Source organism: Aquipseudomonas alcaligenes (genome assembly GCF_003205495.1).
GTDB lineage: Bacteria > Pseudomonadota > Gammaproteobacteria > Pseudomonadales > Pseudomonadaceae > Aquipseudomonas > Aquipseudomonas alcaligenes_B.
Window position 1 is genome coordinate 220,762 of record NZ_QJRX01000008.1, and the last position, 49,001, is coordinate 269,762.

Annotated in this window: 47 protein-coding genes (1 of these 47 running past the window's edge); 25 read left to right on the plus strand and 22 right to left on the minus strand. The window is 68.4% G+C overall.

The genetic code is table 11. The features are described from left to right. The 7 genes from DMO17_RS16225 to DMO17_RS16255 form a co-directional block, all read left to right on the plus strand. On the plus strand, window positions 1–1,860 hold the 3' portion of the coding sequence (locus tag DMO17_RS16225; protein WP_110683511.1) for a YgiQ family radical SAM protein. It extends 441 nt beyond the left edge of the window; the window shows 1,860 of its 2,301 coding nt (coding positions 442–2,301); its start codon lies beyond the left edge, outside the window; its stop codon occupies window positions 1,858–1,860. Between the two features lie 285 nt (window positions 1,861–2,145). Beyond that, entirely contained in the window at window positions 2,146–5,457 is a 3,312-nt protein-coding gene (locus DMO17_RS16230) for a transglutaminase family protein (RefSeq protein ID WP_110683512.1), read from the plus strand. Window positions 5,458–5,569: 112 nt separating this feature from the next. Next, window positions 5,570–8,065, plus strand: coding sequence for a circularly permuted type 2 ATP-grasp protein (locus DMO17_RS16235; RefSeq protein ID WP_110683513.1), 2,496 nt, complete (start codon window positions 5,570–5,572; stop codon window positions 8,063–8,065). Further along, a complete protein-coding gene (locus tag DMO17_RS16240) occupies window positions 8,062–8,976 on the plus strand; it encodes a transglutaminase family protein (RefSeq protein WP_110683514.1) in 915 nt (304 codons plus the stop codon). The genes DMO17_RS16235 and DMO17_RS16240 overlap by 4 nt, the downstream gene beginning before the upstream one ends. Window positions 8,977–9,131: 155 nt before the next feature. Continuing rightward, window positions 9,132–9,632 carry a PAAR domain-containing protein gene (locus DMO17_RS16245; RefSeq protein WP_110683515.1) on the plus strand — a complete coding sequence of 167 codons (501 nt, stop codon included), beginning with the start codon at window positions 9,132–9,134 and terminating at the stop codon, window positions 9,630–9,632. Continuing rightward, window positions 9,629–10,342, plus strand: coding sequence for an alpha/beta hydrolase (locus DMO17_RS16250; protein WP_110683516.1), 714 nt, complete (start codon window positions 9,629–9,631; stop codon window positions 10,340–10,342). Before DMO17_RS16245 ends, DMO17_RS16250 begins: the two co-directional genes overlap by 4 nt. Further along, window positions 10,339–10,863 (plus strand): hypothetical protein, encoded by a 525-nt coding sequence (locus tag DMO17_RS16255; protein ID WP_110683517.1) that lies wholly within the window; start codon window positions 10,339–10,341, stop codon window positions 10,861–10,863. Before DMO17_RS16250 ends, DMO17_RS16255 begins: the two co-directional genes overlap by 4 nt. A gap of 54 nt (window positions 10,864–10,917) precedes the next feature. Here DMO17_RS16255 and DMO17_RS16260 read toward each other — a convergent pair whose 3' ends face one another. From DMO17_RS16260 to DMO17_RS16270, 3 genes are read right to left on the minus strand one after another with little or no spacing between them, the layout of a single operon-like run. Next, entirely contained in the window at window positions 10,918–12,165 is a 1,248-nt protein-coding gene (locus DMO17_RS16260) for a TIGR03862 family flavoprotein (protein WP_110683518.1), read from the minus strand. 58 nt (window positions 12,166–12,223) lie between these two features. Further along, complete coding sequence (locus DMO17_RS16265; RefSeq protein WP_110683519.1) at window positions 12,224–13,267, minus strand: DUF429 domain-containing protein; 1,044 nt, start codon at window positions 13,265–13,267, stop codon at window positions 12,224–12,226. Between the two features lie 30 nt (window positions 13,268–13,297). Beyond that, window positions 13,298–14,212: a histone deacetylase family protein gene (locus DMO17_RS16270; protein ID WP_110683565.1), complete on the minus strand. Its 915-nt coding sequence runs from the start codon at window positions 14,210–14,212 to the stop codon at window positions 13,298–13,300. 29 nt (window positions 14,213–14,241) lie between these two features. On the opposite strand from DMO17_RS16270, the gene DMO17_RS16275 reads away from it, so the two are divergent. The 5 genes from DMO17_RS16275 (at window position 14,242) to DMO17_RS16295 (ending at window position 18,522) form a co-directional block, all read left to right on the plus strand. Beyond that, entirely contained in the window at window positions 14,242–14,796 is a 555-nt protein-coding gene (locus DMO17_RS16275; RefSeq protein WP_110683520.1) for a GNAT family N-acetyltransferase, read from the plus strand. Further along, window positions 14,786–16,414 (plus strand): SagB/ThcOx family dehydrogenase, encoded by a 1,629-nt coding sequence (locus tag DMO17_RS16280; protein WP_110683521.1) that lies wholly within the window; start codon window positions 14,786–14,788, stop codon window positions 16,412–16,414. The genes DMO17_RS16275 and DMO17_RS16280 overlap by 11 nt, the downstream gene beginning before the upstream one ends. Then, window positions 16,411–17,280 carry an acyl-CoA thioesterase II gene (gene tesB, locus DMO17_RS16285; protein WP_110683522.1) on the plus strand — a complete coding sequence of 290 codons (870 nt, stop codon included), beginning with the start codon at window positions 16,411–16,413 and terminating at the stop codon, window positions 17,278–17,280. The genes DMO17_RS16280 and tesB overlap by 4 nt, the downstream gene beginning before the upstream one ends. Then, window positions 17,277–17,897 carry an HAD family hydrolase gene (locus DMO17_RS16290; protein WP_258371562.1) on the plus strand — a complete coding sequence of 207 codons (621 nt, stop codon included), beginning with the start codon at window positions 17,277–17,279 and terminating at the stop codon, window positions 17,895–17,897. Before tesB ends, DMO17_RS16290 begins: the two co-directional genes overlap by 4 nt. Window positions 17,898–17,988: 91 nt before the next feature. After that, on the plus strand, window positions 17,989–18,522 hold the full coding sequence (locus DMO17_RS16295; RefSeq protein WP_110683523.1) for a Gar/GrdA family gentamicin resistance ATP-binding protein: 534 nt from the start codon (window positions 17,989–17,991) through the stop codon (window positions 18,520–18,522). Between the two features lie 17 nt (window positions 18,523–18,539). Here the strand turns inward: DMO17_RS16295 and DMO17_RS16300 are convergent, their stop codons facing one another. Next, the gene (locus tag DMO17_RS16300) at window positions 18,540–20,369 is read right to left on the minus strand and encodes a long-chain-acyl-CoA synthetase (protein ID WP_110683524.1); all 1,830 of its coding nucleotides are present in this window, start codon (window positions 20,367–20,369) and stop codon (window positions 18,540–18,542) included. Window positions 20,370–20,515: 146 nt separating this feature from the next. On the opposite strand from DMO17_RS16300, the gene DMO17_RS16305 reads away from it, so the two are divergent. Further along, window positions 20,516–21,529: an AraC family transcriptional regulator gene (locus DMO17_RS16305; protein ID WP_110683525.1), complete on the plus strand. Its 1,014-nt coding sequence runs from the start codon at window positions 20,516–20,518 to the stop codon at window positions 21,527–21,529. A gap of 54 nt (window positions 21,530–21,583) precedes the next feature. On the opposite strand, the gene ypfJ is transcribed toward DMO17_RS16305, so the two are convergent. Together ypfJ and DMO17_RS16315 are read right to left on the minus strand one after the other, a co-directional pair. Further along, a complete protein-coding gene (gene ypfJ, locus DMO17_RS16310; protein ID WP_110683526.1) occupies window positions 21,584–22,456 on the minus strand; it encodes a KPN_02809 family neutral zinc metallopeptidase in 873 nt (290 codons plus the stop codon). Between the two features lie 69 nt (window positions 22,457–22,525). Beyond that, window positions 22,526–22,957: a DUF411 domain-containing protein gene (locus DMO17_RS16315; protein WP_110683527.1), complete on the minus strand. Its 432-nt coding sequence runs from the start codon at window positions 22,955–22,957 to the stop codon at window positions 22,526–22,528. Between the two features lie 130 nt (window positions 22,958–23,087). Between DMO17_RS16315 and DMO17_RS16320 the strand changes: the two genes are divergently transcribed. Continuing rightward, window positions 23,088–23,474, plus strand: coding sequence for a DUF4345 family protein (locus DMO17_RS16320; protein WP_110683528.1), 387 nt, complete (start codon window positions 23,088–23,090; stop codon window positions 23,472–23,474). Between the two features lie 11 nt (window positions 23,475–23,485). Here DMO17_RS16320 and trmA read toward each other — a convergent pair whose 3' ends face one another. Both trmA and DMO17_RS16330 read right to left on the minus strand, forming a co-directional pair. After that, window positions 23,486–24,571 (minus strand): tRNA (uridine(54)-C5)-methyltransferase TrmA, encoded by a 1,086-nt coding sequence (gene trmA / locus DMO17_RS16325; RefSeq protein ID WP_110683529.1) that lies wholly within the window; start codon window positions 24,569–24,571, stop codon window positions 23,486–23,488. Next, entirely contained in the window at window positions 24,568–25,866 is a 1,299-nt protein-coding gene (locus DMO17_RS16330; protein WP_110683530.1) for an NCS2 family permease, read from the minus strand. The genes trmA and DMO17_RS16330 overlap by 4 nt, the downstream gene beginning before the upstream one ends. 200 nt (window positions 25,867–26,066) lie before the next feature. Between DMO17_RS16330 and DMO17_RS16335 the strand changes: the two genes are divergently transcribed. Further along, on the plus strand, window positions 26,067–26,624 hold the full coding sequence (locus DMO17_RS16335; protein ID WP_110683531.1) for a DJ-1 family glyoxalase III: 558 nt from the start codon (window positions 26,067–26,069) through the stop codon (window positions 26,622–26,624). Then, complete coding sequence (locus DMO17_RS16340; RefSeq protein WP_110683532.1) at window positions 26,621–27,070, plus strand: SecDF P1 head subdomain-containing protein; 450 nt, start codon at window positions 26,621–26,623, stop codon at window positions 27,068–27,070. The genes DMO17_RS16335 and DMO17_RS16340 overlap by 4 nt, the downstream gene beginning before the upstream one ends. Window positions 27,071–27,141: 71 nt before the next feature. Here the strand turns inward: DMO17_RS16340 and DMO17_RS16345 are convergent, their stop codons facing one another. Then, window positions 27,142–27,552 carry a MerR family DNA-binding protein gene (locus DMO17_RS16345; protein ID WP_110683533.1) on the minus strand — a complete coding sequence of 137 codons (411 nt, stop codon included), beginning with the start codon at window positions 27,550–27,552 and terminating at the stop codon, window positions 27,142–27,144. Between the two features lie 62 nt (window positions 27,553–27,614). Between DMO17_RS16345 and DMO17_RS16350 the strand changes: the two genes are divergently transcribed. Next, a complete protein-coding gene (locus tag DMO17_RS16350; RefSeq protein WP_110683534.1) occupies window positions 27,615–28,244 on the plus strand; it encodes a cation efflux transmembrane domain-containing protein in 630 nt (209 codons plus the stop codon). Continuing rightward, on the plus strand, window positions 28,234–28,569 hold the full coding sequence (locus tag DMO17_RS16355; protein WP_110683535.1) for a DUF3703 domain-containing protein: 336 nt from the start codon (window positions 28,234–28,236) through the stop codon (window positions 28,567–28,569). Before DMO17_RS16350 ends, DMO17_RS16355 begins: the two co-directional genes overlap by 11 nt. Here DMO17_RS16355 and DMO17_RS16360 read toward each other — a convergent pair. Together DMO17_RS16360 and DMO17_RS16365 are read right to left on the minus strand one after the other, a co-directional pair. Continuing rightward, a complete protein-coding gene (locus DMO17_RS16360; RefSeq protein ID WP_110683536.1) occupies window positions 28,538–29,242 on the minus strand; it encodes a glutathione S-transferase family protein in 705 nt (234 codons plus the stop codon). The genes DMO17_RS16355 and DMO17_RS16360 overlap by 32 nt on opposite strands. A 5-nt stretch (window positions 29,243–29,247) precedes the next feature. Beyond that, window positions 29,248–29,649 (minus strand): DoxX family membrane protein, encoded by a 402-nt coding sequence (locus DMO17_RS16365; RefSeq protein ID WP_110683537.1) that lies wholly within the window; start codon window positions 29,647–29,649, stop codon window positions 29,248–29,250. A 97-nt stretch (window positions 29,650–29,746) separates the two neighbouring features. On the opposite strand from DMO17_RS16365, the gene DMO17_RS16370 reads away from it, so the two are divergent. Then, on the plus strand, window positions 29,747–30,619 hold the full coding sequence (locus tag DMO17_RS16370) for a LysR family transcriptional regulator (RefSeq protein WP_110683538.1): 873 nt from the start codon (window positions 29,747–29,749) through the stop codon (window positions 30,617–30,619). On the opposite strand, the gene DMO17_RS19600 is transcribed toward DMO17_RS16370, so the two are convergent. From DMO17_RS19600 to DMO17_RS16385, 4 genes are all read right to left on the minus strand, one after another. Beyond that, a complete protein-coding gene (locus DMO17_RS19600; protein WP_146224924.1) occupies window positions 30,616–30,738 on the minus strand; it encodes a DUF2474 family protein in 123 nt (40 codons plus the stop codon). The two genes, DMO17_RS16370 and DMO17_RS19600, sit on opposite strands and share 4 nt — an antisense overlap. Then, on the minus strand, window positions 30,738–31,742 hold the full coding sequence (gene cydB, locus DMO17_RS16375) for a cytochrome d ubiquinol oxidase subunit II (RefSeq protein ID WP_021701083.1): 1,005 nt from the start codon (window positions 31,740–31,742) through the stop codon (window positions 30,738–30,740). The genes DMO17_RS19600 and cydB overlap by 1 nt, the downstream gene beginning before the upstream one ends. After that, window positions 31,739–33,169 (minus strand): cytochrome ubiquinol oxidase subunit I, encoded by a 1,431-nt coding sequence (locus DMO17_RS16380; RefSeq protein WP_110683539.1) that lies wholly within the window; start codon window positions 33,167–33,169, stop codon window positions 31,739–31,741. Before DMO17_RS16380 ends, cydB begins: the two co-directional genes overlap by 4 nt. Before the next feature lie 224 nt (window positions 33,170–33,393). Continuing rightward, the gene (locus DMO17_RS16385) at window positions 33,394–34,518 is read right to left on the minus strand and encodes a methyltransferase (protein WP_110683540.1); all 1,125 of its coding nucleotides are present in this window, start codon (window positions 34,516–34,518) and stop codon (window positions 33,394–33,396) included. A gap of 138 nt (window positions 34,519–34,656) precedes the next feature. Between DMO17_RS16385 and DMO17_RS16390 the strand changes: the two genes are divergently transcribed. Both DMO17_RS16390 and DMO17_RS16395 read left to right on the plus strand, forming a co-directional pair. After that, the gene (locus tag DMO17_RS16390; RefSeq protein ID WP_110683541.1) at window positions 34,657–35,433 is read left to right on the plus strand and encodes a ferredoxin--NADP reductase; all 777 of its coding nucleotides are present in this window, start codon (window positions 34,657–34,659) and stop codon (window positions 35,431–35,433) included. Window positions 35,434–35,681: 248 nt separating this feature from the next. Then, on the plus strand, window positions 35,682–37,241 hold the full coding sequence (locus DMO17_RS16395; protein WP_110683542.1) for a TerC family protein: 1,560 nt from the start codon (window positions 35,682–35,684) through the stop codon (window positions 37,239–37,241). Window positions 37,242–37,273: 32 nt separating this feature from the next. On the opposite strand, the gene mscL is transcribed toward DMO17_RS16395, so the two are convergent. From mscL to DMO17_RS16410, 3 genes are all read right to left on the minus strand, one after another. Continuing rightward, entirely contained in the window at window positions 37,274–37,684 is a 411-nt protein-coding gene (gene mscL, locus DMO17_RS16400; RefSeq protein WP_110683543.1) for a large-conductance mechanosensitive channel protein MscL, read from the minus strand. A gap of 43 nt (window positions 37,685–37,727) precedes the next feature. After that, window positions 37,728–38,474: an EAL domain-containing protein gene (locus DMO17_RS16405; protein ID WP_110683544.1), complete on the minus strand. Its 747-nt coding sequence runs from the start codon at window positions 38,472–38,474 to the stop codon at window positions 37,728–37,730. A gap of 76 nt (window positions 38,475–38,550) precedes the next feature. Then, window positions 38,551–38,805, minus strand: coding sequence for a YdcH family protein (locus DMO17_RS16410; protein WP_110683545.1), 255 nt, complete (start codon window positions 38,803–38,805; stop codon window positions 38,551–38,553). A 153-nt stretch (window positions 38,806–38,958) separates the two neighbouring features. Between DMO17_RS16410 and DMO17_RS16415 the strand changes: the two genes are divergently transcribed. Next, entirely contained in the window at window positions 38,959–39,240 is a 282-nt protein-coding gene (locus DMO17_RS16415) for a YdcH family protein (protein WP_110683546.1), read from the plus strand. On the opposite strand, the gene DMO17_RS16420 is transcribed toward DMO17_RS16415, so the two are convergent. Continuing rightward, entirely contained in the window at window positions 39,234–39,725 is a 492-nt protein-coding gene (locus DMO17_RS16420) for a GNAT family N-acetyltransferase (protein ID WP_110683547.1), read from the minus strand. The two genes, DMO17_RS16415 and DMO17_RS16420, sit on opposite strands and share 7 nt — an antisense overlap. A 54-nt stretch (window positions 39,726–39,779) precedes the next feature. Between DMO17_RS16420 and DMO17_RS16425 the strand changes: the two genes are divergently transcribed. The 3 genes from DMO17_RS16425 to DMO17_RS19735 all read left to right on the plus strand — a co-directional run bounded on the left by DMO17_RS16425 (window position 39,780) and on the right by DMO17_RS19735 (window position 42,946). Next, entirely contained in the window at window positions 39,780–41,261 is a 1,482-nt protein-coding gene (locus tag DMO17_RS16425; protein WP_110683548.1) for an MltF family protein, read from the plus strand. A gap of 46 nt (window positions 41,262–41,307) precedes the next feature. Next, window positions 41,308–42,675: a DNA repair protein RadA gene (radA, locus tag DMO17_RS16430; RefSeq protein ID WP_110683549.1), complete on the plus strand. Its 1,368-nt coding sequence runs from the start codon at window positions 41,308–41,310 to the stop codon at window positions 42,673–42,675. A gap of 112 nt (window positions 42,676–42,787) precedes the next feature. Next, window positions 42,788–42,946 (plus strand): hypothetical protein, encoded by a 159-nt coding sequence (locus tag DMO17_RS19735; RefSeq protein ID WP_181418803.1) that lies wholly within the window; start codon window positions 42,788–42,790, stop codon window positions 42,944–42,946. A 36-nt stretch (window positions 42,947–42,982) separates the two neighbouring features. On the opposite strand, the gene DMO17_RS16435 is transcribed toward DMO17_RS19735, so the two are convergent. The 3 genes from DMO17_RS16435 to DMO17_RS16445 all read right to left on the minus strand — a co-directional run bounded on the left by DMO17_RS16435 (window position 42,983) and on the right by DMO17_RS16445 (window position 48,929). Then, window positions 42,983–43,354 carry a PilZ domain-containing protein gene (locus tag DMO17_RS16435; RefSeq protein ID WP_110683550.1) on the minus strand — a complete coding sequence of 124 codons (372 nt, stop codon included), beginning with the start codon at window positions 43,352–43,354 and terminating at the stop codon, window positions 42,983–42,985. A 114-nt stretch (window positions 43,355–43,468) separates the two neighbouring features. After that, window positions 43,469–44,722, minus strand: a complete 1,254-nt coding sequence (gene glyA, locus DMO17_RS16440) for a serine hydroxymethyltransferase (RefSeq protein ID WP_110683551.1) — start codon at window positions 44,720–44,722, stop codon at window positions 43,469–43,471. A 130-nt stretch (window positions 44,723–44,852) separates the two neighbouring features. Further along, complete coding sequence (locus tag DMO17_RS16445) at window positions 44,853–48,929, minus strand: bifunctional diguanylate cyclase/phosphodiesterase (RefSeq protein WP_110683567.1); 4,077 nt, start codon at window positions 48,927–48,929, stop codon at window positions 44,853–44,855. Window positions 48,930–49,001 lie beyond the last annotated feature (72 nt).

Here is a 49,001-nt window from a genome sequence, read left to right on the forward strand (position 1 = left end):
CACGTGCCGGTGATCCTCGGCGGCATCGAGGCCTCCTTGCGCCGCATCGCCCACTACGACTACTGGCAGGACAAGGTGCGCCGCTCCATCCTCATGGACGCCACCGCCGACATCCTGCTGTACGGCAACGCCGAGCGCGCCGTGGTCGAGATCGCCCAGCGCCTGGCCGCGGGCGAAACCGTCGAGCAGATGACCGACATCCGCGGCACCGCCTTCGTGCGCAAGGACACCCCCGAGGGCTGGTACGAGGTGGACTCCACCCGCATCGACCGCCCGGGCAAGATCGACAAGATCATCAACCCCTACGTCAACACCCAGGACACCGCCGCCTGCGCCATCGAGCAGGAAAAAGGCGCGCCTGCCGAAGACCCCAACGAGGCCAAGGTCGTCGAGCTGCTGCCCAGCCCGAAGATGACCCGGGCCAAGACCGTGATCCGCCTGCCGTCCTTCGAGAAGGTACGCAATGACCCGGTGCTCTACGCCCACGCCAACCGCGTGCTGCACCTGGAGACCAACCCGGGCAACGCCCGCGCCCTGGTGCAGAAGCACGGCGAGGTGGACGTGTGGTTCAACCCGCCGCCCATCCCGATGACCACCGAGGAAATGGACTATGTGTTCGGCATGCCCTATGCGCGCGTGCCGCACCCGGCCTATGGCAAGGCGAAGATTCCGGCCTACGAGATGATCCGCTTCTCGGTCAACATCATGCGCGGCTGCTTCGGCGGCTGCACCTTCTGCTCGATCACCGAGCACGAGGGCCGCATCATCCAGAACCGTTCGCACGAGTCGATCATCCGCGAGATCGAGGAGATGCGCGACAAGGTCCCGGGCTTCACCGGCGTGGTTTCCGACCTCGGCGGACCGACCGCCAACATGTACCGCATCGCCTGCAAGGACCCGGAGATCGAGAAGCACTGCCGCAAGCCGTCCTGCGTGTGGCCGGGCATCTGCGAGAACCTCAATACCGACCACAGCTCGCTGATCGAGCTGTACCGCAAGGCCCGTGCCCTGCCAGGGGTGAAGAAGATCCTGATCGCTTCCGGCCTGCGCTACGACCTGGCCGTGGAGTCGCCGGAGTACGTCAAGGAGTTGGTCACCCACCACGTCGGCGGCTACCTGAAGATCGCCCCGGAGCACACCGAGGAAGGCCCGCTGTCGAAGATGATGAAGCCGGGCATCGGCAGCTACGACCGCTTCAAGCGCATGTTCGAGAAGTACTCGAAGGAGGCGGGCAAGGAGCAGTACCTGATCCCCTACTTCATTGCCGCACACCCGGGCACCACCGACGAGGACATGATGAACCTCGCCCTGTGGCTCAAGCGCAACGGCTTCCGCGCCGACCAGGTGCAGGCCTTCTACCCCTCGCCGATGGCCAGCGCCACCGCCATGTACCACTCGGGCAAGAACCCGCTGCGCAAGGTCACCTACAAGAGCGACGGCGTGACCATCGTCAAGAGCGAGCAGCAGCGCCGCCTGCACAAGGCCTTCCTGCGCTATCACGACCCGAAGAACTGGCCGCTGCTGCGCGAAGCGCTGACCGCAATGGGCCGCAGCGACCTGATCGGCAACGGCAAGCACCAGCTGATCCCGACCTTCCAGCCGCAGACCGACGAGTACCAGAGCGCGCGGCGCAAGAACTCCACCCCGGCCGGCAGCAAGAAGGCCGGCGGCGACAAGGGCAAGACGGTCGGCCGCATCCTCACCCAGCACACCGGCCTGCCGCCGCGCGGCAGCGACGGCAGCAAGAGCTGGGACAAGCGCGAGCAGGCCAAGGCCGCCGCCGAGGCGCGGCGCAAGGCGGAGAAGGCCGGCGCCGGCAAGGACAAGAAGCCGGCCCGTCGCCCGGTGGCGCCGCGCTGAGCGGCTTGCTCCCCTCGTCCACTTGTGGGAGAGGGGCCGGTGGCCCCCACCCACTCCCCAGCCCTCTCCCGTGAACGGGAGAGGGAGCTGTCCGCATATCACCCGCCTGCATCACGCCATCCCCTCCTGGAAGCTGGCGCCTTTTCCGTGCGCCAACCCCGGGCGCTCCGCACGGCCGCCCCATTCTGGTGCCTATATCCCGGCGCGCGCCGCCTAAAGCCTGCAAAACCACTGGCATAACTCTTGCGCAGCCCTGGTATCGCCCTGGCTCGCAGGAGGCACGCCGTGTCGATCCATGTCGCACTGCAGCACGTCACGCACTACCGCTACGACCGCCCGATCAACCTCGGCCCGCAGGTGGTACGCCTGCGCCCGGCGCCGCACAGCCGCACGCGCATCCTCTCCTATGCGCTGCAGGTCTGGCCTGGCGAGCACTTCGTCAACTGGCAGCAGGACCCGCAGGGCAACTACCTGGCGCGCCTGGTGTTCCCGGAGAAGACCGAAGAGCTCAAGGTCACCGTCGACCTGGTCGCCGAGATGGCGGTGTTCAACCCCTTCGACTTCTTCCTCGAACCGCATGCCGAGAAGATCCCCTTCGCCTATGTCGAGGCCGAACGGCGAGAGCTGGCGCCCTATCTGGTCATCGAGGCCGGTGGGCCGCTGTTCGCCAAGTACCTGGCCGGTGTCGAGCGCAAGCCCACGCCCAGCGTCGACTTCCTGGTGGCGCTCAACCAGCGCGTGGCGCAGGACATCCGCTACCTGATCCGCCTGGAACCGGGCGTGCAGTCGCCGGAAGAAACCCTGCAGCTGGCTTCCGGCTCGTGCCGCGACTCGGCCTGGCTGCTGGTGCAGCTGCTGCGTCACCTGGGGCTGGCGGCGCGTTTTGTCTCCGGCTACCTGATCCAGCTCACGGCCGACGTCAAAGCCCTCGACGGTCCTAGCGGCACCGAGCAGGACTTCACCGACCTGCACGCCTGGTGCGAGGTGTACCTGCCCGGCGCAGGCTGGATCGGTCTCGACCCGACTTCCGGCCTGTTCGCCGGTGAAGGGCATGTGCCGCTGGCCTGCAGCCCGGAGCCGTCCTCGGCGGCGCCGATCAGCGGGGTGCTCGACGAGTGCGAGTGCGAGTTCGCGCACGACATGCGCGTGCAGCGCATCTGGGAGGCGCCGCGGGTCACCAAGCCCTACAGCGACGAGCAGTGGCACGACATCCTCAGCGTCGGCCGCCAGGTCGATGCCGAGCTGGCCTATGGCGATGTGCGCCTGACCATGGGCGGCGAGCCAACTTTCGTTGCCCTCGACTACCCGGACGATGCCGAGTGGAATACCGCCGCCATGGGGCCGAACAAGCGCCGCCTGGCCGCCGAGCTGTTCCACCGCCTGCGCGCGCACTATGCGCCGCACGCCCTGGTGCATTTCGGTCAGGGCAAGTGGTACCCGGGCGAGCAGCTGCCGCGCTGGTCGCTCAACTGCTTCTGGCGCAAGGACGGCGAGCCGATCTGGCAGGACCCGGCGCTGTACGCCGACGAAACCCGTTACTACGGCGCCGACGCACGCCTGGCCGCGCGCTTCCTGGCCAGCCTGGCCGGGCGCCTGGGGCTGTCCGCCGAGCATGTGTTCCCGGCCTATGAGGACTGGCTCTATTACCTGTGGCGCGAGCGCCGCCTGCCGGCCAACGTCACCCCGGAGGATGCGCGCCTGAGTGATCCGCTGGAGCGCGAGCGCCTGCGCAAGGTGTTCTGCCGCGGCCTCGGCGAAGTGGTCGGGCAGGTCCTGCCGCTGATGCGCAGCGCCGGCGACGATGCCTGGCTGACCGGCCCCTGGTTCCTGCGCGACGAACACTGCCGGCTGATCCCCGGCGACTCGCCGCTGGGCTACCGCCTGCCGCTGGACTCGCAACCCTGGGTCGGCGAGCTGGACTACCCCTATGTCACGCCGCAGGACCCGCACCAGCCTTTCCCGCCGCTGCCGAGCCGGCAGAGCATCCAGCAGCAGCTGCGCACTCCGCTGCACCCGGGCAATGGCCACGGCAAGCCGAGCGAGGGCGAGGGGCCGGCGGCGCCGGGGCCGTTCGAGTCGGCCGGCGGCGTGGTGCGTACCGCGCTGTGTGCCGAGCCGCGCGACGGTCGCCTGTACCTGTTTATGCCGCCCTTGGACCGTCTCGATGACTACCTGGAACTGGTCGCCGCCATCGAGGCCACCGCCCGCGAACTGCGTTGCCCGGTGCTGCTGGAGGGCTACGAGCCGCCGGCCGACCCGCGCCTGACCCACTTCCGCGTCACCCCGGACCCGGGCGTGGTCGAGGTGAACATCCACCCGGCGGCGAGCTGGGACGAGCTGGTCGAGCGCACCGAATTTCTCTACGAGGCCGCGCGGCTGTCGCGCCTCTCCAGCGAGAAGTTCATGCTCGACGGCCGCCATACCGGCACCGGCGGCGGCAACCACTTCGTCCTCGGCGGCGCGACTCCGGCGGAATCACCTTTCCTGCGCCGTCCGGACCTGCTGCGCAGCCTGATCAGCTACTGGCACAACCACCCGTCGCTGTCCTACCTGTTCAGCGGCCTGTTTATCGGCCCGACTTCGCAGGCGCCGCGGGTGGACGAGGCGCGCAACGATGCGTTGTACGAGCTGGAGATCGCCTTCGCGCAGATGCCCGAGCCGGGCCGCGAGTGCCCGCCCTGGCTGGTCGACCGCCTGCTGCGTAACCTGCTGGTGGATGTCACCGGCAATACCCACCGCGCCGAGTTCTGCATCGACAAGCTGTACTCGCCGGACAGCGCCAGCGGCCGCCTTGGCCTGCTCGAACTGCGCGCCTTCGAGATGCCGCCGCATGCGCGCATGAGCCTGGCCCAGCAACTGCTGCTGCGCGCCCTGGTTGCGCGCTTCTGGCACGAGCCCTACCGTCCGCCGCGCCTGGCGCGCTGGGGCACCGAGCTACACGACCGCTTCCTGCTGCCGCATTTCGTCGAGCAGGACTTCGCCGACGTCATCCAGGAGCTCAATGCCGCCGGTTACCCGCTGCGCGCCGAGTGGTTCGCCCCGCACCTGGAGTTCCGCTTCCCCAAGCTGGGCGACTACGCGGTGAAGGGCATCGACCTGGAGCTGCGCCAGGCCCTGGAGCCCTGGCATGTGCTGGGCGAGGAGGGCGCCGTCGGCGGTACCGTGCGTTATGTGGATTCCTCGCTGGAGCGGGTGCAGGTGCGCCTTGGCGGCCTGGCCCCGGACCGCTACCTGCTGACCTGCAATGGCGTGACGGTGCCGCTGCGCCCGACCGGCAAGGTCGGCGAGTTCGTCGGCGGTGTGCGCTACCGCGCCTGGCAGCCCGCCAGCTGCCTGCAGCCGACCATCGGCGTGCACGCGCCGCTGGTGTTCGACCTGGTGGATACCTGGATGCAGCGCTCGCTCGGCGGTTGCCAGTACCATGTGGCGCATCCCGGCGGTCGCAACTTCGAGGCTTTGCCGGTGAATGCCTACGCCGCCGAGAGCCGGCGCCTGGCGCGTTTCTTCCGCCACGGGCACAGCCCGGGTGAGCAGACGCTGAGCGAGCCCATCAACAATAATGAACTGCCCATGACTTTGGATTTGCGCCGCGTTTAGCTCCCTCTCCCGCTTGCGGGAGAGGGTTGGGGAGAGGGCTGTCGACCACCCTCTCCCCCGACCCCTCTCCCCTGAATGGGCGAGGGGAGTCCTGCGCCTGATAGAGCCTGCCATGCCTGACCTGCTTGCCGATTACCCGCGCCCCCACGCGGCCTACCACGAACTGCTCGATGCCCAGGGCCAGGTGCGCCCGCACTGGCGGCGCCTGCTCGACCAGCTGCGGCGCAGCACCCCGGCGCAGCTGCAGCAGCGCCAGGCCACGCTGGCACGGCAGATTCAGGAAAACGGCGTGACCTACAACGTCTACGCCGACCCGGAGGGCGCCGACCGTCCCTGGGAACTGGACCTGCTGCCCAACCTGATCCCCGCCGACGAGTGGCAGCAGATCGCCGCCGGCGTCGCCCAGCGTGCCGGCCTGCTGAATTCCGTGCTGGCTGACCTGTACGGCCCGCAGCAGCTGCTCGCCGAAGGTCTGCTGCCGAGCGAGCTGGTGTTCGGCCACGACAACTTCCTCTGGCCCTGCCAGGGCGTGCAGCCGCCGGGCGGCACCTTCCTGCACCTCTATGCGGTGGACCTGGCCCGTGCGCCGGACGGCCGCTGGTGGGTCACCGCCGACCGTACCCAGGCGCCGTCGGGTGCCGGCTACGCGCTGGAGAACCGGCAGATCCTCTCGCGTGCCTTCCCCGAGCTGTACCGCGACCTGCGCGTGCAGTACCTGGCCGGTTTCTTCCGCACCCTACAGGACACCCTGGCCCGGCAGGCGCCGGTAGATGGCGGCGAGACGCCGCTGGTGGTGCTGCTCACACCCGGGCGTTTCAACGAGAGCTATTTCGAGCACCTGTACCTGGCGCGCCAGCTCGGCTATCCGCTGGTCGAGGGCAGCGACCTGACCGTGCGCGACGCCAAGCTCTACCTCAAGACCCTCGCCGGCCTGCGCCGCGTGCATGCCGTGCTGCGCCGCCTGGACGACGACTACTGCGACCCGCTGGAGCTGCGCACCGACTCCGCCCTCGGCGTGCCCGGCCTGCTCGAGGCGGTGCGCCAGGGCAACGTGCTGGTGGCCAATGCCCTCGGCAGCGGCGTGCTGGAATCGCCGGGCCTGCCCGGGTTCCTGCCGGCGATTGCCGAGAAACTGCTCGGCGAGGAGCTGCTGCTGCCGTCCATCGCCAGTTGGTGGTGCGGCGAGGCGCCGGTGCTGGACGAGGCGCTGGACAAGCTCAACGAGCTGCTGGTGCGCCCCAGCTTCCCCTCGCAGAGCTTCGCCCCGGTATTCGCCCGCGACCTCGACGAGGCCCAGCGCGCCGCGCTGGCCGAGCGCATCCGCAGCCGTCCCTATGCCTACGTGGCCCAGGCTCGCGCCCAGCTGTCGCAGGCGCCGGTGTGGCTGGCCGAGGAGGGCGGCCTGGCGTCGCGCGCCATCGGCATGCGCGTGTTCGCCGTGGCCAGTGCCGAAGGTTACCGGGTGCTGCCCGGTGGCCTGACCCGCGTGGCGGCCGATGCCGATGCCGAGGTGGTATCGATGCAGCGCGGCGGGGCGAGCAAGGACACCTGGGTGCTCGGCGAGCGCCACCCCGGCGGCGAGCCCTGGCAATGGCTGCGCCCGCTGGGGGTGGCCGATCTGGTGCGCAGCGACCCCTACCTGCCATCGCGGGTGGTGGAGAACCTGTTCTGGTTCGGCCGCTACGGCGAGCGCTGCGAGGACAGCGCGCGCCTGCTGCGCATCCTGCTGCAGCGCTATGTCGACGATGACGATGATCCACAGGCCCTGCAGGCTGCGCTGGCCCTGGCCGAAGGCCTCGGCCTGCTGCCCGGCGCGGTCAGCGGCTCGCTGCAGGCCCGCCTGCAGCAGGCGTTGTTCGGCGCCGACTGGCCGACCAGCCTGCGCGCCAACCTGCAGCGCCTGCAGTGGGCTGCCGGCAGCGTGCGCGGCAAGCTGTCCCAGGCTAACTGGCAGGCGTTGGTGGAGCTGCAGCGCGAGGCCCAGGCCCTGGAAGGGCAGCCCGCCGACTTCGGCGAGCTGCTGGATTTTCTCGACCGCCTGCTGATGTCGCTGGCGGCGCTGTCCGGCTTCGCCCTGGATGACATGACCCGCGACGACGGCTGGCGCTTCCTCATGATCGGCCGCTGCATCGAGCGCCTGCAGTTCCTCTGCGAGAGCGTCGCCGGCCTGCTGCGCAGCCACGCGGCACAGGACCAGTCGGCGCTGGAGTGGCTGCTGGAGCTGGGCAACAGCATCATCACCTACCGCACCCGCTACCTGGCCGCGCCGCAGCTGATCCCGGTGCTCGACCTGCTGCTGCTCGACGAGCAGAACCCGCATGCGGTGCTGTTCCAGCTGCGCCAGTTGCTGCGTTCGCTGGAGCGCCTGGAGGAGGGCTTCGACTTCCGCGCCGGCCCCACCCTGGGCGAGCTGGCGAGCAAGCTCGCCGCCTTCCGCCTGGGCAGCCTGGAGAGCCCGCTGTTCGGCAGCTCCGGCCAGCGCGCGGTGCTCGGTGGCCTGGCCGACCTGCTGCTGCAGATCGCCGAGGTCTCCGGGCGGGTTTCCGACCAGCTGGCGCTGCGTTTCTTCGTGCATGTGGATGCCAGCCAGAGGACGCAATCGTCATGAAGCGCGCGCTCTATCAGGTTTTGCACGACACCCATTATCGCTACTCGGCGCCGGTGTCCCTGGCCCAGCAGCTGGCCCACCTGTGGCCGCGCGACTGCGCCCGGCAGCTGTGCCAGGAGCGGCACCTGACCGTCACCCCGCAGCCGACCGCGCGCCAGGATGGCCTCGATACGTTCGGCAATCCGCTGACCCGCCTGGTCTTCGAGCGCCCGCACGAGCAGCTGCGGGTGATCGCCAGCCTGCGCGTCGAGGTGCTGGCCCGCGACAGCCTGGTGCTGGATGACTCGCCCGCCTGGGAGGCCGTGGTGGCGTCCCTTGGCTACTCCGGCCAGCCGCTCTCACCCGAGCTGCTGGAGGCGGCGCGCTACCGCTTCCAGTCGCCCTATGTGTATATCAAGCGCCTGTTCGCCGACTACGCCGCCGACTGCTTCGCCCCCGGCCGCCCGCTGCTGCGCGCGGCGCAGTTGCTGATGCAGAAGATCTTCCGCGAATTCACCTTCGACGCCGCCGCCACCCAGGTGGCGACCCCGCTGGCCCAGGTGCTGGAGGAGCGCCGCGGCGTGTGCCAGGACTTCGCCCACCTGATGCTCGCCTGCCTGCGCTCGCAGGGCCTGGCCGGGCGCTATGTCAGTGGCTACCTGCTGACCCAGCCACCACCCGGCCAGCCCCGGCTGATCGGCGCCGACGCCTCGCATGCGTGGATCTCGCTGTACTGCCCGCGCCACGGCTGGGTCGACTTCGACCCGACCAACAACCTGCTGCCCAATCTGGAACACATCACCCTCGGCTGGGGCCGCGACTTCGCCGATGTCTCGCCGCTGCGCGGGGTAATACTCGGCGGCGGCAGCCACGATCCGGACGTGCGGGTGACGGTGACGCCGTTGGAGGCGCCATTGCCGGCGGTGGGCTGACAGGCTGCATCTCGCAAGCGCGCACGTCGCCAACACGCATGTCGCAGACGCGCATGTCGCAAAACTGACCCAGTACGCGGAACCTCTTGTTGGGCGGGGGCATAATGCGGCCGCTGCGCCGGGAAGGCGCCTTAGAACCTGACAAGGAGTCGACCATGAGCAAGCCCGCCGCTCGCCAGAGCGATAGCAATGCCTGCCCCCTGCCGGGGCACGGCGTCAACCCGACCGTCACCGGTTCCCCCAACGTCATCATCAATGGTTTGCCAACGCTGCGCGTGGGCGACGCCAGCGCCTGCGGCGATTCCGTCGCTGAAGGTATCGGTTCCATTCTGGTCAATGGCCGTCCTGTCGCCTTCCTTGGCAGTGGTACGGCGCATGGCGGCGTGATCATCAGCGGTTCGGGAGACGTGCTGGTTGGTACGCAGCACACCCCAGCCCCTTTCGTGGTGCCTGCACCGCTGGCGGGCCTGTTTCAAGACAGCGTGCAGCTGGTCTGCTCCCAAACCGGTGAGCCATTGGCCAATTACCCTTACGCCATTCGCCGCGCCAGCGGCGCGATGGAGAAAGGCATTACCGATGCCCAGGGTTTCACCCATGTGGTGAGCCAGATGGGCCAGGCCGAAACGGTACAGATCCTCGTGGGTAACCACCCATGAGTGGCGCCGCCAATCAAAACAACAAGGTCGCAGGATCGCACACGCTGACACCGGCGGCGGACCAGACGGTCAAGCAAGTACCGGTGGAGGTGAAGAAGGCTGTGGTGTTCTTCATTGGCGGCGCTGCCGACAAGGAGTCCTATTACCTGCAGGGGCCCAATAACAACGTGGCCGACGCCAGGCGCAAGCTGGATACGGACTTCGAGGTGCAGAAACAGGCGGGACGCTATGTCTCTTACCACCTGGGTTACAGCGATGTGCGCGGCAGTTTCGACATCGACGAATATGTGCTGAAGCCAATCACCACCAAGGCCTTGCCCGTCTACCTGGTGGGGCACAGCCTGGGCGGCTGGAACGGCGCTCACCTGTCACAGATACTGGTAGAGAAGGGCTACAAGGTGAAGGCTCTGGTCACCCTGGACCCGGTAGGCGAGGGCATGATGGTGTGGATGGGCTCGGACATCTACCTGAGCAAGCCCACGCCCAAGGCCGAGTTCTGGATCAATGTCCGCGCCGATGCCAAGAAGCCCGACAGTTCCGATGGCGTAGCCGATTTCGGTGAGCGCTGGATTCCTCAGGGGGCCAATGTCAGCGTCGTCGCGGATATCCATCACTACGACGCGGGGCGCATGTTCAGCGTCATGATGCCCCAGGGATATTCGCCGTACGACTATGTGAAACGCTCTATTCAGGAGTATCTGGGGCCATGAGCCTGATAAGGATCGCGGCTGCGCTGCTGATCGCGCTGAGCTGCTCGGCCTGCATGAAGGACCATCACCAGCCGATCGCCAACCTCGCCTACCTGCGCGCAGAGCCCGACGCCGGGCGCATCAGCTTCAACCTGTTCTTCGCTTCCGATCTTGATCTTGACGAGGTCTATTCGCGCCTGGATGGCAGCGGCAAGATTGGCCAGTCGCTCAGCTGTTCCCTGGAGCGCGAGCCGGTGTTTGCCATGGATCATGTGATTCCGCTGTTTGGCTCTGGCACGGTGGAGCGAGTCGGTCAGGAGCAGGGGCGTTTCCTCTACCGCTCCAGCCTGCATTTCGCGGAAACCACGGATGAGGGGCGCTCGGAGCGCTTCATCGATCAGCGGCGCTTCAATGAGGCCCTGGCCGGGCGTACGACCGTGCCGTGCAAGGTAGTGATGACAGCCTATGGCTATCGTGCTTACTTCTCCAACACCCTCATGCTGCCGGCTGGTGAATTGCTGCCTTTATTGCCGCGGGAGTGATGCACTGACTGTCCTAAAGGGCTCGTGGCTGGTGTCGAGCCTCTAGTCGGCGGGTTACAGAGCACCGCGCTGGCGCAACCACCGCAGTGCGCCCAGCCCGGCTGCGCGGCCGCTGGCAAAGCAGGCGGTCAGCAGGTAGCCGCCGGTCGGTGCCTCCCAGTCGAGCATTTCGCCGGCGCAGAAGGTGCCGGGCAGGGCGCGCAGCATCAGGTTGTGGTCCAGCGCCGCGAAGGTCACGCCGCCGGCGCTGGAGATGGCCTCGTCCAGCGGGCGGGGGTGCAGCAGTTCGATCGGCAACGCCTTGATCGCCCGGGCCAGACGGCGCATATCGGCGAAATCCTCGCTGCTGGTCAGCTCGCGCAGCAGCGCGGCCCTCGCGCCGTCCAGGCCGAGCTGGCGGTGTAGATGCTTGGCCATGGAGGCCGAGCCGCGCGGCTTGTTGAGCAACGCCTCCACTTTCTCGAGCGTGCGATCCGGCTGCAGATCCAGATAGACCCGCGCGCTGCCGCTCTGCTCGATGCGCTGGCGGATGGTGGCGGACAGCGCATAGACCAGGCTGCCCTCGATGCCGTGCTCGGTGAGGACGAACTCGCCACGTCGCGGCGCCTCGCCGTCCAGCGCCAGGGTGGCGTTCTTCAGCGGCGCCCCGGCGAACTTGCCGCGCAGGTGCTCGCTCCAGCCGGCCACGTCGAAGCCGCAGTTGGCCGGACGCAGTGGCGCGACCTCGACTCCGCGCTGCTCCAGCAGCGGCACCCAGGCTCCATCCGAGCCGAGCCGTGCCCAGCTGCCGCCGCCCAAGGCCAGCACGCAGGCATCGGCCTGCAGCTGGCGCTCACCCTCGGGCGTGGCGATGCGCAGCGCGCCCTCGTCGTTCCAGCCCAGCCAGCGGCTGCGCGTGTGGATGGCCACGCCGGCCTCGCGCAGGCGCTTGAGCCAGGCGCGCAGCAGCGGCGCGGCTTTCATATCGGTGGGGAACACACGGCCGGAAGTGCCGACAAAGGTGTCGATGCCCAGGCCGTGAATCCAGGCGCGCAGGGCTTCGGCATCGAAGTCCGCTAGCAGCGCGGCGATCTCCGGCTCGCGCTCGCGGTAGCGGGACAGGAAGGGCGCCTTGGCCTCCGAATGGGTGATGTTCATGCCGCCGACCCCGGCCAGCAGGAACTTGCGCCCGACCGAAGGCATGGCGTCGAACAGCTCGACCCGCACGCCACCGGCGGCCAGCACTTCGGCGGCCATCAGCCCGGCGGGGCCGCCGCCGATGATGGCAACCAGGGGAGCGGAGGACGTGCTGTCGGTGGGCATGGCGATTCGCGGCTAGGGGGAGTGGGCCGGCATTCTACCCGAGCCACCCGCGGGTCGATCAGCTCAGTAGCTCGGCGTCGTGAAAGGCTTGGAGCCACTGTTTTTCGTCATAGATCTGCAGGCCCCAGTGCCCTTTCCCTGGACGCTTGCTTTTGGCCGCCACTATGAAGCAATCCAACTGGACCTGACCGAGCCCCTCCAGTGTCCTCGGGGTCGTGGCCTTGGCGAGGGCAAGCACCCTCATCGCGTGGCCCTGCGACCAGGGCTGCGGAGAGTGGCCGAAGAGCAACTGGTAGGCGCCCTTGTAGGTGTGGAGTCGTGGCGATCCGGCTCGATACGAGGCGATGAGTTCATCCAGCAGCATTTGGGCGTTGTCGTTTTCGGCGTGCGTCATGCTCGATTCTCCCGTGGTGCAGACGGTCAGGATCTGCCCTTCGCGCAGGCTGCCGCCCGAGTCCTGCTGCAGGGGTAAGCCTGACCAGACGGTTGCAAGCCCGGGCCGGGGGCGGTGATGGGCGGCCGCCAGCAGGGCGCAGAGGCAGGCATCCAGGCGGTCGTGGCTGGGCAGCTCCGTGAGTCCGCGCACACCCATGCGCTCCAGCAACTCACGGCGTTGCCGCCGTCCATCATGCGACGATTTCTTGGCCAGTCCGGTGCCGAGTCGTTTCCACACCGCTCCCGGATAGGTCTCGGCAATCGGCGTATTCGGGCGCAATCCGGCATGGGCCAGGGCGGCAAAGAGCTCCAGCGAGGAACGGACGAACCCGGCATAGGGACCACTGCAGGGCGGAGCGTCGGGAGTCTTGCCGGCGGCGGCGAGTTTGCGTTCACAGTCGCGCATGGTCTGGCCCGGCAGCGCCAGGGCCTGTGGGCCATCGATCAGGGTGAGCCTGGCGCCGCGCAACTCTGGCAATAACGAGTCGACCTGCACTGGGAGTTCTGGAGCATCCCAATGCCATTGCCAGAATTCGGCGTGAAACTGGCCGGCCGCGTCTGGGGTGAGTCCGCAGACATCGATGGGGCGCCGCCCCTTGGCATAGCGGTCGGTGAGGTCCGCGCCCAGATACCAGGCCTTCGGTGGTCCTTGGCGGGTGGTTTCCATAAGCGCTCCCGCAGGTTCGGAGCAGGAAGTTTAGGTCAGGCTTGCCAACACCCGCGCCGCGCTGTGATGGAGGATGCCGTGGCGGCGGGCGAGGACGGCGCGGTCCTTGTCGTAGCCGCCGCCGATCAGGCCGACCACCGGGATGTCGCGCTCCAGGCAGTGGCGGAACACCGCCTCGTCGCGGGCAGCGATGCCGGCGTCGGTCAGTTGCAGATAGCCGAGGGCGTCGTCCTTGTGCACGTCGACGCCGCCGTCGTAGAGCACGATATCGGGCTGGTACAGGGCCAGCAGGTAGCCCAGGCTGTCGTGCACCACCTTGAGGTAGTCGGCGTCGCCCATGCCGATCGGCAGGCCGATGTCCCAGTCGCTTTTGGCCTTGCGCGCCGGGAAGTTCTTCTCGCAGTGCAGGGATACGGTGATGGCGTCCGGCACGTTTTCCAGCAGGCGCGCGGTGCCGTCGCCTTGGTGCACGTCGCAGTCGTAGATCAGCACCCGCCCGGCGCGCCCGCTCTCCAGCAGGTAGCGGGCGACCACGGCCAGGTCGTTGAAGATGCAGAAGCCGGAAGCCTCGTCGAAATGCGCGTGGTGGGTGCCGCCGGCCAGATGGCAGGCGATGCCGTGGTCGAGTGCCAGCTCGGCGGCCAACAGCGAGCCGCCGACCGCGCGCACGGTGCGCCGGGCCAGCGGCTCGCTCCAGGGCAGGCCGAGGCGGCGCTGCTCCTGGTAGGTCAGCTCGCCGCTGGCGAAGCGCTCGATATAGGCCGGGCAGTGGGCCAGGGCGAGCACGTCCGGCGGGCAGATCTCGGGGCGATGCAGCTCGGCGTCGCGCACCAGGCCGCTGTCCACCAGGTGGTCGCGCAGCAGGCGGAACTTCTCCATGGGGAAGCGATGGTTGGCCGGGAAGGGCGGGCTGTAGTCGTCGTGGTAGACCAGCGGCAGCATAATGAACAACTCACGAATTCGAGCGCCAGTATATGAGCACAACCCTGAGCAGCGAACGCCTGAACCTGCGCCCCTGGCGCGAGGACGATCTCGACGCCCTGGCGCAGCTGTGCGCCGACCCCGAGGTGATGGCGCATTTTCCCGCGACCCTGGATCGCGCAGGCAGCGCCGAGCTGCTCGCTCGGTTGATGGCGCACCAGGCCGAGCATGGCTTCACCTTCTGGGCGCTGCAGCGGCGCGAGGACGCTGCCTTCGTCGGCTTTACCGGTCTGGTGCGGGTCCGCTTCGAAGCACCCTTCGTGCCGGCGGTGGAGATCGGTTGGCGCCTGGCTCGGCCCTACTGGGGCCAGGGTTATGCCCTGGAGGCGGCGCGGCGTGCGCTGCAGTTCGCCTTCGAGGATTTGCAGCTGGATGAAGTGGTGTCCTTCACCGTGCCGGCCAACCAGCGTTCCTGGGGCGTGATGCAGCGTCTGGGCATGCGCCGCGATGCGGCCGGCGACTTCGAACATCCGATTCTGCCCGAGGGGCATCCGCTGCGACCGCACCTGCTCTATCGCATCAGCCGGGAGGACTGGCATGGACGCTGAACGGCAGGTGCGCGCCTATCACGCGCTGAGCAAGCATGCGCCGAACGCCTATGCGCCGGGGCCCGGTCACCTGGACTGGGCGACCCAGCCGGCCCCCTTCCGCCGCTATGCCGGGGCGCGCCTGATCGAGCTGTGGCAGCGCCCGCTGGAGGAGACGCCGGGCTACGACACGCCTTTCGCCGGCCCGGTCGGCGCGCCGCAGCCGCTCGATCGCGCCAGCCTTTCGCAACTGCTGTACGACAGCCTGGCCCTGTCGGCCTGGAAGGAAGCCGGCGGCAACCGCTGGGCGCTGCGGGTCAATCCGTCGTCCGGCAACCTGCACCCGACCGAGGCCTATCTGCTGTTGCCGCCGGGCAGCCTCGAGGAGGCGGGGCTGCTGGCGCACTACGCAGCGGATGCGCACGGACTGGAGGTGCGCGCCGAGCTGCCGGCGCCGCTGGGCGCGCAGTTGCAGGCCGCATTGCCGGCCGGCGGCTTCCTGCTCGGCCTGGCCAGCATCCCCTGGCGCGAGGCCTGGAAGTACGGCGAGCGCGCCTATCGCTACTGCCAGCACGACCTCGGCCATGCCCTGGCCTGTGTGGGTATCGCCGCGGCGATCCAGGGTTGGCAGGTGCGCCTGCTGCGCGGCGTCGCCGAGGCACGGCTGGATGGCCTGCTGGGGCTGGAGCGCGAGGGCTTCCACGAGGCCGAGCATGGCGACTGCCTGCTGTGGATCGGTCCGGCCGGGATAGGCCCGGTCCAGGCTCAGGAGTTCGCCCTGCCCGAGACGCTGCTGCGCGGGCTGGCGGCGCTGGAGCTGCATGGCACGCCCAATCGCCTGTCGCGGCAGTACCGCGAGTGGCCGGAGCTGGCGCGGGTGCATGCGCTGTGTCGGGCACCGGCCTTGCCGGCCCTGAGCTGGCAGGCGCCGAGCGGGCACAGCGGCAGCGACAATCCCGGTCTGCCGCTGCGCCCGATCCTGCACCGGCGGCGCAGCGCCCAGGCCTTCGATGGTCGCTCCGGTATCCAGGCCGAGCTGCTGTTCGCCTGGCTGCGGCGCCTGTTGCCGGAAAATTCGCCGGTGCCCTTCGCGCTGAGCGGCGAGCCGGTGCGGGTCGATCTGCTGCTGTTCGTCCACCGCGTGCAGGGGCTGGAGCCGGGGCTGTACTGGCTGGCCCGTTGCGATGGTCAGCCGCAGCCGCAGGGGCTGCGTAGCGACTTCGCCTGGCAGAGGGTGCATCAGGAGCTGCCGCTGTACCGCCTGCTGCAGGGGGATGCCCGCGGCCTGGCCGGCTTCCTTTCCTGCGGCCAGGACATCGCCAGTGACGGCTGCGTGGCCCTGGCCATGCTGGCGCGCTTCGATGCGGCGCTGGCCGCTGGCGCCTGGCACTACCCGCGGCTGTACTGGGAGTGCGGGCAGATCGGCCAGCTGCTGTACCTGGAGGCCGAGGCAGCGGGGCTGTCCGGCACCGGCATCGGCTGTTTCTTCGACGATCAGGTGCACGAATTGCTGGAACTGGCCGACAGCCGCTGGCAAAGCCTTTACCATTTCACCATCGGTCGCGCGGTGTGGGATGAGCGCCTCACCAGCGCGCCGGCCTATGACGAATTGCGTGTGCCGCCGAGGAGCGATGTATGAGCCAAGTGCTGGATGATCTGGTGTCCCTGCTGAGCATGGAGCAGATCGAGGAAAACCTGTTCCGTGGGCGCAGCCAGGACCTGGGCTTCCGCCAGCTGTTCGGCGGCCAGGTGCTCGGCCAGTGCGTCTCCGCCGCCAACCAGACGGTGGAGCCGGCGCGCCATGTGCACTCGCTGCACGGCTACTTCCTGCGCCCCGGCGATGCCGGCCTGCCGGTGGTGTACAGCGTCGACCGCGTGCGCGACGGCGGCAGCTTCAGCACCCGGCGGGTCACCGCGATCCAGAGGGGCCAGCCGATCTTCACCTGTAGCGCCTCGTTCCAGGCCGACGAGGAGGGCTTCCACCACCAGCTGGCGATGCCCGAGGTGCCCGGCCCCGAGGGTCTGCCCTCGGAAACCGAGCTGGCGCGCCAGGTGGCGCATCTGATTCCCGAGCGCATGCGCGAGCGCATGACCAGCGACAAGCCGATCGAGATCCGCCCGGTGACGCGCATCAACCCCTTCGCCCCGCAGCCCTGCGAACCGGTGAAGTATGTGTGGTTCCGCGCCGCCGGCGAGCTGCCTGCCGAGCCGCAGCTGCACAAGCTGCTGCTGGCCTATGCCAGCGACTTCAACCTGCTCACCACCTCGATGCAGCCGCATGGCGTGTCGGTGTTCCAGAAATTCATGCAGGTGGCCAGCCTCGACCACGCCCTGTGGTTCCACGGCGACCTGCGCATGGACGACTGGCTGCTGTACGCCATGGACAGCCCCTGGGCCGGCAACGCCCGGGGCTTCTCCCGTGCCAGCATCTTCGACCGCAGCGGCCGCCTGGTGGCCTCGTCGGCGCAGGAAGGCCTCACCCGCCTGCGCGAGGACTGGCGTTGACGGTCGCGGCGCTGCGCGCCTGCCGCCACTGGGTGTTCGACATGGACGGCACCCTGACGGTGGCCGTGCACGACTTCCCGGCGATCAAGCGCGCGCTGGACATCCCCCAGGACAGCGACATCCTCCATCACCTGGCCGCGCTGCCCGCCGCCGAGGCGGCGGCCAAGCACGCCTGGCTGCTGCAGCACGAGCGCGAGCTGGCGCTGGGCTCGGTGGCCGCACCCGGTGCGGTGGAGCTGGTGCGCCACCTGCACGGGCGTGGCTGTCGCCTCGGCATCCTCACCCGCAACGCCCACGAGCTGGCGCTACTGACCCTGGCCGCCATCGGCCTGGACGACTGTTTCGACAGCCTGGACGTGGTCGGCCGCGACGAGGCGCCACCCAAGCCGCACCCAGGCGGCCTGTTGCACCTGGCGGCGCGCTGGCAGGTGGCGCCGCAGGCGCTGGTGATGGTCGGCGACTACCGCTTCGACCTCGACTGCGCCCGTGCCGCCGGCGCCCGCGGCGTGCTGGTCAACCTGGCGGACAATCTCTGGCCGGAGCTGGCGGACCTGCACGCGCCGGATTGTGCGCAGCTGCTGGCGCGCATCGACTGTGTCGAGGGGCTGGCGCTCTAGGCGTCCATGCATCCCGTTACATTTGCGCCGGCGCTCGGCGGGCCTGGCGCAGTACCCTGCGGCAAACGAGCAACCTGGTGACGACAAGCACATGGTCATCCTTCTCAACGGACCGCTGGGGATTGGCAAGTCGACCCTGGCCGAGGCGCTGGCCGAGAGCCTCGACGGGGCGGTGATGCTCGATGGCGACCAGCTGATTGCCATGACCCCGGCGCCGGCCGATGAAGTGGACTACCTGCATGGCATCCTCGCCCTGCTCATCAGCCACCATCGCGCCGCGGGCTACCGCCACTTCGTCATCAGCCACCTGTGGCGCACGGCCGAGGAGCTGGCCGATCTGCGCCGCAGGCTCCTGGTCCACTACCCTGAGGCAGAGATTCGCTGTTTCCTGCTGCGGCTTCCACTCGACGAAAATCTGCGACGGATCGAGCGTCGGCAGAGCGCCCGCGCCCTCGATGAGCGGGATTTCGAGAGCAGGACGGTCATGGAAGAGCGTGCGCTGCTGTTCGACGCCGAGGGCGTCAGCGTCGGCGAGCCTTTCGAGGTATCCGCACTACCCGAGGAGCTGGTCGCCCGGCTGCTCGACCGCCTCGGCCTCGCGGCGGCGAGCGAGCGGGCGGGCTGAGTTGCTGCCCGGTCGGATCAGTAGCGGTAGGCGCCCCCCTGAATCGCCGCATGCAGCTCGGCGTCCACCGGCACGTAGCGATCTTCGCCGGGCAGCCAGGCATACAGTGGATCGGCGCAGCGCGCCGGGTCGAAGCCCTGGTCCTTGAGCGGCGCCTTCTTGTGCTTGAAGGTGCCGGTGGTCTCCATCTTCTCGCTCAGGCGCAGAAACAGCGGCACGGCGTAGTGCGGCAGCTCGCGGCGCAGCTCGACGAGCAGGCCCTGGAAGTCGAAGTCGGCCGGATCGCGGTCCAGGCGGATGCAGGCCATGCCGGCGCGGCCGTTGGTGCCGGCGATCTCGACGCCGTAGACCACCGCCTCGCCGACCCCCTCTATGCCGTCCAGCACCGCTTCCACCTCGGTGGTCGAAACGTTCTCGCCTTTCCAGCGGAAGGTGTCGCCGAGGCGGTCGACGAACTGCGCATGGCGCCAGCCCTGGTGCAGCATCAGGTCGCCGGTGTTGAACCAGGCATCGCCCGGCCTGAACACGTCGCGCAGGATGCAGCTTTCGGTCTTGGCCGGGTCGGTGTAGCCGTGAAACGGCGTCTTCGCGGTGATCTCGCCGATCAGCAGGCCTGGCTCGCCGGGCTTCACCCGTTGCAGGCGGCCCTGCTCGTCACGCAGCGGTGCCTCGCTGTCGCGGTCGTAGCGGACGATGGCGTAGGGGTAGGGGGTGAAGCCTACCGTGTTGTCCAGGTTGAGCAGGTTGGTGAAGCCGATGTTGCCCTCGCTGGAGGCGTAGAACTCGACCACCCGCTGAATGCCGAAGCGCTGCTTGAAGCCGCTCCAGATGGCCGGGCGCATGCCGTTGCCGACCATGATGCGCAGTGGGTTGTCGGCGTCGTCCGGGCGCGCCGGACGGTCGAGCAGGTAGCGGCACAGCTCGCCGACATAGCCGAAGGCGGTGGCGCCGTGGCGGCGTACTTCGTCGAGGAAGCGGCTGGCGCTGAACTTGCGCACCATGATCAGGGCCGCCCCGGCGGATAGCACCGAGCCCCAACACACCACCATGGCGGTGGCATGGTAGAAGGGCAGGCTGCAGTACAGGCGATCGTCGCGGCCCAGGCGCACGGCGCCGAAGCCGAAGATGCCGTAGCCCTTGAGGAAGCGTCCGTGATTGAACACCACCGCCTTGGGCAGGCCGGTGGTGCCGGAGGTGTAGATGTAGAAGCAGGGATCCTCGGCCTGCACCGGGCGCGCCAGTAACGGCTTGCTGTCGGGTTGCGCGGCCAGTTCGGCGGCCGGGTGCTGCCAGCCGGCCGGGGCCTGGCCAGGGTCGCGCCAGGTCGGGTGGTCGGCGAAGTAGTAGCGGCCGTCCGCGGGCAGCTGCAACTGGTCCTGCACCTCCTCGAAGGCGCCCAGCAGTTCCTCGCCGACCAGGGCCACGCGTGGCTTCACCAGGTTGATGCTGTGGGCCAGCACCTGGCCGCGCTGGCTGCTGTTGAGCAGTGCGGCGACGGCACCGAGCTTGGCGCAGGCGATGACGCAGGCCAGCAGCTCCAGACGATTCTCCAGCAGCAGCACGGCGCAGTCGCCCTGGGCCAGGCCGCCGGCGCGCAGGCGATGGGCCAGGCGATTGGCCCACTGGTCCAGTTCGGCGTAGCTGAGACGCTCGTCGCCCTGGATCAGCGCCACGCCCTGCGGGTTATTGCGGGCGGCGCTCTCCACGCAGTCGGCCAGGCCGCCGACGGCGCTGCCGCGTGCGCGGCTGGCCAGGCGCAGGCCACGGAGGATGCCGGGCAGGCCGGCGAGCAGGTAGGGCACGCGGGACAACAGGCGTGGCAAGGTGAGAACGGCGGCATGGTTCATGGCGGGACCTGCGATGTTGTTGTTATTCGTCGCAATCTACGCAAGGCCGGCACGAGCTGTTGATAGCCGAAGGTCGCAACGGACTGGCAATTCGTCTCAGGGGCGCCGCACAATCGGGCATCTCGTGGGTGAAAGGATTTGCCGTCATGCTGAATACCGCGCCCAGCGCCACCGCCTCGCTGCTGCTCGACCTGTACCAGAGCCTGCGCCGCCTGCAGCTGGTCGGTCCGGCCGACCTCGTCGAGCTGGGCCTGGCGCCGAACACCCAGCTGGACCTGGAGGCGCGCATCCCGGTGGCCTGGCTGCTGCGCCTTTGGCAGCTGGCGGCCGAGCGCGGTGCGCCGGCCGATCTCGGCCTGCAGTTGGGCCAGCAACGTGGCCTGCAGAGCCGTGGTCCGGTGGCCAACCTGGCGGCGATGAGTGCCACTCTCGGCGAGGCACTGGAGCTGTTCCGCCGGCACAGCCCGGTGATGAGCGAATGCGAGAACCTGCGGGTCGAGCAGGACGGCGATCGCGTGCGCATCGACTTCCTGTTCACCGCACCGCTGGCGGACCATCCGCCGGCCTGCGAATACAGCCTCAGCTCTGCGCTGTGCTGGGGCCGGCAGATGAGCGGCACGCGACTGGTGCCGCTGCGGGTGGGCTTTCGCCATAGGCCGCTGGCCGGTTCCGCCAGCTACCGGCAGATCCTCGGCTGTCCGGTACGATTCGGCGAGCCGCTGGACTACCTCGAGATGGCGGCGGCGGACATGCGCTTGCCGCTGCTCGGCGGCAACGACTACATCAAGGGCCTGCTGCTGCAGCGGGTCAGCGACATGCAGGCCCAACTGCCCAGCCGCCACAGCTTGCGTCAGCAGGTGCAGCAGCTGATCGAGCTGGGGTTGATCGACGGTGCGCTGTCGGTAGAGGCGGTAGCGCGGCGCCTGCATACCAGCCGGCAGACCCTGCATCGCCACCTGCGCGAGGAGGGCTGCAGCTTCTCCGAACTGCTCGCCGAGGTGCGTCGCGAGCACGCGCTGCGGCGTCTGCGCCAGGCGGATTGCCGCATCGAGCAGCTCAGCCGCGAACTGGGCTTCGCCGAGCCGAGCGCTTTCTACAAGGCGTTCAAGGGCTGGTTCGGCGTGTCGCCCAAGGCCTATCAGGAGCAGCAGCGCGGTTGATATCCGCGCCTGCGTTCCTGAAGTGTGAGGGGCCTGGTACGGGTTGCGCGCGCCCTACAGGCGCGCCGCCTTGAAGGTGTCGCAGCGCCCCGGTTCACCGTGCTCGAAGCCGGTCCTGAACCAGCGCTCGCGCTGCGCCGAGGTGCCGTGGGTGAAGGAGTCCGGCACCACGGTGCCGCGCGACTGTTGCTGCAGGCGGTCGTCGCCGATGGCGTTGGCGGCGTTCAGCGCTTCTTCCAGGTCGCCCGGCTCCAGCCAGTCCAGGCGCTGCTGGGCGTGGTGCGCCCAGACGCCGGCCAGGCAGTCGGCCTGCAGCTCCTGGCGCACCAAGAGGCCGTTGTCGCCCTCCACCCGCTCGCCGCGCTGGCGCGCCGCGTGGACCCTGGCCGAGACGCCGAGCAGGGTCTGCACGTGGTGGCCGACCTCGTGGGCGATCACGTAGGCCTGGGCGAAGTCGCCGGCGGCGGCGAAGCGCGTCTCCATCTCGCGGAAGAACGACAGGTCGAGGTACACCTGCTGGTCGCCCGGGCAGTAGAAGGGGCCGACGGCGGCATCGGCGAAGCCGCAGGCCGAGCGCACGCCGCCGCTGAAGAGCACGAGCTTCGGGTCCTGGTACTGCTTGCCGGAGGCCTGGAAGATGGCGCGCCAGGTGTCCTCGGTGTCGCCGAGCACGGCGCGGACGAATTCGCTCTGCGCATCGTTGGCCGCCGGCGCGCGCTGCTCCTGCACCGGCGCGCCCTGCTGCAGGCCCTGGTTGACCACGTTGCCGAGGATGGTCAGTGGGTCCTGGCCCATCAGCAAGCCGATCACCACGATCACGGCGATGCCGCCGAGACCCAGGCCCTTGCCGCCGCCGAGGCGCATGCCGCGGCCGCTGCCGCGGGCGTCGACTACGTTGTCACTGCGTCTGCCGCGTTCCCAGCGCATGGCCGTGCTCCTTTTCTCCGTCCGGGGCTGACAGTGTCGTCCCCGGACGGGCGCGGCGCCAGCGGAGCGTCACTCGGCCGGATAGTCGGCCAGCACGCTCTGCTTGCCGTCCTGGCCCAGGCCGATCACCTGGTAGGCATCCACCCGACCGGTCTCCATGCCCGGCGAGCCGTGCGGCATGCCCGGCACGGCGGCGCCGAGCAAGTCGGGGCGGCCCTGCAGGGCGAGCACGTCGCGGGCCGGTACGTGGCCTTCGACGAACTTGCCGTCGATCACCCCGGTGTGGCACGAGGCCAGGCGCGGCGGCACGCCGAGGCGCTGCTTGACGGCGGCCATGTCGGTTTCGACATGGTCGTTGACCCGGATGCCGTTGGCTTCCAGGTGGCTGATCCAGGCCTTGCAGCAGCCGCAGTTGGCGTCGCGGTGCACGTCCATGGTGACGGGCTCGGCGGCTTGCGCGGAGGCGACGAAGAGCAGGGTGGCGAGAGGCAGCAGGCGCATGGGGGAGTCCTCGATTCTGGCGTCAGGTGGCTAGGATAAATCGCTGGGCCGAGCGCGCCCAGGCCGCGACTGTTTCCGTGTGAGTCGCCAGCGCCTATGCTCGCAGCCAGTCCAACCAGGGAGATTGCCGATGCTGCCGGTGCGCCTGTTCCTCATTGTCCAGAGCTTGATCCTCGCCGGCTTCGGCCTGGCCTACTTCGTCCGTCCGCACGAGCTGGCCAACCTCAGCGGCATGCTGCTGATGGCGCCGGCGGCGATCACCGATGTGCGCGCTTATTACGGCGGCCTGCAGTTGGGGCTGGCGGCCTGGCTGGGGCTGGCGCTGCTGCGTGGCGAGCTGCTGCGCCCGGCGCTGATGCTGCTGGTGCTGCTCTACAGCGCGCTGCTGCTCGCTCGCCTGGGCGGGCTGTGGCTGGACGGCGGCGCGCAGCAGACCTTCAACCTCTACGCCATGCTGTTCGAGGGCGTCTCCGCCGCGCTGGCGTTCTGGCTGTTGCGCGGGCTGGGGCAGCGTTAGGGATGCTGGGCTCAGCGGCGCTGCAGCAGTACCCCGGCTTCCATGTGATGGGTCCAGGGGAACTGGTCGAACAGCGCCGTCTTCACCACCGCGTGGCTGTCGTGTAGCTGGGCGATGTTGGCGGCCAGGGTCTGCGGGTTGCAGGAGATGTACAGGATATTGTCGAAGCGCCGGGTCAGCTCGCAGGTGTCCGGGTCCATGCCGGCACGCGGCGGGTCGACGAATACCGTGCCGAAGTCGTAGGCCTTCAGGTCGATGCCGGCCAGGCGGCGGAACGGCCGCACCTCGTTCAGCGCCTGGGTCAGCTCCTCGGCGGACAGGCGCACCAGCTCGATGTTGTCGATGCCGTTGTCGGCCAGGTTGGCCAGGGCGGCGTTGACCGAGGTCTTGCTGATCTCGGTGGCCAGCACCTTGCGCACCCGGGTGGACAGCGGCAGGGTGAAGTTGCCGTTGCCGCAGTACAGCTCCAGCAAATCATCCTGGCGCTGGCCGAGGGCATCGAAGGCCCACTGCAGCATCTTCTGGCAGACCGTGCCATTGGGCTGGGTGAAGGCGCCTTCCGGCTGGCGGTAGCGGTAGGTGCGACCGGCCACGCTCATCTCTTCCTCGACGTAATCACGGCCGATCACCAGGCGCTGGCCGCGCGAACGGCCGACCAGGCTGACGCCTAGCTTGGCCGCCAGCTGTTCGGCCTGGGCCTGCCACTCGGCGTCCAGCGGGCGGTGGTAGCACAGGGTGATCAGCGCATCGCCGGCCAGGGTGGTGAGGAACTCGACCTGGAACAGCTTGAACGACAGCACGCGGCTACCCTGCCAGGCGGCCTTGAGCTGAGGCATCAACTGGTTGATGCGCGCGCTGGCGATGGGGAACTGCTCGATGAGGATCGGCGTGTGCTTGTCGCCCGCCTCGAACATCGCGTAGTGGCGCTCCTCCTGCTCGCGCCACAGGCGGAACTCGGCACGCAGGCGGTAGTGCTCGCGCGGCGAGTCGAACACCTCGGGCGCGGGGGCGGCGAAGGGCGCCAGCAGCTCGCGCAGGCGCGCGACCTTGTCGTCCAGCTGGGCGGCATAGGCCGCCTGGTCACCGATGCGGATCATGCGTTGGCGCCGAAGGCGAACTTAACCACGAAGATCGCGGCGAGGATCACCAGGGCCGGGTTCAGTTCCTTGAAGCGGCCGGCCAGGGCCTTGATCAGCACCCAGGCGATGAAGCCGAAGGCGATGCCGTTGGCGATGGAGAAGGTCAGCGGCATGGCCAGGGCGGTGATCACCACCGGCGCGGCGACGGTGATGTCGTCCCAGTCGATCTCGGCCAGGCCGGAGGTCATCAGCACGGCGACGAACAGCAGCGCCGGGGCGGTGGCGAATGCCGGCACGGTGCCGGCCAGCGGGGCGAAGAACAGCGCCAGGAGGAACAGCACGGCGACCACCATGGCGGTCAGGCCGGTGCGGCCGCCGGCGGCCACGCCCGAGGCGGATTCGATATAGCTGGTGGTGGTGCTGGTGCCCAGCAGCGAGCCGCCCATGGCCGCGGTGCTGTCGGCGATCAGGGCGCGGCCCATCTTCGGCAGGTGGCCGTCCTTGCCCATCAGCCCGGCGCGCTTGGCCACACCGATCAGGGTGCCGGTGTTGTCGAACAAGTCGACGAACAGGAAGGCGAAGATCACGCTGATCATGCCCACCTCGAAGGCGCCGGCGATGTCCAGCTGGAGGAAGGTCGGCGCCAGCGACGGCGGCATCGACACCACGCCGCCGAACGGGGTGACGCCCAGGGCGATGGCGATGGCGGTGACCACGAGGATGCCGATCATCACCGCGCCGGTGACGCGGCGGGCCTCAAGGGCGACGATCAGGAAGAAGCCGAGCACGGCCAGCAGCGGGCCGGGGGCGGTGAGGTCGCCGAGGCCGACCAGGGTGGCCGGGTTGTCCACCACCAGGCCGGCTTCCTTCAGCGCGATCAGCGCCAGGAACAGGCCGATGCCGGCGGCGATGGCCGAGCGCAGTGGCAGTGGGATGCTGTTCACGATCCACTCGCGGATGCGGAAGATCGACAGCAGGAAGAACAGGGTGGCGGAGATGAACACCGCGCCCAGTGCGGTCTGCCAGGTGTAACCCATGTGCAGCACCACGGTGTAGGTGAAGAAGGCGTTGAGGCCCATGCCGGGGGCCAGGGCGATCGGGTAGTTGGCGATCAGGCCCATCACCGCCGAGCCGATGGCCGCCGCCAGGCAGGTGGCGACGAATACCGCACCCTTGTCCATGCCGGTTTCGCCGAGGATCGCCGGGTTGACGAAGAGGATGTAGGCCATGGTCAGGAAGGTGGTGACACCGGCCAGGATCTCGGTGCGCACGGTGGTGTTGTGTGCCTTGAGTTGGAACAGCTTTTCCAGCATGGTGGGGCTCCCGTTAGGCTGGTGCGGCAAGGTAGGCGGACTGCGCGAAAGCAAAGCACAAAGGCTGCCAACTCGACGGAAAGCGAGGGGCGGATTCGTGCCTGATCCGGAAAAGCCGCGCACTATACCAGCTCACCCCCGAGCGGTGAATTTATGACCGGACGGACAGCATCGGTTTCCGTTCGGCGAGGAGAACGACCATGACAGCCCGCGCCCTGATCGCCGTCGCCGACGGTGTGGAAGACCTGGAAACCGTGACCCTGATCGACGTGCTGCGCCGCGCCGAGGTGGAAGTGGTGATTGCCAGCATCGAGAATCGCCGCATGTTCACCGCCGCCCGTGGTACCCGGCTGACCGCCGACGCCATGCTGGTCGACGTGCTGGCCCAGGACTTCGACCTGATCGTGCTGCCCGGCGGCATGCCCGGTGCCCAGCACCTGGCCGAGCATGAACCGCTGGCCGACAAGGTGCGCGAGCAGGCCAGGGCCGGCAAGTTGTTCGCCGCCATCTGCGCCGCTCCGGCCCTGGCCCTGCAGGGCTACGGCGTGCTCAAGCAGCGGCGCATGACCTGCTACCCGGCGTTCAGCGATCGCCTGTCCGGCTGCACCTTCGTCGACCAGCCGGTGGTGGTGGATGGCAACTGCATCACCAGCCAGGGGCCGGCGACGGCTCTGGAGTTCGCCCTGACCCTGGTCGAGCAGTTGGTCGGCAAGGGCAAGCGCAGGGCGGTGGCCGAGGCCATGCTGGTGCCGGCGTGAGGACGCTGCTGGCGGCGCTCGCCCTGGCGCTGCTGGCCGGCTGCGCCAGCGAGTCACGCCTGCCGACTACCGAGCATCGCCTGGGCATCCACCTGGCACGCGGTGCCAGCGCCGAGGGCCTGCAGGCCATGCGCGACCGCCACAGTGGCGTGCGCCTGTGGCTGGCGCCGCAGCCGGTGCTGACCGAGGCGGACGTGCGCCAGGCGGAAATGGCCTTCACCCCCGCGGGCGAGCCGGCCGTGGTGCTGACCCTGAGCGATGCCGGGCGCGCCACCCTGGCCGAGCTGACCCGCACCCATCTGGGCCAGCCGCTGGCCTTCGTGGTCGACGGCGAACTGCGCCTGGCGCCCATCGTCGAGGAGCCGGTGCTCGATGGCCGTGTGGCCCTGACCGGCTTCGATTCGCTGCAGGAAGCGGAAGAGCTGGTGCGCGACTGGAGTCGCTGAGCCCCTAGCCCGGATGCAATCCGCGGCGGATCTGCCTGCTTCCCGGATTACAGCCTGGCTGTCTGCTGACGTCAGTGACAGCAGTCGCGGTCGTCCAGCGCCTCCAGCAGCCGACAATGCTCGGCATGGCCGCTGTGACAACCGGCCAGCTTGCTCAGCTCGGCCTGCATGTTCTGCAGGTCGCGGATGCGTGTGGCGATGGCGTCCAGATGTTCGCGCACCATCTGGTCGGCGCTGGCGCAAGGACTCTCGGGGTGGGCGGCGAGATCCAGCAGGCTGCGGATTTCCTCCAGGCTGAAGCCCAGCTCGCGGCCGCGGCGGATAAAGCGCAGCCTGCGCACATCCTGTTCCTGGTAGTGGCGATAGCCGGCAGGGCTGCGCTGTGGTGCCGGCAGCAGGCCGCTGCGCTCGTAGAAACGGATGGTTTCCAGGTTCACGCCGCTGTCGCGGGCCAGCATGCCGATGGTGATGGGTTTGCTCATGTTGACTCCGTAGCGACTACAGGGTTTAGCCTAGTCTGCACCTGAACCAAAGGAGATACCAAATGGGTGCTCATTGCTGCGGCCCCGATACCGCTCCCAAGCACGACGACGGTCGCTACCGGCGCATCCTGTGGATAGCGCTGCTGGTCAACCTGGCCATGTTCCTGGTCGAGATCGGCGCCGGCCTGCGGGCCGGCTCGGTGTCGCTGCTGGCCGATTCGCTGGATTTTCTCGGTGACGCCGGCAACTACGCGATCAGCCTCTGGGTGCTGGGCATGGCCCTCGCCTGGCGGGCCCGCGCCGCCCAGTTGAAGGCCGTCAGCATGCTGCTGTTCGGCCTCGGCGTACTGGGGGCGGCGCTCTGGCACTGGTGGCAGGGCGGCGTACCGAGTGCGCCGACCATGGGCCTGGTAGGCAGCCTGGCGCTGCTGGCCAATGTCGGCGTGGCGGCGCTGCTGTATGCCTACCGCGAGGGCGACAGCAACATGCGCAGCGTCTGGCTGTGCACCCGCAACGATGCCCTGGGCAACCTCGCCGTGCTGGCGGCGGCGCTCGGCGTGTTCGGCACCGGCAGCGCCTGGCCGGACCTGGCCGTGGCCGCCATCATGGCTAGCCTGGCCGTGCATTCGGCCATCGCGGTGCTGCGTCATGCCGATGGCGAACTCAATGGCGGACACGAGCATGCGCACTGAACTGAAAGAGGCGCTGCAACAGGCCTTCGCCGAAGGCGAGGCGGCGCTGGCCCGCGGCGATCTGGACAGCGCCTACGCCTGGCTGGAACGCGCCCATATCCTCGGCCAGCGCATGCCGCTGCGCCACGCCTGGTCGCACTGGCTGATGCTGCGCGTCGGCTGGCGGGCGCGCGACTGGCGCGAGGTGGCCGGGCAGCTGCCACGCATCCTCGCCGCGCTGCTGTTCTCGCGCCTGTGGGTGCCGTTGGGCAACAGCGGGCGGGCGCGGGTCAGCGCGTTCCAGCCGATGCCGCTCAGCGAGGAGCTGCGTCGCCTGCTGGACTGAGCGGCGGGTGCAGCGCCCGCAGCCGCGCGCCCAGGTGGCTGCCCGGCAGCGCCTCGATGAAGGCGCGCAGGCGCTGCGGGTAGTCGGGCGCCACCGCGGCGATCACGCTGGGGCGCCGCAGCAGGGCCTGGCGCCAGGCGTGCAGACGGGCCAGTTGCGGCGGCAGACGCGACTCCGCCAGCAGGTCGAAGACCTCCCAGTAGCGCAGCACCGGGGCGAACAGCGCATCGACCAGGCAGAAGCTCTTGCCGTCGAAGAAGGGCCCGCCGCCGAGCGCCTGCTCCAGCTCCGCGAGGCGTTGGCGCACCCGCTGCAGAGCCTCGTCGAAGCGCTCCGGGGTGGCCCGGTAGAGCGCGGCGATATCGTTCAGCAGGGCCGAGGCGAACTCCATCCAGGCGCGGTGGCGGGCCCGCTGCAGCGGCTGCTGCGGGTGCAGCTTCGGCTCTGCGATCTCCTCCAGGTACTCGACGATGGGCCCGGACTCGAACAGCGTGTATCCGTCGACCCGCAGCAGGGGCACCTTGCCCAGTGGCGACAGGCGCAGGAACCAGTCCGGCTTGTGGGCGAGGTCGATGTCGGTACGGCTGAAGGCGATGCCCTTTTCCGCCATGACGATGGCGGCCCGCTGCACATAGGGGCAGAGCGGGTGGCTGACCAGCTGCAGAGGGAGCATGGCGCTCACCGCTTCAGGGCCAGGCGGCCGTCGCCCAGCAGCACGTGCGCCAGCGAGGCGCCGGCCAGGAACAGCGGGTATTCCCAGCCGCCACCGGCATTGCTGAACACCCAGCCGTTGCCAGCATGGACCCAGATGGCGCCGAACAGGATCGGCAACAGGGCGAGCGAGACCCAGCGGCCGTGCAGGCCCAGCAGGATCAGCAGGCCGCCGAGGCTTTCGGCCAGGATCAGTGGCCAGGCCAGGGCCCCGGGCAGGCCGGTCGCGACCAGCCAGGCGCTCAGCCCGGCGGCGCCATAGGTCAGCAGTTTGAGCAGCAGCCCGTGGCTGAGCCACATGCCGGCCAGGGCCGCGCGCAGGAGCAGCAGGCCGAGGTCGGGGCGAACGGAGAGGGTGAGCGTGGACATGGCGACTCCCGAGCGAGTGATGGATGGCCAGTCTGCGCTTTGCGTGGATGCCTGAAAATTTGCATTATCTGCATTTGTCTTATGCGGAAATGCACAGATGGACTGGAGCGATCTGCAGTTCTTCCTCGCGGTTGCCCGGCACGGCTCGCTCAGTGCCGCCGCCCGCCAGCTCGGGGTCAACCACAGCACCGTGCTGCGCCGGCTGCAGCACTTCGAGCAGGGGCTGGGAGTCGCCGTGTTGCAGCGCCAGTCCGGGGGCTATGTGCTGACCCCGGCCGGGGACGAGCTGGTGGCGCGGCTGGGCGGCCTGGACGAGCAGATCAGCGGCGCCGAGCGCCAGGTGCGCGGACTGGAGCAGCAGATCCGCGGCAGCATCCGCCTGACCTCCACCGACACCCTGTTCGCCAGCCTGCTCACGCCGCTGCTGGCCGACTTCCAGCGCCTGCACAGCGCTGTCAGCCTGCAGCTGGTCAGCCGCAACGAGTTCCTGCGCCTGACGCCGCGGGAAGCGGACATGGCGGTACGCGGCACCCACGAGCCACCCGAGCACCTGCTGGGGCGCTGCGCCGGGCGCATCCAGACTGCGCTCTACGGCTCGCACGACTACCTGGCGAGGATGGGCGAGCGGCCCTTGAGCGAGCACCTGTGGGTCGGTCTCGATGAGTCGCTGGCGCACCTGAGGCAGGCCGCCTGGCTGTCCGAGCATGTGCCCGCCGAACAGGTGGTGGCGCGCAGCGACAGCCTGGTCGGCATGCTCCAGTGCGTGCGCCAGGGCATGGGGCTGGGGCTGCTGCTCTGTCCGCTGGCCGAGGGCTGCGCCGAGCTGGTGCGGCTGGCGGAGCCACGGCCCGAGCTGGATACGCCGATCTGGATTCTCACCCACCCCGACCTGCGCCGGGTGGGGCGTATCCGCGCGCTCTCCGACTTCCTCTACGAACGCCTGAGCGGAGATCCGCGCCTGGCCCACTAGGCCAGGCCCATGCCCCACTTGATGACGTAGGCGAGCAGGCCGACGGCCGCCACGCCGCCCAGCCAGAGCAGGACGAACCAGGCCAGCCGTTTGGCCAGCGGTTGTTTGACCTCGTGCATCAGTGATACCCCTCGCCGACCTTGACCTTGCCGCGGAACACCCAGTAGCTGTAGGCGGTGTAGATCAGGATGATCGGCACCATGAACACCACGCCGACCAGGGCGAAGGCCTGGCTGCTGGCCGGCGCCGAGGCCTCCCAGATGCTCACTGCCGGCGGGATGATGTTCGGCCACAGGCTGATGGCCAGACCCGTGTAGGCCAGGGCGATCAGCACCAGGGTCAGCACGAAGGGCTGCCAGTCGATCTTCAGGTGCACGGCGCGGACGATGCCGAGGATGGTCACCGCCACCAGGGTCGGCACCGGGATGAAGTAGAACAGGTTGGGCAGGGTGAACCAGCGCTGGGCGATGCTCTCGTGGGCCAGCGGCGTCCAGATGCTGACCACGGCGATGAACAGCAGCAGCAGGCTGGTCAGCGGCAGCATCAGCTTGTACATCTTGTGGCGCAGTTTGCCCTCGGTCTTCATCAGCAGCCAGGCGCAGCCGAGCATGGCGTAGCCGGCCACCAGGCCGGCGCCGCAGAACAGCGGGAAGGGCGCCAGCCAGTCGAAGGCCCCCCCGGCGAACTGCCGATTCTCCACCTTGATCCCTTCGATAAAGGCGCCCAGCACCACGCCCTGGGCGAAAGTCGCGACGATCGAGCCCCAGATGAAGGCAGCGTCCCACACGTGGCGGGTGCGCTTGGCCTTGAAGCGGAACTCGAAGGCCACGCCGCGGAAGATCAGCGCGATCAGCATGATCAGCAGCGGCAGGTAGAGCGCCGTGAGCACCACCGAGTAGGCCAGCGGGAAGGCGGCGAACAGCCCGGCGCCGCCCAGCACCAGCCAGGTCTCGTTGCCGTCCCAGATCGGCGCCACGGTGTTCATCATGGCGTCGCGCTCGTCCTTGTCACGGAAGAAGGGGTAGAGGATGCCGATACCCAGATCGAAGCCATCCATCACCACGTACATGAAGATGCCGAAGGCGATCACCCCGGCCCAGATCAGCGGCAGGTCGATGCTCATGGGCGTTGCTCCTGTTCGTCTTCGACACTGTCTTCGGCGGCCGACAGCGGGCGCGACGGCGTACGCGGGTGGCCCGGGCCACCGGCCTCGGTGGGCGTGTGGGCATGCAGCAGGCCCAGCACCGGGCCCTTGCGCATCATGCGCAGCAGGTAGGTGATGCCGACGCCGAACACGGCGAGGTACACCACCACGAAGATGCTCAGCGACACGCCCATCTGCGTGGCGCTGTGGTTGGACACCGCGTCCGAGGTGCGCAGCAGGCCGTAGATCACCCAGGGCTGGCGGCCGACTTCGGTGGTCACCCAGCCGGCGAGGATGGCGATCAGCCCGGACGGGCCCATCAACAGCATCAGGCGCTGGAAACCGCGCGCCTCGTAGAGCCGGCCGCCACGGCGCAGCCACAGGCCGATGACGCCGCAGAGGATCATCGCCAGGCCCAGGCCGACCATCACGCGGAAGCTCCAGAACACGATCGGCACGTTGGGCCGGTCTTCGGGCGCCCATTCCTTGAGGCCCTTGATCTCGCCGTCGAGGTCATGGGTGAGGATCAGGCTGGCCAGGCGCGGGATGCCGATGGCGTAGTGGGTGGTTTCCGCCTGCATGTCGGGGATGCCGAACAGCAGCAGCGGCACGCCGCGGGAGGTTTCCCAGTGGCCTTCCATCGCCGCCACCTTGGCCGGCTGATATTTCAGGGTGTTGAGGCCGTGCAGGTCACCGATGAAGGCCTGCACCGGCGCCACCAGCAGCGCCATCCACAGTGCCATGGAGAACATCATACGGGTGGCCTCGTCGCGCTTGCCCTTGAGCAGGTGCCAGGCCGCCGTGGCGCCGACCACGAAGGCGGTGCTGAGGAAGGCCGCCACCGCCATGTGCGCCAGGCGGTAGGGGAAGGATGGGTTGAACACGATGTCCCACCAGCTTTCCGGGTAGAACACCCCGTCGACCAGGCTGTGGCCCTGCGGGGTCTGCATCCAGCTGTTCGAGGAGAGGATCCAGAAGGTCGAGATCAGCGTGCCGATGGCCACCATCAGGGTGGCGAAGAAGTGCAGGCCGCGGCCGACCTTGTTCATGCCGAACAGCATGATCCCGAGGAAGCCCGCCTCGAGGAAGAAGGCGGTGAGCACCTCGTAGGTCAGCAGCGGACCCATGATGCTGCCGGCGGCGGTGGACAGCCCGGCCCAGTTGGTGCCGAACTGGTAGCTCATCACCACGCCGGAGACCACGCCCATGCCGAAGGTCACGGCGAAGATCTGCAGCCAGAAGCGGTACAGGTCGTAGTAGACCTCGCGCTTGGTTTTCAGCCACAGGCCTTCGAGCACGGCCAGGTAACTGGCCAGGCCGATGCTGATGGCGGGGAAGATGATGTGGAAGGAGATGGTGAAGGCGAACTGCAGGCGCCCCAGCTCCAGTGCATCGAGGCCGAACATGATGGGCCACTCCGGAAATTGATCTGGATCAATACTCCGTCAAGCCGGACCCGGGGCGTAGTCGGCGGATTGTCGCATTGGGCAATTTGTCGCAGCCGCTTTGCCCGGCGAAATCTGTAGCCCGGATGCAATCCGGGGCAAGTGTCTGGGGGCTGCGCCATCCCGGATTTCATCCGGGCTACGGCGTGGCTTCTCCCTCTCCCCTCGGGGAGAGGGGGCTGGGTCTACTTGGTGGCCCTGAGCACCACGAACTTGGGATTGGCCGCCACCTGCTGCACGCCGCGGAACAGCCGGGCCAGCTTGGCGTGGTAGCCGAGGTGGCGGTTGCCGACTATCCACAGCTCGCCGCCGGTGACCAGCGCCGCGCGGGCCTGCTGGAACATGCGCCAGGCGAGGAAGTCGCCGACCACCTGCTGCTGGTGGAAGGGCGGGTTGCACAGCACCAGGTCCAGCGAGTCCCTGGGCTGGTCGGCCAGGCCGTCGGCGGCGCGGAAGGTCGCCGGGCGCTCACCGAGTGTCGCGCGCCAGTTCGCCTCGGCCGACTGCACGGCCATGTAGGACTCGTCCACCAGGGTCAGCTCGGCCTGCGGGTTGGCCAGGGCGAAGGCGATGGCCAGTACGCCATTGCCGCAGCCGAGGTCGGCCACCCGCTGCGGCACCAGTGACTTCGGCAGATGCGGCAGGAAGGCGCGGGTGCCGATATCCAGGCCTTCGCGGCAGAACACATTGGCGTGGTTGAGCAGCTCGATGGCCGGTTTATCCAGCCGGTAGCGCGTGGGATAGGGCGATACCGGCGCCGGCCGGGCCTCGGGCGTGGCCGTCAGCAGGCGCGCCTTCTTCACCGCCAGCGAGGCCTGCACCGGGCCGATGTACTGCTCCAGCAGGTCGCCGGCGGCACGCGGCAGGTGCTTGATCATGGCGCCGGCGATCACCCGCGCGCCGGGGGCGAGCTGGCCGTGCAGGCGGACCAGCTGCTCCTCGAGCAGGGCCAGGGTCTTGGGCACGCGCACCAGTACCCAGTCGAACGGGCCTTCCGCCGTCGCGCTGGCCGGCACGAAGGTCACGCGGTCGGCGGCCAGGCCGTTGCGCGCAAGGTTCTTCTGCAGGGCCAGATGGCCCAGGTGCGAGTCGCCGCTGCTGGTCACCTGGCAGTGCGCCGCCAGCGAGCAGGCCAGGGCGCCGAAGCCGTCGTTGAGCAGCAGCACCCGGCTGTCAGGCCCGAGGCCCTGCTCGTGCAGGTGGGCCAGCAGGTACTCGTCGGCGGCGTCGAAGGCCTGCAGCGGCTCGTTGGCCATCTCGGGCTGGCGAATCAGGTCGAGCTGGGCGAAGGGCGTGGCGAGAATAGGCATGGAAACCGTCGGTGTTTGTAGGCGGCGCTTTGCGCGAGACTGCACAAGATCTGATGCGCGTCGGCCGGGCGTCGTTGCATAAGGGCCTGGCGCCGCCACTTCTGAACAGGAGCCGGGAGCGTGCATGAAGGGGGAATTATGACCGCCAGCGAAGAGAAGTTCACTCGCCAGACCCTCACCGCGGTGCGCAGCTGGTCACCCAGCCTGTTCAGCCTGCGTTGCACCCGCGACGCCGGCTTTCGTTTCCGCGCCGGGCAGTTCGTCCGCCTGGGCGTGCGCAAGGCCAGCGGCTGCATCGTCTGGCGCGCCTACTCGGTGGTGTCGGCGCCGCATGACGACTACCTGGAGTTCTTCTCCATCGTGGTGCCCGGCGGCGAGTTCACCAGCGAGCTGAGCCGCCTGCGTGCCGGCGACGAGCTGCTGGTGGAGAAGCAGGCCACCGGGTTTCTCACCCTCGACCGCTTCGCCGACGGCCGCGACCTCTGGCTGATCGGCACCGGCACCGGCCTGGCGCCCTTCCTGTCGATCCTCCAGGACCTGGAAGCCTGGCAGCGCTTCGAACGCATCGTCCTGGTCTACAGCGCCCGCGGGCGCGGCGAGCTGGCCTACCAGGAGCTGATCGCCGAGCTGCCGCAGCGCGAGTGGCTGGAGGGCGCGGGGCACAAGCTGCGCTACATTCCCGTGGTAACCCGCGAGCGGGTAGCGGGCGCGCTGCACGCGCGCATCACCAGCCTGATCGAGAATGGCGAGCTGGAGCGCGCCGCCGGCCTGGCCCTGGAGCCCGAGCACTCGCGCATCATGCTCTGCGGCAACCCGCAGATGATCGAGGACACCCGTGCCGTGCTCAAGGCGCGCAACCTCAACCTGGCACTGACCCGCAGGCCCGGCCAGGTGGCGGTGGAGAACTACTGGTAGGGCGCCACACGCCGGCCTGTTAAGAATTGGTAACTTTTTCCGGCTTAGGAATGGGCGGGTGAGCCGTTAGCATGGCAATCCCTTTTCCCTTCCACGGAACCCATGGACAGCGATTGTTGCCAGCCGCCCCCGAGCGGCCACCCCTCCCTCGGCGCCCTTGCGCGCCTTGCCCCGAACTCTGTCGATAGCCACGCCCTGCGCCGCGTCACCCGTGTCTGCGCCGTGTACACGGCTGCCCGGAGGAGCGCATGATCTTCGAATGGATGGCCGACCCCACCGCCTGGCTCGGCCTGCTGACGCTGATCGTCCTGGAAATCGTCCTGGGCATCGACAACCTGGTGTTCATCGCCATCCTCGCCGACAAGCTGCCGCCGCACCTGCGCGACCGCGCGCGGTTGATCGGCCTGAGCCTGGCCCTGCTGATGCGCCTGGGCCTGCTGGCCAGCATCTCCTGGCTGGTGACCCTGACCGAGCCGCTGATCGAGGTGTTCGGCAAGAGCTTCTCCGGGCGTGACCTGATCATGCTGTTCGGCGGCGTGTTCCTGCTGTTCAAGGCCACCATGGAGCTGCACGAGCGCCTCGAGGGGCGTACCCACCAGCCGAGTGGCGGCCGTCGCACCTACGCGCTGTTCTGGCCGGTGGTAGCGCAGATCGTGGTGCTCGATGCTGTGTTCTCGCTGGACGCTGTGATCACTGCGGTGGGCATGGTCGAGCATCTGGAAGTGATGATGATCGCCGTGATCATCTCCATCGGCCTGATGATCGTCGCCAGCAAGCCGCTGACCGCCTTCGTCAACGCCCACCCGACAGTGATCATGCTGTGCCTGGGCTTCTTGATGATGATCGGCTTCAGCCTCACCGCCGAAGGCCTGGGCTTCCATATTCCCAAGGGCTACCTGTACGCGGCCATCGGCTTCTCCATCCTCATCGAGCTGGCCAACCAGCTGGTGCGGTACAAGCGCAAGCGCCAGCTGCAGAACGGTCGTGGCATGCGTGAGCGTACCGCCCACGCGGTGCTGCGCCTGCTCGGTGGCAAGGTCGAGGCCGACGAGGTGGGCGAGGAGATCGCCGACATGCTCGAAGGTGGCGCCGGCGAGGCTGCGCTGTTCGACCGCCGCGAGCGGGTGATGATCCGCGGCGTGTTGGGCCTGGCCGAGCAGTCGATCAAGACGGTGATGACCGACCGTGTGCAGGTCGACCATATCGACCTGGCCCACGAGCCCGAGCAGACCCGCCAGGCCCTGCTGGCCTCGCCGCACTCGCGCCTGCTGGTGATCAAGGATGGCCAGGTCGACGAGCCGCTGGGCTTCGTGCATAAGAAGGAACTGCTCAAGGAGCTGCTGGAGCAGCGCGAGCCGGATATCGAGGGTCTGCTGCGCCAGCCGCTCAACCTGCCGGACAGCTGCTCGGTGCTCGGCGCCCTGGAGCAGATGCGCCAGGCCTCGACCCACGTGGCCTTCGTGGTCAACGAGTTCGGCGGTTTCGAGGGCCTGCTGACCCTGACCGACATCCTCGAGGCCATCGCCGGCGAACTGCCGGATGCCAGCGAGGTGGATGGCCCGGACATCGAGCCGGATGGCGCGGGTTTCCGCGTCAGCGGCGCGCTCAACCTGGCCCTGCTGCGCTCGCGCATCGGCCTGCAGGCCCAGGCCACCGAGGACTACCAGACCCTGGCCGGGCTGGTGATGAGCCTGCTCGACCGCCTGCCGGTGGTGGGCGACGAGGTGGAGTTCGCCGGCTGGCGCATGCGCGTCGAGGAAGTGCACGAGCGGCGGGTCAACCGCCTGCTGCTCACGCCCGAGCACTAAAAGGAAACGGCGCCCTTGGGCGCCGTTTTTCTTTACTGCTTCTGCTGGTTCTTCAGCAGGTCGCGGATCTCGGTGAGCAGCTCCTGGTCCTTGGTCGGCGCCGGCGGCTCGGCCGGGGCGGCGGCCTCCTCGCGCTTGAGGCGGTTGATCACCTTGACCCCCATGAAGATGGCGAAGGCGACGATGACGAAGTCCAGCACGGTCTGGATGAACTTGCCGTAGCTCAGCATCACGGCCGGGATATCGCCCTCGGCGGCCTTGAGGGTGATGGCCAGGTCGCTGAAATCGACCCCGCCGATCAGCAGGCCGATCGGCGGCATCACCACGTCACCGACGAAGGAGCTGACGATCTTGCCGAAGGCGGCACCGATGATGATGCCGACGGCCATGTCGACCACGTTGCCCTTGACCGCGAAGGCCTTGAATTCGCTGAGGATGCTCATGTTTCACTCCCTGGGTTTCTGGTTATGTCGTCCAGTGTAAGGGCTAAGCGGGGTAATGCACCTCGGGCAGGTTCTCGAAACCGGGCTTGGCCAGCAGGTAGCCCTGGAACAGCTCCACCCCTATCTGGCGCAGGCAGTCCAGCTCGGCGGGGGTCTCGATGCCCTCGGCGATGACGCGGATGCCGAGCTTGCGGCACATCTCCAGGGTGGTTTCGACCAGCACCTGGCGTACCCGGTCGCCATCCACGCCGCGGATAAGATCCATATCCAGCTTGATCAGGTCCGGCTGGAAGTCGGCCAGCAGGTTGAGCCCGGCGTAGCCGGCGCCGAAGTCGTCGATGGCGGTCATGAAACCCTGCTGGCGGTAGGCGCGCAGGATGCCGGTGAGGTGCGGGATATCCAGCACCTGTTCCTGCTCGGTGACCTCGAAGATGATGCGGTCGAGCGGGAAGTTGCAGCGCGCCGCCGCCTCCAGGGTGGCGCGGATGCAGGTTTCCGCGCGGTACACGGCATTGGGCATGAAGTTGATCGAGACCATGGCCGGCACCTGCAGGCGCGCGGCCCACTCCACGGCCTTGATCCGGCAGCTCTGGTCGAAGGCATAGCGGTTGTCGCTGTCGACCCGCGCCAGCAGGCTGCCGGCCGACTCGCCGGCGCTGCCGCGGACCAGGGCCTCGTGGGCGAATACCTGGCGGCGCTGCAGGTCGATGATCGGCTGGAAGGCCATGCTGATGGGGAAGTCCAGTCCCTTGCCATCACGGCAAGCGGAACAACCTGGGTTTGTAGTCATGGAGCGGCTCTCGCTGGATTTGTCCCAAGCTAAGCAAAAAAAGCCCGGGCTGTCTCCTCCGATCCCGGTGCCGTCCTCATCCGCCGGCACCATTGGCCTTGCGCAGACGTTCGGCGATCTGGTCCTTGAGCGCCACCCGCTCGTTCTTCAGGGCTTGCAGGGCCAGGTCGTCGAGGGCCTGGCGGCCGTCCTCTATCTCGTAGATGCGCCTGTCCAGGCTCTCGTAGTGCTGCGCCAGCTGGGCGAAGTGCGCATCGCTGGCGTGCAGGGCCTGCAGCTGCTGGCGGTATTCGGGAAACTCGCGGGACAGCGGGTGGTGTTCGAGGGGCATGGCGTTCACTCCCTGCGGGTGCATGTCCTGTCAGCCTAGCTCAGTAGCCGCCAGCGGCAGCGCCGAGATGGCGGGCGGTCGGCTTGATCCGGGTCAATGGCCCGGATGCGGCGCCCGGTTAGGGTGGGGGCATTGACCTCAGGAGCCTGCACCATGCATGTCGAACACCACCCGCTGATCAAGGATTTCCCCGAGCTGCGCGAGCAGCTGCATCACCTGCGCCAGGACGACGCGGAGTTCGCCCGCCTGGCCGAGGAATACGAGGCGCTGGACAAGCGCATCTGCCGCATCGAGGAGGGCAGCGAGCTGCTCGACGATGCCGGCCTGGGGCTGCTCAAGCAGGCCCGCGTCGGCCTCAAGGATCAGCTGGCGCGCCGTCTCAAGCGCGCCGCCGGGCAGTGCTGTGGCTGTGGCAATGGCTGCGCGGGTCAGTGAGCGGCAGGGCCGATCAGGTAGTTGAGCAGCTCCGGTTCGTCGTCCAGGGCGATCTGCCGTACCGGCCGCACTAGCTCCGCCAGGACCTGGCGCCAGAAGGCCACGGCCACCCGGTCGTCGGGGTAGCAACGTACCAGCCAGGTCTGCCCGTCGCTCAGCACCTGCTGCGCCAGGGCGCGGCCGATGCCCTGGCGGCGGTACTTCTTGAGGATGAACAGGTCGGCGAACTCCAGAGCGTCCAGCCCCGGCAGTTCGCTGCGCTCGATCAGCAGGAAGCCGGCGATGAAGCCGTCCGCCAGGATCAGGCTGGCGCTCCACTGCGGCTCGTTCCAGTAGCGCCGCAGGTGCGGCTCGTGGACATAGAAGCGGCCGTCCGTCTCGACCTCTTCCCCCTCCCAGTCGGAGCTTTCGTAGGCGTAGTACTGGTAGAGGTTGGCGATCAACGGGAGTTGGTCAATGCTGGTGGGGTGAAGTTCTATCTGCATCAGTGATCCTCGTTCAGGACCCATTATCACCGCTTTGGCGTGGAGGAGGCTTTGATGAAGCTGGCACTGCTGTGGGCCTCTGTGCTGATGACCTGGTCGCTCACGGCCAGTGGCGAGGTCGGCAGCCTGCCGCCTGCCGAACTGAGCGCGGCGGAGAAGTCCGAAGTGGACGCCATGGTGCTGCCGGTGCCGCCGGCCTGGATCGGCGACCTGGATGGCATGCGCGCCAGCCGTACGGTGCGCATCCTGGTGCCGCACAGCAAGACCTTCTATCAGGTCGACCGCGGTCAGCAGGAAGGCGTGGTCTACGAGTACGGCAAGGCCTTCGAGAAGTGGCTCAACCAGCATCGCCCGCTGGGCCAGAAGTCGCAGCGCTGGCAGGTGATGTTCATCCCCACCGCGCGCAATGAATTGCTGCCCAAGCTGTTGTCCGGGCACGGCGATATCGCCGCCGGCGGCCTGACCGAGACCGAGGGGCGACTGAAGACCGTGGATTTCACCGACCCGGTCTATTCCGATATTCGCGAGGCCGTGGTCAGCGGCCCCAGCGGCCCCGTGCTGGAGCGCATCGAGGATCTGGCCGGGCAGGAAGTCTATGTACGGCCTTCGAGCAGCTACTTCGAACACCTGGTGCAGCTCAACGAGCGTTTCAGGGCCCAGGGCCTGGAATCGGTCAAGATCATGCCGGCCAACGAGAACCTGGAGACCGAGGATCTGCTGCAGATGGTCAATGCCGGCCTGTATGGCATCACCGTGGCGGATCGCCATATCGCCAACCTGTGGCAGCCGCTGTACAGCGACCTGCGGATTGCCGAGACCTTCTTCCTCAACGAGGGCGGCAAGCTGGGCTGGGCGATCCGCAAGGGCAGCCCGCAGCTCATGGAGGCGCTGAACACCTTCGGCAAGGGCCACAAGATCGGCACCGAGTTCGGCAACATCATGCTGCGGCGCTATTTCCGCAATAGCGATCGCATCCTCAATGCCACCTCCGAGGCGGAAATGCGCAAGTTCAAGGCGCTGGTCGGGCTGTTCGAGAAGCACGCCGGCACCTATGAGTTCGATCACCTGCTGCTGATGGCCCAGGGCTTCCAGGAGTCGCAGCTGGATCAGGGCGCGCGCAGCCGGGCCGGGGCGGTCGGCGTGATGCAGCTGTTGCCGAGCACGGCCAAGGAGCTGGGCATCCAGGGTGTAGAGAGCAGTGCCGATCGCAATATCGAAGCCGGCAGCAAGTACCTGCGGCTCATCGCCGACACCTACCTCAAGGACGCCGAGATCACCCCGGTCAACCGCCTGCTGCTCAGCTTCGCCGCCTACAACGCCGGCCCCGGCAATCTGATGAAGTTCCGCCGTCTGGCAGAGAAGTCCGGGCTTGACCCGAATGTCTGGTTCGGCAATGTCGAACAGGCCGCCGCGCGGATCGTCGGGCGCGAGACAGTGGATTACGTGGGCAACATCTACAAGTACTACGTGGTCTACAAGCTGGCCGAGCAGAGGCTGCGCGAGCGCCAGGCCGCCGCCCCGCCCGAGCGTCCCTGAACGCGCCGCGCTATGATCGGCGCTTTTCCAGCGGGCGGAGAGTTCCATGGCCAAGGCCAAGCGCATGTATGGCTGCACCGAGTGCGGCGCCACCTTTCCCAAGTGGGCCGGGCAATGCGGCGAGTGCGGGGCCTGGAACACCCTGACCGAGACCGTGATCGAGAGCGGTGGCGCCGCGGCACCCTCCGGGCGTGGCGGCTGGGCTGGGCAGCAGGCGCAGATCAAGACCCTGGCCGAGGTCAGCGTCGAGGAGGTGCCGCGCTTCTCCACCGTTTCCGGCGAGCTGGACCGGGTGCTCGGCGGCGGCCTGGTGGACGGCTCGGTGGTGCTGATCGGCGGCGACCCCGGCATCGGCAAGTCGACCATCCTGCTGCAGACCCTGTGCAATATCGCCCAGAGGCTCCCTGCGCTGTATGTGACCGGCGAGGAATCGCAGCAGCAGGTGGCCATGCGCGCGCGGCGCCTGGAGTTGCCGCAGGACAAACTCAAGGTGATGACCGAGACCTGCATCGAATCGATCATCGAGGTGGCGCGCCGCGAGCAACCCAAGGTGATGGTGATCGACTCGATCCAGACCATCTTCACCGAGCAGCTGCAATCCGCCCCCGGCGGCGTGGCCCAGGTGCGCGAGAGCGCGGCGCTGCTGGTGCGCTACGCCAAGCAGAGTGGCACGGCGATCTTCCTGGTCGGCCACGTGACCAAGGAAGGCGCCCTGGCCGGCCCGCGCGTGCTGGAGCATATGGTCGACACGGTCTTGTACTTCGAGGGTGAGTCCGACGGCCGCCTGCGCCTGCTGCGCGCGGTGAAGAACCGCTTCGGCGCGGTCAACGAGCTGGGCGTGTTCGGCATGACCGACAAGGGCCTCAAGGAAGTCACCAACCCCTCGGCGATCTTCCTCACCCGCGCCCAGGAAGCGGTGCCCGGCAGCGTGGTGATGGCCACCTGGGAAGGTACCCGGCCGATGCTGGTGGAGGTGCAGGCGCTGGTCGACACCAGCCATATGGCCAACCCCAAGCGCGTCACCCTGGGCCTGGACCAGAACCGCCTGGCCATGCTGCTGGCCGTGCTGCACCGGCATGGCGGCATCCCCACCTACGACCAGGACGTGTTCCTCAACGTGGTCGGCGGGGTCAAGGTGCTGGAGACTGCTTCCGACCTCGCGCTGATGGCGGCTGTGATCTCCAGCCTGCGCAACCGCCCGCTGCCGCACGACCTGCTGGTGTTCGGCGAGATCGGCCTGTCCGGCGAGATCCGCCCGGTGCCGAGCGGCCAGGAGCGCCTCAAGGAAGCCGCCAAGCACGGCTTCAAGCGCGCCATCGTGCCCAAGGGCAATGCGCCCAAGGAATCGCCGAAGGGCCTGCAGGTGATCGCCGTGACGCGCCTGGAGCAGGCGCTGGACGCGTTGTTCGAGTAAGGCCCTGCGGCGCTCTGTCGCTGTTTCGCCCTGGCCGCCTTTGCCGCAGGTCAATTATTCGGCACTGGCCGAGCGCGAGCATGGCGTCATGTTCATGACAAGGAGATGGCCCATGTTCCTGTTCTTCGACTTCTTCGCCAGAACCCTCAACTACGAGCCTGGGCGCCCGTGCGACAGCATCGAACAGCGCCGCGAGGCAAGCCTGGGCGCGCGTCGGGTACAGGCCCGGCGCTGGTGGCAGAAGCCGGTGGCCGCGCCGCGCCAGCGCTAGGTGGGGAGCAAGGCGCCGGCCTGGTGGCCGGTGCGCTCAGTCTTCCTCGCCGAGGGCGGCCAGTTCGCGCTCCAGCAGGCTTTCGTCGCCCAGGTTGAGCTCCACCAGGCGGCGCAGGTGGCTGATCGATTCCAGGTCGATATGCCGGCAGACGAAGCCGAGCAGGTCGTCGCGGGTGCGGGTCAGCACCACTTCCATCTGCAGGCGGGTCTCGGCATCCAGGTTGATGGTGGCGTCGAACGGCAGGTGCGGATCGCCGTTCCAGTCACGCGGGCGTTTGACCAGCAAGCCCTTGAGCGACACATCGTGCAGCGCAACCGTCCAGCGCCGCTCACCCTGGGCGAGCTCGGTGGCGGCGTCGAAGGCGATGCGCTGGAAGCGCCGACGCTCGGTGGTCGTATCACTCATGACGGGTTTCCTCTGTGGTTTTGTCCACTATAGCCAAGCCTCGCCCCGGATGCTCTGCCGGCCGCCGATACGAAAAAGCCCGGCGGGTGCCGGGCTTTTCCTGTCGCGTCAGGCTCAGTTGCCGTAGACCGGGAACTTGGCGCAGATCGCCTTGACCTTCTCGCGCACCGCGTCGACCACGGACTCGTCGCCCATGTTCTGCAGGATGTCGCAGATCCAGCCGGCCAGCTCCTTGCACTCGGCTTCCTTGAAGCCGCGGGTGGTGACGGCCGGGGTGCCGATGCGCAGGCCGGAGGTGACGAAGGGCGAGCGCGGGTCGTTCGGCACGCTGTTCTTGTTCACGGTGATGTAGGCGCGACCCAGGGCGGCGTCGGCATCCTTACCGGTGATGTCCTGCTTGATCAGCGAGAGCAGGAACAGGTGGTTCTGGGTGCCGCCGGAGACCACGTCGAAACCGCGCTCGATGAACACGCTGGCCATGGTCTGGGCGTTCTTCACCACCTGCTGCTGGTAGGCCTTGAACTCGGGCTGCAGGGCTTCCTTGAAGCAGATGGCCTTGGCGGCGATCACGTGCTCCAGCGGGCCACCCTGGGCACCCGGGAAGACCGCGGAGTTGAGCTTCTTCTCGATCTCCTCGTTCTTGCGCGCGAGGATCAGGCCGCCGCGCGGGCCGCGCAGGGTCTTGTGAGTGGTGGTGGTGACCACGTCGGCGAAGGGCACCGGGTTCGGATAGACACCAGCTGCCACGAGACCTGCAACGTGAGCCATATCGACGAACAGGTAGGCACCGACCTTGTCGGCGATGGCGCGGAAGCGGGCGAAGTCCAGCACCTGGGAGTAGGCGGAGAAGCCGGCGACGATCATCTTCGGCTTGTGCTCGACGGCCAGGCGCTCGACTTCGTCGTAGTCGATCAGGCCGGCGTCGGTGATGCCGTACTGCACGGCGTTGTACAGCTTGCCGGAGGAGGACACGGAGGCACCGTGGGTCAGGTGGCCGCCGTGGGCCAGGCTCATGCCGAGGATGGTGTCGCCGGCCGAGAGCAGGGCCAGGTAGACGGCGGCGTTGGCCTGGGAGCCGGCGTGCGGCTGGACGTTGGCGTAGTCGGCGCCGAACAGCTGCTTGGCGCGGTCGATGGCCAGCTGCTCGACCACGTCGACGTACTCGCAGCCACCGTAGTAGCGCTTGCCCGGGTAGCCTTCGGCGTACTTGTTGGTCAGCACGCTGCCCTGGGCTTCCATCACCGCCGGGCTGGTGTAGTTCTCGGAGGCGATCAGCTCGATGTGCTCTTCCTGGCGCTGGGCTTCCTGCTCCATGGCGGCAAAGAGTTCGGCATCGTAGCGGGCAATGGTCAAATCACGGCTGAACATGGTGGTCACCTGATCTATCAGCGGGCGGTAAAAGGGAGGCGCGCATTCTACCCGATGTGCCGCGCCCTGGCACATGAAAGGCGGTCAAGTGGCGGACAAGCGGTGTTCACCCTGCGCCGGCGCGGGCCGTTCAGCTGAGCACGAACAGGGCGTTGCCGCCGAACAGCGCCTCGAACTGGGCGGCCGCCATGGGCTTGCCGAACAGGTAGCCCTGCACCTCGTCGCAGCCGTGCTCGCGCAGGAAGTCCAGCTGCTCCTGGGTCTCCACGCCCTCGGCGATCACCGCCAGGTTCAGGCTGTGGGCCATGGCGATGATGGCGCGGGCGATCTGCGCGTCCTGCTCGCCGCCGGGCACCCCGTCGACGAAGCTGCGGTCGATCTTCAGCACGTCGATGGGGAACTGCTTGAGGTAGTTGAGCGAGCTGTAGCCGGTGCCGAAGTCGTCCACCGCGATGCACAGGCCGAGCTTCTTCAGGCTGGTCAGCATCTGCAGGGTCTCGCCGACGTCGCGCATCAGGATCGACTCGGTCAGCTCCAGCTCCAGGCAGGCCGGCGGCAGGCCGCTGTCACGCAGGATGCGGGAGATGCGCATGCCCAACTGGCCGTCGCCGAACTGGCGGGCCGACAGGTTCACCGAGACCTTGGGCACGCGCACCCGGGCCTCGTGCCAGGCCTTGAGCTGGCGGCAGGCCTCGGTGATCACCCAGTCGCCGACCTGGACGATCAGGCCCAGCTCCTCCAGTACCGGGATGAACTCGTTGGGTGCCACCAGGCCACGGCGCGGATGGCTCCAGCGCAGCAGCGCCTCGACGCCGGTCAGGCGCTTGCCATCGCCGGACAACTGCGGCTGGTAGTAGAGCTGGAACTGGCCCTGCTCCAGGGCGTGGCGCAGGTCGCTCTCCAGTTCCAGGCGCTGCAGCGCGGTGGCGTTCATCTCCGCCTGGTAGAACTGGAAGTTGTTCTTGCCGCGCTCCTTGGCGTGGTACATGGCGGTGTCGGCGTTCTTCATCAGCTGGCTCAGCTCGTCGCCGTCCTGGGGTGCCAGGGCGATGCCGATGGAGGCGGTGACGAAGAACTCGCGGCCCTGCAGGACGAACGGTTGGGCTAGGCTTGCGAGGATCTGCTCGGCCACGTGGATGGCCCGGTTCAGCGCGCCCTCGCGGGTGTTGCGCGGTTGCAGCAGCAGGGTGAACTCGTCGCCGCCCATGCGCGCCACCGTGTCGTCCTCGGCGACGCAGGCGGCCAGGCGCACGGCCACGTCCTTGAGCATGCGGTCGCCGGCGGCATGGCCGAGGGAGTCGTTGATCGGCTTGAAGCGGTCGAGGTCGAGGAACATCAGCACCACCCACTCGGCGTGCCGTTCGGCGTGCTGCAGGGCGGTGTGCAGGCGGTCCTGGAACAGGGTGCGGTTGGGCAGCAGGGTCAGGGCGTCGTAGTAGGCCAGGCGGTGGATGCGCTGCTCGCTGGCCTTGCGCTCGCTGATGTCGTTGAAGAAGCACACGTAGCTGACCAGGTCGCCGTCGTCGTCCTGCACCGCGGTGATGCCGACCCAGGCCGGGTACTGCTCGCCGTTCCTGCGCTTGAGCCACAGCTCGCCTTCCCAGCTGCCCTGCTGGTTGAGCTGGGCGAGGATGTAGGTGAGCTGCGCCGCCTGCTGGCGGTCCGCGGTGAGCATGCGCGGCAGCTGGTCGAGCACCTCGGCGCCGGCGTAGCCGGTGATGCGCTGGAAGGTTTCGTTGATGCGCACGATGTAGCCGGCCGGGTCGGTGACCAGGATGGCCGCGGTGGAGTGCTCGAACACCGTGGCGGCCATGCGCAGGTCGCGCTCGGCGCGGCGCTGCTGGGTGATGTCGCGGCCGATGCCGAGTACGCCCTCGAAGCGCTCCTGCTCGTCCCACATCAGGGTCAGGCGCATCTCCACGGTGATCTTGCGGCCGTCGGCGCGCAGGCAGTCGAAGACGAAGGGCTTGCCGCTCAGGCGTTCCTGCAGGCCGAGCAGCTTGTCGTGCTCGCCGAGGGATTGGCGCAGCTCCTCGATCAGCTGCAGCAGGCTGGCCAGCTGGCGCGGGTTGGCCACGGTGCCGAGCAGGCCGTTCTCCAGCAGCCATTCCGGGCTGTAGCCGAAGAAGGCCTGCGACGAGGGGCTGACGTAGTTGATCTGCAGCTCGCTGTTGCTGGACAGGATCACGTCGCTGATGCTTTCCGCCAGCAGGCGGTAGCGCCGTTCGCTGTCGCGCAGGCTGGCCTGGGCGGCGATCTCGCCGGTGATGTCCTTGGCCACGCCGATCAGACGGCTGACCCGGCCGTGGCGGTCGCGGCTGAGGGCGTGCTCGCGGATCTCGAACCAGTGCCAGCTGCCGTCGCGGTGCTGCCAGCGCAGCTGGCACTGCAGCAGCTGGCCATTGCCGACCACCTTCTGCAGGTTGCGCATGCGCTGGTACAGCTCGACGTCGTCCGGGTGGAGGATCTTCTCCCACAACCTGTCGCCCAGCTGGCGCAGCTCTTCCTTGCTGTAGCCGAGGTCGGGCCCCAGGCGGTTGTTGCTGAACAGCACCCGCAGGTTGCTCATGTCGTGCACGTAGAGGGTGTCCGGCACCGCACGCAGCACGTCGGACCAGAAGCGTTCGCGCTCGACCAGCGACAGCTCGACGCGCTTGCGGCTGGTGATGTCGTGGATGCTCAGGGTCACCGCGCGCAGCTCCTCGCGCCGGCGCGGCAGCTGCAGGGTCAGCCAGAGATAGCGCTCGTGCCCCTGCGGGGTCTTCATGCGGCTCTCGACCATCATGTCGCGGTTGCCGTCGAGCAGGGCGCAGATCAGTGCATGGCGCGAGCCGCCCGGGCGCAGCGGGCTGCCGCCGATCAGGTGGCCCCAGACCTCGTCCGGGCTGTCCAGGCCGAGCAGCTGCAGCGCCACCCGGTTGACCTCGCTGACGCGCACCTGCCCGAGCAGCTCGGCATGACGCCGTTCGTCCTGCTCCAGCCAGGGCAGCAGCTGGGCGCTGTGGCGCAGGCCCTGTGCCTCGAGGTAGTCGCGCAGGTCGAACAGGTCGAGCACGCACAGCGCCACACCGCTGCCCTCGAAGATGTCCTGGTAGCGCCGGCGAGTGTCCTGCAGCACGCGCAGGTTCTGCTGGCGCTCGGTGACGTCGCGCAGCACCCAGGCCCGGCCGGGCTCGGGGTTGTCGGTGTAGAGGGCGTGGCAGGTGGCGTCGAACAGGCGGGTGCGGCCGTCCTGCAGCAGCTCGATGGGCTCGCCCTGCTCGTGGAAGCTGTTGTCCAGCCAGGGTTTGAGTGCCGGCAGCAGCTCCAGCAGGTGCATCTGGCTGGCGCCGGCCAGGTCCAGGCCGAACATCTGTTCGGCACGCGGGTTGAGGTAGCTGATGCGACCGTCCGGCTGGGTGACCAGCACGCATTCGTCGATGGCGCCGAGGGCGCCGATGGCGTCCTCCAGGGAGCGCCGCGACAGCGCATGGTAGGCGTGCAGGCTGCGCTGTTCGCGCAGCAGGCCGAACAGGGCGAGCAGGGCCAGGGCGGCGCAGAGAATGAACAGCAGCAGCTTGCCGGCCTGCAGGGGCAGCAACTCGCTGCGCAGGCGCGCGGCATCGAACAATGCCTCGATGCGCCAGTCGCTGCCGGCCACGGGCAGCTGGGCGATGCTCTGTTGCCGGCTGCTGGCGCGCTGCTCGGTCGTCGCTGCCGGCAGGCGCAGCAGCGTCTGTGCACTGTGTACGTCCTGCAGCAACCAGGGCAGGTCGGCCGGTTGTTGCGGCAGCCAGTTGCCCAGGGCCGCCGGGCGCAGGCGGACCAGCCAGCTGCCCGCGGCCTGCGGCTGGGCCAGGCGCAGCAGGATCAGCCCGCCGGCCTGCGCCGAGTAGGTGTAGTGATAGGGCTGGCGCGCAGATTGGGCCAGGTCGCTGCTGCCCGGGGCGCTGTCGGCCAGCACCCGGCCACTGGCGTCCAACCAGGCCAGGCTGTGCAGTGCCGGGTAGATGCCGCGCAGATTCTGCAGCAGCTGCGGCAGCCCGGCAGCTGGCGGCGGCGTGGCCGCGTGGCTGGCCAGGAAGGCCTGTCCGGCTTCGGCCTTGAGCCGCAGCACCAGGGACAGGTGATCGCGCAGCTGGCTGGCATGCTCGAGGCTGCGCTGGCGCTGGCCATCTTCGAGCTGCCGCGTCTCCTGGTGCAGCTGCCACAGCAGCAGGCCCAGCATCAACGCCACCAGCAACGCCAGGGCACCCTTCAGCGAGCCGCGCGCGGGGCGGGCGAGCGGGTCGCTGAAGGG

What these genes read in the sequence shown, in the direction of transcription:
- DMO17_RS16235 (WP_110683513.1), top strand. Translation starts at nt 5,570, where the DNA reads ATGCCTGACCTGCTTGCCGATTACCCGCGCCCCCACGCGGCCTACCAC.
- DMO17_RS16240 (WP_110683514.1), top strand. Translation starts at nt 8,062, where the DNA reads ATGAAGCGCGCGCTCTATCAGGTTTTGCACGACACCCATTATCGCTAC.
- DMO17_RS16245 (WP_110683515.1), top strand. Translation starts at nt 9,132, where the DNA reads ATGAGCAAGCCCGCCGCTCGCCAGAGCGATAGCAATGCCTGCCCCCTG.
- DMO17_RS16250 (WP_110683516.1), top strand. Translation starts at nt 9,629, where the DNA reads ATGAGTGGCGCCGCCAATCAAAACAACAAGGTCGCAGGATCGCACACG.
- DMO17_RS16255 (WP_110683517.1), top strand. Translation starts at nt 10,339, where the DNA reads ATGAGCCTGATAAGGATCGCGGCTGCGCTGCTGATCGCGCTGAGCTGC.
- DMO17_RS16260 (WP_110683518.1), bottom strand. Translation starts at nt 12,165, where the DNA reads ATGCCCACCGACAGCACGTCCTCCGCTCCCCTGGTTGCCATCATCGGC.
- DMO17_RS16265 (WP_110683519.1), bottom strand. Translation starts at nt 13,267, where the DNA reads ATGGAAACCACCCGCCAAGGACCACCGAAGGCCTGGTATCTGGGCGCG.
- DMO17_RS16275 (WP_110683520.1), top strand. Translation starts at nt 14,242, where the DNA reads ATGAGCACAACCCTGAGCAGCGAACGCCTGAACCTGCGCCCCTGGCGC.
- DMO17_RS16280 (WP_110683521.1), top strand. Translation starts at nt 14,786, where the DNA reads ATGGACGCTGAACGGCAGGTGCGCGCCTATCACGCGCTGAGCAAGCAT.
- tesB (WP_110683522.1), top strand. Translation starts at nt 16,411, where the DNA reads ATGAGCCAAGTGCTGGATGATCTGGTGTCCCTGCTGAGCATGGAGCAG.
- DMO17_RS16295 (WP_110683523.1), top strand. Translation starts at nt 17,989, where the DNA reads ATGGTCATCCTTCTCAACGGACCGCTGGGGATTGGCAAGTCGACCCTG.
- DMO17_RS16300 (WP_110683524.1), bottom strand. Translation starts at nt 20,369, where the DNA reads ATGAACCATGCCGCCGTTCTCACCTTGCCACGCCTGTTGTCCCGCGTG.
- DMO17_RS16305 (WP_110683525.1), top strand. Translation starts at nt 20,516, where the DNA reads ATGCTGAATACCGCGCCCAGCGCCACCGCCTCGCTGCTGCTCGACCTG.
- ypfJ (WP_110683526.1), bottom strand. Translation starts at nt 22,456, where the DNA reads ATGCGCTGGGAACGCGGCAGACGCAGTGACAACGTAGTCGACGCCCGC.
- DMO17_RS16315 (WP_110683527.1), bottom strand. Translation starts at nt 22,957, where the DNA reads ATGCGCCTGCTGCCTCTCGCCACCCTGCTCTTCGTCGCCTCCGCGCAA.
- DMO17_RS16320 (WP_110683528.1), top strand. Translation starts at nt 23,088, where the DNA reads ATGCTGCCGGTGCGCCTGTTCCTCATTGTCCAGAGCTTGATCCTCGCC.
- trmA (WP_110683529.1), bottom strand. Translation starts at nt 24,571, where the DNA reads ATGATCCGCATCGGTGACCAGGCGGCCTATGCCGCCCAGCTGGACGAC.
- DMO17_RS16330 (WP_110683530.1), bottom strand. Translation starts at nt 25,866, where the DNA reads ATGCTGGAAAAGCTGTTCCAACTCAAGGCACACAACACCACCGTGCGC.
- DMO17_RS16335 (WP_110683531.1), top strand. Translation starts at nt 26,067, where the DNA reads ATGACAGCCCGCGCCCTGATCGCCGTCGCCGACGGTGTGGAAGACCTG.
- DMO17_RS16345 (WP_110683533.1), bottom strand. Translation starts at nt 27,552, where the DNA reads ATGAGCAAACCCATCACCATCGGCATGCTGGCCCGCGACAGCGGCGTG.
- DMO17_RS16350 (WP_110683534.1), top strand. Translation starts at nt 27,615, where the DNA reads ATGGGTGCTCATTGCTGCGGCCCCGATACCGCTCCCAAGCACGACGAC.
- DMO17_RS16355 (WP_110683535.1), top strand. Translation starts at nt 28,234, where the DNA reads ATGCGCACTGAACTGAAAGAGGCGCTGCAACAGGCCTTCGCCGAAGGC.
- DMO17_RS16360 (WP_110683536.1), bottom strand. Translation starts at nt 29,242, where the DNA reads ATGCTCCCTCTGCAGCTGGTCAGCCACCCGCTCTGCCCCTATGTGCAG.
- DMO17_RS16365 (WP_110683537.1), bottom strand. Translation starts at nt 29,649, where the DNA reads ATGTCCACGCTCACCCTCTCCGTTCGCCCCGACCTCGGCCTGCTGCTC.
- DMO17_RS16370 (WP_110683538.1), top strand. Translation starts at nt 29,747, where the DNA reads ATGGACTGGAGCGATCTGCAGTTCTTCCTCGCGGTTGCCCGGCACGGC.
- DMO17_RS19600 (WP_146224924.1), bottom strand. Translation starts at nt 30,738, where the DNA reads ATGCACGAGGTCAAACAACCGCTGGCCAAACGGCTGGCCTGGTTCGTC.
- cydB (WP_021701083.1), bottom strand. Translation starts at nt 31,742, where the DNA reads ATGAGCATCGACCTGCCGCTGATCTGGGCCGGGGTGATCGCCTTCGGC.
- DMO17_RS16380 (WP_110683539.1), bottom strand. Translation starts at nt 33,169, where the DNA reads ATGTTCGGCCTCGATGCACTGGAGCTGGGGCGCCTGCAGTTCGCCTTC.
- DMO17_RS16385 (WP_110683540.1), bottom strand. Translation starts at nt 34,518, where the DNA reads ATGCCTATTCTCGCCACGCCCTTCGCCCAGCTCGACCTGATTCGCCAG.
- DMO17_RS16390 (WP_110683541.1), top strand. Translation starts at nt 34,657, where the DNA reads ATGACCGCCAGCGAAGAGAAGTTCACTCGCCAGACCCTCACCGCGGTG.
- DMO17_RS16395 (WP_110683542.1), top strand. Translation starts at nt 35,682, where the DNA reads ATGATCTTCGAATGGATGGCCGACCCCACCGCCTGGCTCGGCCTGCTG.
- mscL (WP_110683543.1), bottom strand. Translation starts at nt 37,684, where the DNA reads ATGAGCATCCTCAGCGAATTCAAGGCCTTCGCGGTCAAGGGCAACGTG.
- DMO17_RS16405 (WP_110683544.1), bottom strand. Translation starts at nt 38,474, where the DNA reads ATGACTACAAACCCAGGTTGTTCCGCTTGCCGTGATGGCAAGGGACTG.
- DMO17_RS16410 (WP_110683545.1), bottom strand. Translation starts at nt 38,805, where the DNA reads ATGCCCCTCGAACACCACCCGCTGTCCCGCGAGTTTCCCGAATACCGC.
- DMO17_RS16415 (WP_110683546.1), top strand. Translation starts at nt 38,959, where the DNA reads ATGCATGTCGAACACCACCCGCTGATCAAGGATTTCCCCGAGCTGCGC.
- DMO17_RS16420 (WP_110683547.1), bottom strand. Translation starts at nt 39,725, where the DNA reads ATGCAGATAGAACTTCACCCCACCAGCATTGACCAACTCCCGTTGATC.
- DMO17_RS16425 (WP_110683548.1), top strand. Translation starts at nt 39,780, where the DNA reads ATGAAGCTGGCACTGCTGTGGGCCTCTGTGCTGATGACCTGGTCGCTC.
- radA (WP_110683549.1), top strand. Translation starts at nt 41,308, where the DNA reads ATGGCCAAGGCCAAGCGCATGTATGGCTGCACCGAGTGCGGCGCCACC.
- DMO17_RS19735 (WP_181418803.1), top strand. Translation starts at nt 42,788, where the DNA reads ATGTTCCTGTTCTTCGACTTCTTCGCCAGAACCCTCAACTACGAGCCT.
- DMO17_RS16435 (WP_110683550.1), bottom strand. Translation starts at nt 43,354, where the DNA reads ATGAGTGATACGACCACCGAGCGTCGGCGCTTCCAGCGCATCGCCTTC.
- glyA (WP_110683551.1), bottom strand. Translation starts at nt 44,722, where the DNA reads ATGTTCAGCCGTGATTTGACCATTGCCCGCTACGATGCCGAACTCTTT.
- DMO17_RS16445 (WP_110683567.1), bottom strand. Translation starts at nt 48,929, where the DNA reads ATGCTGGGCCTGCTGCTGTGGCAGCTGCACCAGGAGACGCGGCAGCTC.